Origin of the sequence: Grimontia sedimenti (genome assembly GCF_011045095.1) — a bacterium.
Taxonomy (GTDB): domain Bacteria; phylum Pseudomonadota; class Gammaproteobacteria; order Enterobacterales; family Vibrionaceae; genus Enterovibrio; species Enterovibrio sedimenti.
The window spans coordinates 115,344-173,014 of the sequence record NZ_JAALDL010000006.1; the positions used below are offsets into that span (position 1 = coordinate 115,344).

The 57,671-nt window shown below is 49.1% G+C and carries 51 protein-coding genes, 3 pseudogenes and 1 riboswitch (2 of these 55 cut by a window edge); of the genes and pseudogenes, 21 read left to right on the forward strand and 33 right to left on the reverse strand.

The window, feature by feature from the left end; genetic code table 11:
* A protein-coding gene (locus G5S52_RS10245) for a sensor histidine kinase (RefSeq protein WP_165013289.1) crosses the window boundary here: on the reverse strand, window positions 1-1,924 show its 5' portion. 113 nt of this gene lie to the left of the window's left edge; the window shows 1,924 of its 2,037 coding nt (coding positions 1-1,924); it begins with the start codon at window positions 1,922-1,924; its stop codon lies beyond the left edge, outside the window.
* 18 nt (window positions 1,925-1,942) lie between these two features.
* On the reverse strand, window positions 1,943-3,322 hold the full coding sequence (locus G5S52_RS10250; protein ID WP_165013291.1) for a sigma-54-dependent transcriptional regulator: 1,380 nt from the start codon (window positions 3,320-3,322) through the stop codon (window positions 1,943-1,945).
* A gap of 330 nt (window positions 3,323-3,652) precedes the next feature.
* Between G5S52_RS10250 and G5S52_RS10255 the strand changes: the two genes are divergently transcribed.
* The 5 genes and pseudogenes from G5S52_RS10255 (at window position 3,653) to G5S52_RS10275 (ending at window position 8,203) form a co-directional block, all read left to right on the forward strand.
* Window positions 3,653-4,462 carry an ABC transporter substrate-binding protein gene (locus G5S52_RS10255; protein ID WP_165013293.1) on the forward strand — a complete coding sequence of 270 codons (810 nt, stop codon included), beginning with the start codon at window positions 3,653-3,655 and terminating at the stop codon, window positions 4,460-4,462.
* A complete protein-coding gene (locus G5S52_RS10260) occupies window positions 4,462-5,163 on the forward strand; it encodes an ABC transporter permease (protein WP_002542119.1) in 702 nt (233 codons plus the stop codon). Before G5S52_RS10255 ends, G5S52_RS10260 begins: the two co-directional genes overlap by 1 nt.
* An 8-nt stretch (window positions 5,164-5,171) precedes the next feature.
* Window positions 5,172-5,873: an ATP-binding cassette domain-containing protein gene (locus G5S52_RS10265; RefSeq protein WP_165013295.1), complete on the forward strand. Its 702-nt coding sequence runs from the start codon at window positions 5,172-5,174 to the stop codon at window positions 5,871-5,873.
* A pseudogene (mobA, locus tag G5S52_RS10270) lies at window positions 5,857-6,440 on the forward strand (molybdenum cofactor guanylyltransferase MobA). The gene G5S52_RS10265 and the pseudogene mobA overlap by 17 nt, the downstream one beginning before the upstream one ends.
* Window positions 6,437-8,203 carry a bifunctional molybdopterin-guanine dinucleotide biosynthesis adaptor protein MobB/molybdopterin molybdotransferase MoeA gene (locus G5S52_RS10275; protein WP_165013297.1) on the forward strand — a complete coding sequence of 589 codons (1,767 nt, stop codon included), beginning with the start codon at window positions 6,437-6,439 and terminating at the stop codon, window positions 8,201-8,203. Before mobA ends, G5S52_RS10275 begins: the two are co-directional and overlap by 4 nt.
* 64 nt (window positions 8,204-8,267) lie before the next feature.
* Here G5S52_RS10275 and G5S52_RS10280 read toward each other — a convergent pair whose 3' ends face one another.
* Both G5S52_RS10280 and G5S52_RS10285 read right to left on the reverse strand, forming a co-directional pair.
* Window positions 8,268-8,846, reverse strand: a complete 579-nt coding sequence (locus G5S52_RS10280; RefSeq protein ID WP_046305754.1) for a thymidine kinase — start codon at window positions 8,844-8,846, stop codon at window positions 8,268-8,270.
* A gap of 115 nt (window positions 8,847-8,961) precedes the next feature.
* Window positions 8,962-10,542: a Na+/H+ antiporter NhaC family protein gene (locus tag G5S52_RS10285; protein WP_165013299.1), complete on the reverse strand. Its 1,581-nt coding sequence runs from the start codon at window positions 10,540-10,542 to the stop codon at window positions 8,962-8,964.
* A gap of 89 nt (window positions 10,543-10,631) precedes the next feature.
* Window positions 10,632-10,813, reverse strand: a riboswitch (Lysine riboswitch).
* A gap of 414 nt (window positions 10,814-11,227) precedes the next feature.
* Here G5S52_RS10285 and G5S52_RS10290 point away from each other — a divergent pair.
* Window positions 11,228-11,626 (forward strand): H-NS family histone-like protein, encoded by a 399-nt coding sequence (locus tag G5S52_RS10290; RefSeq protein WP_165013301.1) that lies wholly within the window; start codon window positions 11,228-11,230, stop codon window positions 11,624-11,626.
* 161 nt (window positions 11,627-11,787) lie between these two features.
* Here G5S52_RS10290 and G5S52_RS10295 read toward each other — a convergent pair.
* Window positions 11,788-12,764, reverse strand: a pseudogene (locus G5S52_RS10295) (lytic murein transglycosylase).
* Between the two features lie 9 nt (window positions 12,765-12,773).
* On the reverse strand, window positions 12,774-13,049 hold the full coding sequence (locus G5S52_RS10300) for a YcgL domain-containing protein (protein WP_165013451.1): 276 nt from the start codon (window positions 13,047-13,049) through the stop codon (window positions 12,774-12,776).
* 309 nt (window positions 13,050-13,358) lie between these two features.
* Here G5S52_RS10300 and minC point away from each other — a divergent pair, with 309 nt between their 5' ends.
* From minC to minE, 3 genes are read left to right on the forward strand one after another with little or no spacing between them, the layout of a single operon-like run.
* On the forward strand, window positions 13,359-14,024 hold the full coding sequence (gene minC / locus G5S52_RS10305) for a septum site-determining protein MinC (protein WP_165013303.1): 666 nt from the start codon (window positions 13,359-13,361) through the stop codon (window positions 14,022-14,024).
* Between the two features lie 19 nt (window positions 14,025-14,043).
* Entirely contained in the window at window positions 14,044-14,856 is an 813-nt protein-coding gene (gene minD / locus G5S52_RS10310) for a septum site-determining protein MinD (protein WP_002539537.1), read from the forward strand.
* A gap of 3 nt (window positions 14,857-14,859) precedes the next feature.
* Window positions 14,860-15,120 carry a cell division topological specificity factor MinE gene (gene minE, locus G5S52_RS10315; RefSeq protein ID WP_002539539.1) on the forward strand — a complete coding sequence of 87 codons (261 nt, stop codon included), beginning with the start codon at window positions 14,860-14,862 and terminating at the stop codon, window positions 15,118-15,120.
* Window positions 15,121-15,193: 73 nt separating this feature from the next.
* Here minE and rnd read toward each other — a convergent pair whose 3' ends face one another.
* The 6 genes and pseudogenes from rnd to yoaA form a co-directional block, all read right to left on the reverse strand.
* The gene (rnd, locus tag G5S52_RS10320; RefSeq protein ID WP_165013305.1) at window positions 15,194-16,315 is read right to left on the reverse strand and encodes a ribonuclease D; all 1,122 of its coding nucleotides are present in this window, start codon (window positions 16,313-16,315) and stop codon (window positions 15,194-15,196) included.
* A 398-nt stretch (window positions 16,316-16,713) separates the two neighbouring features.
* A pseudogene (gene fadD, locus G5S52_RS10325) lies at window positions 16,714-18,398 on the reverse strand (long-chain-fatty-acid--CoA ligase FadD).
* A 99-nt stretch (window positions 18,399-18,497) separates the two neighbouring features.
* A complete protein-coding gene (locus tag G5S52_RS10330) occupies window positions 18,498-19,376 on the reverse strand; it encodes an alpha/beta fold hydrolase (RefSeq protein ID WP_165013307.1) in 879 nt (292 codons plus the stop codon).
* A 67-nt stretch (window positions 19,377-19,443) separates the two neighbouring features.
* Window positions 19,444-19,734: a chromosome segregation ATPase gene (locus G5S52_RS10335; protein ID WP_165013309.1), complete on the reverse strand. Its 291-nt coding sequence runs from the start codon at window positions 19,732-19,734 to the stop codon at window positions 19,444-19,446.
* A gap of 31 nt (window positions 19,735-19,765) precedes the next feature.
* The gene (gene tsaB, locus G5S52_RS10340) at window positions 19,766-20,461 is read right to left on the reverse strand and encodes a tRNA (adenosine(37)-N6)-threonylcarbamoyltransferase complex dimerization subunit type 1 TsaB (protein WP_165013311.1); all 696 of its coding nucleotides are present in this window, start codon (window positions 20,459-20,461) and stop codon (window positions 19,766-19,768) included.
* Window positions 20,462-22,417: a DNA repair helicase YoaA gene (yoaA, locus tag G5S52_RS10345; RefSeq protein ID WP_165013313.1), complete on the reverse strand. Its 1,956-nt coding sequence runs from the start codon at window positions 22,415-22,417 to the stop codon at window positions 20,462-20,464.
* A gap of 160 nt (window positions 22,418-22,577) precedes the next feature.
* On the opposite strand from yoaA, the gene purU reads away from it, so the two are divergent.
* The gene (gene purU, locus G5S52_RS10350) at window positions 22,578-23,414 is read left to right on the forward strand and encodes a formyltetrahydrofolate deformylase (protein WP_046305742.1); all 837 of its coding nucleotides are present in this window, start codon (window positions 22,578-22,580) and stop codon (window positions 23,412-23,414) included.
* Between the two features lie 29 nt (window positions 23,415-23,443).
* Here purU and G5S52_RS10355 read toward each other — a convergent pair whose 3' ends face one another.
* Window positions 23,444-24,022 carry a VOC family protein gene (locus tag G5S52_RS10355; protein WP_165013315.1) on the reverse strand — a complete coding sequence of 193 codons (579 nt, stop codon included), beginning with the start codon at window positions 24,020-24,022 and terminating at the stop codon, window positions 23,444-23,446.
* Between the two features lie 295 nt (window positions 24,023-24,317).
* On the opposite strand from G5S52_RS10355, the gene argS reads away from it, so the two are divergent.
* Window positions 24,318-26,048: an arginine--tRNA ligase gene (gene argS, locus G5S52_RS10360; protein ID WP_165013317.1), complete on the forward strand. Its 1,731-nt coding sequence runs from the start codon at window positions 24,318-24,320 to the stop codon at window positions 26,046-26,048.
* Between the two features lie 133 nt (window positions 26,049-26,181).
* Window positions 26,182-27,204 carry a GGDEF domain-containing protein gene (locus G5S52_RS10365; protein ID WP_165013319.1) on the forward strand — a complete coding sequence of 341 codons (1,023 nt, stop codon included), beginning with the start codon at window positions 26,182-26,184 and terminating at the stop codon, window positions 27,202-27,204.
* Window positions 27,205-27,213: 9 nt separating this feature from the next.
* Here the strand turns inward: G5S52_RS10365 and G5S52_RS10370 are convergent, their stop codons facing one another.
* On the reverse strand, window positions 27,214-27,813 hold the full coding sequence (locus G5S52_RS10370; protein WP_165013321.1) for a DUF924 family protein: 600 nt from the start codon (window positions 27,811-27,813) through the stop codon (window positions 27,214-27,216).
* 278 nt (window positions 27,814-28,091) lie between these two features.
* Between G5S52_RS10370 and G5S52_RS10375 the strand changes: the two genes are divergently transcribed.
* The gene (locus G5S52_RS10375) at window positions 28,092-28,523 is read left to right on the forward strand and encodes an HIT domain-containing protein (RefSeq protein ID WP_165013323.1); all 432 of its coding nucleotides are present in this window, start codon (window positions 28,092-28,094) and stop codon (window positions 28,521-28,523) included.
* A 36-nt stretch (window positions 28,524-28,559) separates the two neighbouring features.
* Here G5S52_RS10375 and G5S52_RS10380 read toward each other — a convergent pair whose 3' ends face one another.
* From G5S52_RS10380 to znuA, 5 genes are all read right to left on the reverse strand, one after another.
* Entirely contained in the window at window positions 28,560-28,784 is a 225-nt protein-coding gene (locus G5S52_RS10380; protein WP_165013325.1) for a FeoC-like transcriptional regulator, read from the reverse strand.
* The gene (feoB, locus tag G5S52_RS10385; protein WP_235956181.1) at window positions 28,781-31,063 is read right to left on the reverse strand and encodes a Fe(2+) transporter permease subunit FeoB; all 2,283 of its coding nucleotides are present in this window, start codon (window positions 31,061-31,063) and stop codon (window positions 28,781-28,783) included. The genes G5S52_RS10380 and feoB overlap by 4 nt, the downstream gene beginning before the upstream one ends.
* Window positions 31,056-31,289 (reverse strand): FeoA family protein, encoded by a 234-nt coding sequence (locus tag G5S52_RS10390; protein ID WP_165013329.1) that lies wholly within the window; start codon window positions 31,287-31,289, stop codon window positions 31,056-31,058. The genes feoB and G5S52_RS10390 overlap by 8 nt, the downstream gene beginning before the upstream one ends.
* Before the next feature lie 570 nt (window positions 31,290-31,859).
* Window positions 31,860-34,532 (reverse strand): helix-turn-helix domain-containing protein, encoded by a 2,673-nt coding sequence (locus G5S52_RS10395; protein WP_235956169.1) that lies wholly within the window; start codon window positions 34,530-34,532, stop codon window positions 31,860-31,862.
* Window positions 34,533-34,681: 149 nt separating this feature from the next.
* On the reverse strand, window positions 34,682-35,602 hold the full coding sequence (gene znuA / locus G5S52_RS10400; protein ID WP_438590719.1) for a zinc ABC transporter substrate-binding protein ZnuA: 921 nt from the start codon (window positions 35,600-35,602) through the stop codon (window positions 34,682-34,684).
* A gap of 66 nt (window positions 35,603-35,668) precedes the next feature.
* Here znuA and znuC point away from each other — a divergent pair, with 66 nt between their 5' ends.
* Together znuC and znuB are read left to right on the forward strand one after the other, a co-directional pair.
* The gene (znuC, locus tag G5S52_RS10405) at window positions 35,669-36,436 is read left to right on the forward strand and encodes a zinc ABC transporter ATP-binding protein ZnuC (RefSeq protein WP_165013336.1); all 768 of its coding nucleotides are present in this window, start codon (window positions 35,669-35,671) and stop codon (window positions 36,434-36,436) included.
* Entirely contained in the window at window positions 36,429-37,214 is a 786-nt protein-coding gene (gene znuB, locus G5S52_RS10410) for a zinc ABC transporter permease subunit ZnuB (protein WP_165013338.1), read from the forward strand. The genes znuC and znuB overlap by 8 nt, the downstream gene beginning before the upstream one ends.
* 57 nt (window positions 37,215-37,271) lie before the next feature.
* On the opposite strand, the gene sucD is transcribed toward znuB, so the two are convergent.
* The 8 genes from sucD to sdhC all read right to left on the reverse strand — a co-directional run bounded on the left by sucD (window position 37,272) and on the right by sdhC (window position 46,809).
* Window positions 37,272-38,144: a succinate--CoA ligase subunit alpha gene (gene sucD, locus G5S52_RS10415; protein WP_002539560.1), complete on the reverse strand. Its 873-nt coding sequence runs from the start codon at window positions 38,142-38,144 to the stop codon at window positions 37,272-37,274.
* Complete coding sequence (sucC, locus tag G5S52_RS10420) at window positions 38,144-39,310, reverse strand: ADP-forming succinate--CoA ligase subunit beta (RefSeq protein WP_002539561.1); 1,167 nt, start codon at window positions 39,308-39,310, stop codon at window positions 38,144-38,146. Before sucC ends, sucD begins: the two co-directional genes overlap by 1 nt.
* Before the next feature lie 95 nt (window positions 39,311-39,405).
* Complete coding sequence (gene odhB, locus G5S52_RS10425) at window positions 39,406-40,623, reverse strand: 2-oxoglutarate dehydrogenase complex dihydrolipoyllysine-residue succinyltransferase (RefSeq protein ID WP_165013340.1); 1,218 nt, start codon at window positions 40,621-40,623, stop codon at window positions 39,406-39,408.
* A 28-nt stretch (window positions 40,624-40,651) separates the two neighbouring features.
* Window positions 40,652-43,462 (reverse strand): 2-oxoglutarate dehydrogenase E1 component, encoded by a 2,811-nt coding sequence (gene sucA, locus G5S52_RS10430; protein WP_165013342.1) that lies wholly within the window; start codon window positions 43,460-43,462, stop codon window positions 40,652-40,654.
* Window positions 43,463-43,582: 120 nt separating this feature from the next.
* A complete protein-coding gene (locus tag G5S52_RS10435) occupies window positions 43,583-44,293 on the reverse strand; it encodes a succinate dehydrogenase iron-sulfur subunit (RefSeq protein WP_002539565.1) in 711 nt (236 codons plus the stop codon).
* A gap of 15 nt (window positions 44,294-44,308) precedes the next feature.
* Window positions 44,309-46,075 carry a succinate dehydrogenase flavoprotein subunit gene (gene sdhA / locus G5S52_RS10440; protein WP_165013344.1) on the reverse strand — a complete coding sequence of 589 codons (1,767 nt, stop codon included), beginning with the start codon at window positions 46,073-46,075 and terminating at the stop codon, window positions 44,309-44,311.
* On the reverse strand, window positions 46,076-46,423 hold the full coding sequence (gene sdhD, locus G5S52_RS10445; RefSeq protein ID WP_002539568.1) for a succinate dehydrogenase, hydrophobic membrane anchor protein: 348 nt from the start codon (window positions 46,421-46,423) through the stop codon (window positions 46,076-46,078). It lies immediately after the preceding gene.
* Complete coding sequence (gene sdhC / locus G5S52_RS10450; protein WP_165013346.1) at window positions 46,417-46,809, reverse strand: succinate dehydrogenase cytochrome b556 subunit; 393 nt, start codon at window positions 46,807-46,809, stop codon at window positions 46,417-46,419. Before sdhC ends, sdhD begins: the two co-directional genes overlap by 7 nt.
* Before the next feature lie 405 nt (window positions 46,810-47,214).
* Here sdhC and G5S52_RS10455 point away from each other — a divergent pair, with 405 nt between their 5' ends.
* Window positions 47,215-48,504, forward strand: coding sequence for a citrate synthase (locus G5S52_RS10455; RefSeq protein ID WP_002539570.1), 1,290 nt, complete (start codon window positions 47,215-47,217; stop codon window positions 48,502-48,504).
* A 61-nt stretch (window positions 48,505-48,565) separates the two neighbouring features.
* Here the strand turns inward: G5S52_RS10455 and G5S52_RS10460 are convergent, their stop codons facing one another.
* Window positions 48,566-49,324, reverse strand: a complete 759-nt coding sequence (locus tag G5S52_RS10460) for a Nif3-like dinuclear metal center hexameric protein (protein ID WP_165013356.1) — start codon at window positions 49,322-49,324, stop codon at window positions 48,566-48,568.
* A gap of 108 nt (window positions 49,325-49,432) precedes the next feature.
* On the opposite strand from G5S52_RS10460, the gene G5S52_RS10465 reads away from it, so the two are divergent.
* Window positions 49,433-50,197: a DUF1853 family protein gene (locus G5S52_RS10465; protein ID WP_165013358.1), complete on the forward strand. Its 765-nt coding sequence runs from the start codon at window positions 49,433-49,435 to the stop codon at window positions 50,195-50,197.
* Between the two features lie 67 nt (window positions 50,198-50,264).
* Here G5S52_RS10465 and pgm read toward each other — a convergent pair whose 3' ends face one another.
* Both pgm and seqA read right to left on the reverse strand, forming a co-directional pair.
* The gene (pgm, locus tag G5S52_RS10470; RefSeq protein WP_165013360.1) at window positions 50,265-51,911 is read right to left on the reverse strand and encodes a phosphoglucomutase (alpha-D-glucose-1,6-bisphosphate-dependent); all 1,647 of its coding nucleotides are present in this window, start codon (window positions 51,909-51,911) and stop codon (window positions 50,265-50,267) included.
* Between the two features lie 151 nt (window positions 51,912-52,062).
* Window positions 52,063-52,608, reverse strand: a complete 546-nt coding sequence (gene seqA, locus G5S52_RS10475; RefSeq protein ID WP_165013362.1) for a replication initiation negative regulator SeqA — start codon at window positions 52,606-52,608, stop codon at window positions 52,063-52,065.
* A 182-nt stretch (window positions 52,609-52,790) separates the two neighbouring features.
* Here seqA and G5S52_RS10480 point away from each other — a divergent pair, with 182 nt between their 5' ends.
* The 3 genes from G5S52_RS10480 (at window position 52,791) to fldA (ending at window position 54,492) form a co-directional block, all read left to right on the forward strand.
* Window positions 52,791-53,564, forward strand: a complete 774-nt coding sequence (locus G5S52_RS10480) for an alpha/beta fold hydrolase (protein ID WP_165013364.1) — start codon at window positions 52,791-52,793, stop codon at window positions 53,562-53,564.
* A 60-nt stretch (window positions 53,565-53,624) separates the two neighbouring features.
* Window positions 53,625-53,843: a DUF2788 domain-containing protein gene (locus G5S52_RS10485; RefSeq protein WP_002539576.1), complete on the forward strand. Its 219-nt coding sequence runs from the start codon at window positions 53,625-53,627 to the stop codon at window positions 53,841-53,843.
* 121 nt (window positions 53,844-53,964) lie between these two features.
* Window positions 53,965-54,492, forward strand: a complete 528-nt coding sequence (gene fldA, locus G5S52_RS10490; RefSeq protein WP_046305712.1) for a flavodoxin FldA — start codon at window positions 53,965-53,967, stop codon at window positions 54,490-54,492.
* Between the two features lie 56 nt (window positions 54,493-54,548).
* Here the strand turns inward: fldA and G5S52_RS10495 are convergent, their stop codons facing one another.
* Window positions 54,549-55,028 (reverse strand): DUF4442 domain-containing protein, encoded by a 480-nt coding sequence (locus G5S52_RS10495; RefSeq protein ID WP_165013366.1) that lies wholly within the window; start codon window positions 55,026-55,028, stop codon window positions 54,549-54,551.
* Window positions 55,029-55,220: 192 nt separating this feature from the next.
* Between G5S52_RS10495 and fur the strand changes: the two genes are divergently transcribed.
* Window positions 55,221-55,664 carry a ferric iron uptake transcriptional regulator gene (fur, locus tag G5S52_RS10500; RefSeq protein WP_002539579.1) on the forward strand — a complete coding sequence of 148 codons (444 nt, stop codon included), beginning with the start codon at window positions 55,221-55,223 and terminating at the stop codon, window positions 55,662-55,664.
* 62 nt (window positions 55,665-55,726) lie between these two features.
* Here the strand turns inward: fur and glnS are convergent, their stop codons facing one another.
* Together glnS and G5S52_RS10510 are read right to left on the reverse strand one after the other, a co-directional pair.
* Window positions 55,727-57,394, reverse strand: coding sequence for a glutamine--tRNA ligase (glnS, locus tag G5S52_RS10505; protein WP_165013368.1), 1,668 nt, complete (start codon window positions 57,392-57,394; stop codon window positions 55,727-55,729).
* A gap of 204 nt (window positions 57,395-57,598) precedes the next feature.
* Window positions 57,599-57,671, reverse strand: the 3' end of a protein-coding gene (locus G5S52_RS10510) for a beta-N-acetylhexosaminidase (protein ID WP_165013370.1). It continues 2,606 nt past the right edge of the window; 73 of the gene's 2,679 nt are visible here — the last part of the coding sequence; its start codon lies off the right edge, out of view; the stop codon is at window positions 57,599-57,601.

Genomic DNA, 57,671 nt, shown 5'->3' on the forward strand with positions numbered 1-57,671 from the left:
CCAAACCGCTGACGATGCCATGGGTTACCGCAAGCCCAAGCCCAGTTCCTGAGCGGCGCGTGGTGAAGAAAGGGTCAAAGATTTTGGTGAGGTTTTCATTGGCAATGCCACAACCAAAGTCCTGCACAGAAATGGTCGCCCCGATGGGATTGCCGTTCTCATCTAACCAATCAGAAGAACGCACCACCAGCTTACCTCTGTCATTCATGGCATGAACGCCATTCATCTGCAGATTCACCAGTACCTGCAAAAGCTGATGGCGGTTAATCTCCACACAACATTTGGCGTTTAGCTCTGTCACCACTTCCACATCAGATTTCTTGGTTCCCGAACGAACCAAAGTGACACTCTCTTCAATCACTGGATTGACGTGCTGCCAGGTGATTTCATCCTGCACCCCACCCTGGCGGCTGTATTGGAGTAAGCTCCGGGTGATATTGCGAATACGGTCAATCTGCTCCAAGACCGCACTCATTTCTTCGGACACCAACGTCGCGTTTTTGCCCAACTCGTATTCCATTAACTCAATGTTGCCAAGGATCACCGCAGTCGGGTTATTGATTTCGTGTGCAATCCCCGCTGTCAGCTCACCCAGAGCAGCAAGCTTCTCGTTTAGTAGCAGCTTACTTCGGGTTTGTTCTAACAAGGTGATGTTCTGGCGGAGTTCTTCGGTGGTTTCATGAAGACTGGCTGTCCGCTCTTTGACCTTGTCTTCCAGCTCCAAAGCATTCTGTCGAATGGCTTCATTTTGCTGCTTGAGCTGATCGAGCATGGTGTCGAACTGACGGGCAAGAATCGCGAGTTCATGCTGCGGGTCCAGCCCCAGCTTGCCAATGCGTGCATCCTGATCAAAGCGCACCAGACGCACGACACGGTGAATACGCTCAATGGGCCGGAACAGGTCCTTCGCACCGCGATACACCAAAAACCCCGTCACGAACAAAGTCGCTAAAATGCCAAAGCCTAATTCCACCAAGTTAGTGAGGTAACGGGAGATCAATGGCCATTCGAGATAGCCCGTGTACAGCATGCCAATCACCCGGTTATTGAAGTCTCGGATTGGCTTGTACGCCGAGATGTACCAAGCATCATAAACGTAGGCACGGTTGACCCACACATCGCCATTTTCGAGTACGGATTTTCGCACTTCATCCGAAACACGGGTACCAATAGCACGACCAAACTTGTTATCGGAATCGAGAGGCACATTAGTACTGACGCGGATATCGTCCATAAACAGGGTGACGGTTCCTACGCTGGCATCCGGCAGCGTGCCTTCTGGAAAAACAAGGTCACGAATTCTGTCCACCAGCTCAGTACTGTTATTCAGCAATATGCCGCCATCAATGATCCACTCTAGTTCGCCCGCCTCGTTGAAAAGAGGGAGTAAGCTTCGGCTGATCAATCCTCGGGATTCAATCACCTGCTCATTGAGAAGCGGAATCTCCGCACGTGAAGATAAGTCCGGCGTAATTGCTTCCAGTTCAATGTCCGACATCACCTGAAAGAAAGTGCGCTCGCGACCCTCGATTAAGGGCTGGCGTAATGTTAGCGGGAGTCTGTCTATCTGAGATGCCGGATACACGGCAAGAAAATCGACACCGTATTTATCCGCCCGGGATTGGGCCCATGAGAAAATACGTTTCGGGTCGCGCTCGATTTGTATTTGGAAATCGTAGGAGTCTGCGATGGCATTCAATTGCAGTCGCTGTTCGCGCTGTAACACTTCCATACTGTTACTGGCGACCGCAAGGTCAGCGTTCACACCCGCCAATGCGCTTTTCCAGGAATACGCCAAGGTCCAGTACATGGTAAGAGCAATCAGCGCAAGCAGAGTAATAATGATAGGAACAGATGTCAGCACCAAGAGGCGATAACGCACCATAGTGCGAAAACGCTGTCGCCATTTAGTGAACCATTTCATCCGTTACGCTCCATCATTTCACTCGTCGTTCCACTCTTTAAATTTTCGCTCCAATGTCTTTCTTGCAACGCCAAGTTGTCGCGCAGCGGCAGATTTATTGCCTTCGTGTGCATCGACGACTTTTTCGATGTGCGCGCGTTCTACGTCTTTTAATTGCCATTCTTGCGGATAGCCATCTTCGCAGATTGTCACGACTTGTGTTTCTCCGCTGGCGGAGGCTTTTGGCAATTCTCCGTCGCTCCAGTGTTGCAGATCTGGTTTGCCCAACAGTACCGCCCTTTCAACGGTGTTTTTGAGCTCACGAATGTTGCCCGGCCAGTCGTAGCCTTGCATTGCAGTCAATTCTTCCGCTGACCACACCACAGGTTTCAAACCCATTTCCCGCGACAGTGTTTCGGAGAAATGATTGAGCAATAATCCGATATCTTCAGTACGTTCTCGAAGCGGAGGTAATTCGACGGAAAGTACATTCAGACGATAGTAGAGATCTTTTCGAAATCGCCCTTCTTCCACTTCTTCCTGCAAGTTTCGGTTGGTCGCCGCGACAATACGCACATCCACTTGTACTTCCCGCTCGGCGCCGACGGGACGAATGGTTTTTTGTTCAAGAGTTCGGAGTAGAGAAGCCTGCATCGGCAGTGGCATTTCACCGATTTCATCGAGGAAAAGCGTCCCTTTATCCGCAACCCTAAAGAGTCCATCCTTGCTCTTGCGCGCACCTGTAAATGCACCAGATACATGACCAAACAGTTCACTTTCCAAAAGCTCAGGTGCAATAGCACCACAGTTAAGCGGAACAAAAGGACCACTCCTCCCGCTTAATGAATGCAGTGCGCGTGCCACTAGCTCTTTACCAGTCCCTGACTCCCCTTCAATCAACACTGCTGCGGGTGAAGGAGCAAGGCGAGAGACCATCTCTCGCATCGCGAGGGTTTTTGGCGCATCTCCAATGATATCGACTGGAAACGAGCGGGCGACGTCGCGTTGCAGGGCGACATTGCGTCGCTCCATCATGCGTTTGTCGAGACAACGTTGAACCGACTGCAGCATTTGTTCAAGGTTGAAGGGTTTGAGAATAAAGTCGGAGGCGCCAGCGCGAAGGGCTTTGATGGCAGTTTCGAGTTCCGCATAACCTGTCATGAAAATGATGTCGCTGCGACGCTCATCATCCGTGAAGGCTTCATGCCAATCGATACCAGATCGCCCGGGCAGGTTGATATCGACAATCAATAAGTCGAAATGATTGCGCTGTCTTAACCCTTCAGCTTCTTCCAATGAAGAGGCCGTTTCGACCTGAGTAAGCTTCTTGGAGAGTGCTTTATTTAAGATTGCGCGCATGCCGGGTTCGTCGTCGACGACAAGCGCGGAGAAACCGAATTGCTGTAATGCGTCCTTCATTCAGTCAAAAGCCTTCGTATTCGTATCAGGTGTACCCAAACAGCTTGAGGAATCAGCACGTTGGGTATGTATCGATAGCATACCGATTCAAACATCATACATGCGACATTTTGACTCAGTCCAACAAAGCCTTAAATGAATCATGTATATAAAGCTGGTCATCAGATCGCAGAACTGTGACGAACCTATTTAATTTTCAATTATTTATGCGCTTAAATGCACGCGCTCAATTTTTGGCATTTTTGTTGCAGTGTCCACAATTCGCCCCATCCCTAGTGGGCGAGGTAACACCTTAAAACAAGAAAAGCAATCAAACGTCAGGAAGACATAATGAAATCCATAAAAATCTCGAATCTATTTGCGCTCATCACTTTCTTAACACTTTCCTTAACGGCAAATGCCGCGGAGCTCATCAGACTGGCCACTACCACCAGTACTTATCACTCAGGATTACTGGAGTATCTGTTACCAGAGTTTAAAAAAGACACTGGTTACGAAGTCCAGATCCTTGCTGCTGGCACAGGTAAAGCACTAAAAATGGGAGAAAATGGCGATGTCGATTTGGTCATGACGCATGCGCCAAATGCTGAAGCTAAATTTGTCGACAAAGGTTTTGGCGTTCTGCCTCGCGGCCTGATGTATAACGATTTCGTTTTGGTTGGCCCATTGTCCGACCCTGCAGGTGTAAAAGGCGGGAAAGACGTCGCCGCCGCATTTAATGAGATTGCGGCGAAAAATGCTGATTTTATCTCCCGCGGTGATGACTCAGGTACCAATAAGAAAGAGCTGCTTCTATGGGAAGAGGCTGGTCAACGTCCTGAATTTGGCGCTTATAAAGCAGTCGGCCAAGGCATGGGGCCAACGTTGACCATGGCGAATGAAATGCAGGGCTACACACTGACTGACCGTGGTACCTGGTTAGCGTATGAAAGCAAGCTGGATATGGAAGTGTTGGTGGAAGGCGACAAGCGTCTTTTTAACCCTTACCAAGTGATTTTGATTAACCCAAGCCGTTACCCAGACATGAACTACGAAGGGGCGAAGGTCTTCAGTGATTGGCTGGTGAATCCAAAGGCTCAAGCCATGATTAATGGCTTTAAAGTGAACGGCCAACAACTATTCGTGGCGGATGCTGGCTAATGGATATGCTGGAAACAACCCGACAGGCAGTTACCTTGCTGTTTAGTGGCGATACAACACTATGGGGTATTGTCGGGGTATCGTTTTCCGTATCGCTATTTGCTATCGGGCTGGTGATTTTACCCGCCCTTCTCATCAGCTTTGCACTTGCGTACTGGGATATTCCCGGTAAATGGGTGGTGCTGTCATTGGTTAACACCCTTCAATCTGTTCCTACCGTGGTCATCGGCCTACTGCTGTATATGATGCTTTCACGAGCTGGCCCAATGGGCGACTGGAAAATGCTCTTTACCCAAAAAGCCATGATCCTCGGACAGATTTTAATTGCGATGCCGATCTTGATCGCCATGATGCACGCCGCCTTTCAAAACAGCGATCGCCGCGCTTGGGAAACCGCCTACACGCTGGGCGCTTCTATCCCCCGCGCCATGCTGACACTGATGTGGGAAATTCGCTTCCCATTGCTGGCAGCTGTCATCACAGCATTTAGCCGAATTATCACGGAAGTGGGTTGTTCCATGATGGTCGGCGGCAATATTTTGAATTACACAAGAAACATCCCCACGGCCATTGCGCTTGAAACGTCAAAAGGGGCTTTTGCTCAAGGCGTTGCGCTGGGCATGGTTTTGTTGATCCTCGCGCTGACGATGAATTTTTTCATTAGTTACGCGCGTGGTAACGGTCACCTGAGAACAAGTTAGGGGCAAGGATGAGTCAGATTACACTGGAAGCCAGCGACCTGTCGGTGAAATACAAGCACAGACTTCTGTTCCATATTCCTTCGCTGAAAATCGCCCCTAGCGATGCCATCTATCTCACCGGGCAAAATGGCATCGGCAAAACCTCCTTGCTTAAAGTGCTGGCTGGTATCCAAAAACCAACCAGCGGCATTTTGAACCTCCGCAAACCGACACTGATGCAACGTCTGGCAGGATTCGCCGGGCAAAGCGGTGTTATCTACATGCACCAAGCCGCTTATCTTTTCGACGGTACTGTTGCTGAAAACGTGGCTTATGGTCTGAAAGGCAGGCATTTCTGTCAAAGGACCTGCCGCCAGCTTACAATGCAGGCCTTGCGAATGATTGGGCTGGAAAGCCTGAGCCGGGAGCATATCTCCGTGCTTTCCGGCGGTGAAAAACAAAAAGTGGCGATGGCTCGCGCCTGGGCGCTAAACCCTTCTATCCTTTTGATGGATGAGTCCTGCGCCAACCTTGACCCTGATGCCATCGAAGCACAGAAGGTCATGGTCGAAGATCTGTTAGATCGTGGCTCAAGTCTGGTGATCACCAGCCATCACCCTAACTCGCTAACTGCTTGTTGCAATCAGCGCTGGTCAATCGAAAACCAGCGCTTGATCCATAAGCCAAAACTTAACTTAATCAACAAGGATAACCATGCAGTCGCTTCCTGAAACCACGTGGGTCATTCTTGCCGGCGGCCAAGCTCGCCGCATGGGCGGAAAAGACAAGGGCCTTGTGACCCTGAATAACAAACCTCTCATCGATTATGTTCACGACCGCCTGACCGAACAAGGCGCGCATGTCGCGGTCAATGCCAACCGCAATCAGGAAACCTACGCACAATACGGACAGGTTTTCAGTGATGTTTTCGAGGGCTTTCCCGGACCTTTAGGTGGCATCCATGCTGCCATGGCTCAATTAGACAGTGAGTGGTACGGTTTCGTACCTTGTGACTGCCCTAACCTGCCTCATAACCTGCTGGAAAGATGTATCAAACTATCTCTGATGATACCGAAATTGTGGTCGCCCATGATGGCGAATCCGTCCAGCCAGTGGTGACTATGTACAAACGCAGTGTGTTTGAGCGATTGGAAAACTTCCTCAATAACGGTGACCGTAAAATCGTTCTGCTCTACGACATTTGTAAGACAGAATTCGTCGATTTCAGTGATGAGCATGATGCCTTCATTAATCTGAATACACCTGACGAGCTGGAAAAATTCGGGGCGCTTTCATGAGTCTTTCCAACTGTTCCTTACCTGTACTTGGGTTCGCCGCCTTCAGTGGTACAGGTAAAACCACCCTGCTTGAAAAGCTCCTTCCGCAGTTAGTGGAGTCGGGCGTGCGCATTGCCATGGTAAAGCATGCGCACCATGAGTTTGATGTCGATAAACCGGGTAAAGACAGTTATCGCCTAAGAAAAGCTGGCGCCTCCCAAATGCTGATCAGCTCGCGCAATCGCAATGCCTTGATGACAGAAACACCGGAAGAAGAATATACCCTCAACCAACTGCTCAGCCGCCTTGACCAAAACCGCGCCGACCTTGTTCTTGTAGAGGGCTTTAAGCACGAGAGCTTCCCAAAAATCGAACTTCGCCGTGATGAGCTCGCGAAGCAGTGGCTTCACAAAGAAGATAAAAACATCATTGCGATTGCCTGCGACAGCAACCCAGATTCGGATTTGCCAACGCTAGACATTAATGATGTACCGGCAATTTGCGGTTTTATCCTGCGCTGGATGGAAGGCCACAAAGCACAGACAGCCACCTGTGATTCCTTATCCCCCACTATGCTCTCTGTAGATGCCGGAAGAGAAAAGATTTTAGCAGCCATTGATGAGCCAACGTCCAGCGAAGTTCACCCATTGGAGTCTTTATCTGGACGGGTTTTGTCAGAAGATGTTATCGCGCCGGTCAATGTCCCTTCCAGCACCAACTCAGCCATGGACGGTTTCGCGATTCGCAGTGACGATTTAGAGCGCGACAGCTATCAGATTGTCGGGGAAATTTATGCAGGTCATGGTCTTGGCATACCACTGCAAAAAGGCGAGTGTGTCCGCATCATGACAGGCGCGCCTGTTCCCGAAGGCGCTGACACTGTCGTGATGCGAGAGCAAGCTGCGATGGACGGCGATTTGGTGATGTTCGATACCCGAAAAGGTGCCATCCGTCCCGGACAAAATGTGCGTCAGGCTGGCGAAGACCTCAAAAAAGGTACTGCAGTATTTTACGCGGGCACCCGCCTCAATGCCGCCTCTGTGGGTATGATGGCATCACTGGGTTTCAATGAAGCCAAGTGTTACAAGCCTCTCACCGTTGCTCTGTTTTCAACCGGTGATGAAGTGCAGGCCCCCGGAACAACCGCCAGAGAAAGCTGCATCTATGATGCCAATCGTTTTACTGTTCGCAGCATGTTGGAAAACCTCGGTTGCCGAATTCTTGATTTGGGCATTATTGAAGACAGTGAGCAAGCACTGACAAACACATTGACCACGGCGATGGAAAAAGCCGATGTGGTGATTTCCTCCGGTGGTGTCTCAGTCGGTGATGCGGATTACATCAAGAACGTGCTGGATGCCTTGGGGGATATTAACTTCTGGCGCGTAAATATGCGTCCAGGTCGTCCTCTCGCCTTCGGCAAGTTAGGCGATACACCTTTCTTTGGCTTACCGGGTAATCCAGTAGCGGTTATGGTGACCTTCCTGCAGTTTGTAGAACCTGCCATTCGTAAAATGCAGGGTGATGTGAACTGGCAACCTCAGCGTTTCTCGGCTGTGACCCAAGAGAAAATCCGCTCCCGTCTCGGCCGTACAGAGTACACCCGCGGTATTTATTCCATCAGCGCTAACGGTCAAATTGAAGTGCGTTCAACGGGCTCGCAGGGCTCGGGCATTTTGCGCTCGATGCATGAAGCAAACTGCCTGATTGAGGTGTCACCGGAAGTGGAGAGCGCAGAAGTGGGTGATCGGGTTAATATCATTCCTCTCGTCTCAAGGCTCTAAACTTACAAAACCCAAAAAAATGCCGCTGAATTCAGCGGCATTTTTTATCAATTTTCGGCTAATTTTATTTACCCAGCGCTTCTTTGTAGTGCACGCGACACACTGACACGTATCTGTCGTTACCACCAATCACGACTTGATCGCCATCAGCAATAGCATTGCCTTCTGCGTCGGTGCGGATCACCATGTTCGCTTTGCGGCCACAGTGACAAATGGTCTTTAGCTCTACCAGTTTATCTGCCCATGCCAGCAGGTATTTCGCCCCTTCAAACAGCTCACCACGGAAGTCGGTACGTAGACCATAACAAAGCACAGGAATACGCAGTTTATCGACTACTTCAGTGATTTGATAAACCTGCTTTTCGGTCAGGAACTGGCATTCATCAATCAGAAGGCAATCCACTTTATTGTTGGCGTTGATATCGCAAACAGCTGCGTAGATATCGTCTTTCGGAGAGTAGAGTTGGGCCTCGGCCTGAAGACCAATTCGAGAACTGACTTTACCCACACCATAACGGTCATCGATTGCAGCGGTAAAAATCAGCGGGTTCATGCCGCGTTCCTGATAGTTAAACGAAGACTGCAAAAGCGTGGTGGATTTACCTGCGTTCATCGCAGAGTAATAGAAGTACAGCTGGGCCATGGAATTCTCCCGAAATTAAGACTGACGAATGCTACCGAAAAATGGAGAACGGTAAAAGCGGCGCAAAGCGCGTTACAAGAAAAAAGCCCCCGAAATCGGAGGCTCAGAGAATCGTCTACGCCAGCTTACCCGGTCGACGTGACATCCAGCCAAATAGCGCACACACCACGACGAACACACACATACCTGCCAGCAGGGAAATGCTCAGTGAATCCGTGAAACCCAGTACCAAATAAGACACAGCTGCAATCAGTGCTCCAGCCAGAGCATAAGGTAACTGAGTCGCAACGTGGTCGATGTGGCCACAGCGAGCACCTGTTGAAGACAGAATGGTGGTATCTGAAATCGGAGAACAGTGGTCACCAAATACCGCACCCGCCAGAACCGCTGACAGCATCGGCAGCATCAGCGCGATATCTGTTGCGCCTGCAAGGTCACCCGCGATTGGCAGCATGATACCGAAGGTACCCCAAGATGTGCCGGTGGAGAAAGCCATCGCCGCTGACAACAGGAACAACAGCACTGGGAGCAATTGAACTGGCAGGTTGCCCTGAATGAGGGTCGACAGGAATTTGCCGGTCGCCATGTCACCAATTACGCTACCGATTGACCATGCAAAGAACAGGATCAGGATGGCACCAAACATAGATTTCGCACCAATCCATGTGGTGCGGGTGATATCAGAAACCGCCAAACCTTGTTTTGCCACAGTGATCAGCGCTGATAGCAAGCCCATCGCACCACCATAAAGCAGTGACATGCCTACATCTGTGTTCTCAAATGCACCCAGCACAGAGAATGCTTTACCGTCGGCTTCCAGCGCCTGTGCACCTGAGTAAACCATCCAAGACATGGTCGCCACAATAAGGACGATAATAGGCACAACCAAATCAGATACTCGGCCTTTTTCACTTTCTTCAATGCCAAGTTCGTCATCAATTGGCTCATGGCCACTTTCTTCGTCACCGAGACGGCTGCCTGTAGAAGCTTGGTACTCAAAACGACGCATCGGGCCCACATCCATCTGGAACCAAGCCACAGCGAATACCATCAGCAATGCGAAAATCGCGTAGAAGTTCATCGGAATCATATGAGCAAATGCGCTCAGTGGGCTGTATTCCGTCACACCATGGCTAACGAGGATGCCACCAATCACAGTAATGATGTACGCCCCCCAGCTTGAAGCGGGCATAATGACGCACATTGGAGCCGCGGTTGAATCCAGGATATAAGCCAGTTTCGCACGGGAAACGTGGAAACGGTCAGTTACCGGACGACTGATGGCACCGACAGCCAGGCTGTTAAAATAATCATCCACAAAGATGAACACACCAAGGAAAGCCGCCAACAGTTTCGCGCCGCGTTTGCTTTTCACGCGGCTCTGTGCCCATTCCGCAAATGCACGTGTACCGCCAGAAAGCGTCAGCAATGCCGTAATTGCACCCAGCAAAAGAAGAAAGGCAACAATGCTCATGTTCCATGAGTTAATGCTGCCATCTGAAATAAACAGTCCCTTAATCAGGTTGCCAAGATAAGAGGCAGTGCCGGAAATGGAAAAATCGTTGAGCAAAAATGCACCGGACAGAATACCCAGCCCCAATGAAAGCAAAACGCGGCGTGTGACAATAGCCAGTCCCAACGCCAAAATGGCGGGGAGCAAAGAAAGAGAAGAAGAAGAAAAATCGACTAAATTCATGATCTCTATATCAACCTATTCGGTTGGAGATCTACTGCAGAAATGGAAAACCAGACTGAACGAAGACAACGGTTATACACATCGTTAAATCCTACAGTAGCGCTCCATAGTTAAATCCCAATACTATGGCAGTGTTGTGCCTGTTCGGTCACAACCCCAGCAGAGTCCCCAGATAAGCGACATTCTGCTTCGGCGCTATCTCCTTTCATTTGTCCTCACTGGCATCACCCTAAGACAAACTACTGATAAACCGCGCACCTCTACGTGTATCAACTCAAACCTTTTTATACGATTGACGGTTTTTGCACCGTAAACATATACAAAGTAAGCCCGTTTGAGCATAAAGCTAGCGTATTTTATGTGACATTGGTCTATTTGCAATACAAAGATAAAAAGTTTTACACACCAAGCTCAACATGGTTACAAACTGGATACATTTTACGATTTGGTTATTCTTTCCGCACATAAACTCACACAAGTATGACGGGTTTATTGTACAGCCTACCGATTAAAGAGGGGTTTTCTATGAAATCAAAGGGCAGATTAATATTAAATTTGCACTTTAATTAAAATAGATATCTAATAAGCGGGAAACTTATTTATTAAATATTGCAAAGAATTATTTATTCTTGCTACTCTTAGTGAAGCAATAAATATTACATAACGAGAGAATAGGATTGGCATAATGTCTGATGCACTGAAAGTATTGTTAAACCTGCGCAGCCTGCGTGCCGTTGCGCGTGAACTTACTCTGGAACAACTACAAGAAGCGCTGGAAAAACTACAAGCAGTAGTTAGCGAGCGTGAAGAAGCCGAAGCAGAAGCACGTGAAGCGGAAAAAGAGCGCATTGAGAAGCTTGAGAAATATCGTGAAATGCTGATCAAAGACGGTATTGATCCAGAAGAACTTCTGGCAACGCTTGGCGGTACTAAGCCAAAATCTAAGCGTGCAGCACGCCCAGCGAAATACAAATACACTGACGTAGACGGTTCAGAAAAAACTTGGACTGGTCAGGGTCGTACACCAAAAGTTATCAAAGATGCTATTGAAGCTGGCGGTAAAGTAGAAGACTTCCTGATCTAATTGGGTTACGTCTAATACTACGATAGAAAAGCAGCATTACGAAAAGGAGCAGTTTGCTCCTTTTTTTGTCTGAGGTAAAACGATGCCTCTCAAAACTCCACATGCAAAGACCAGATACAAAAAAGCGCGCATAGCGCGCGCTTTCCTATTCGCTACTTATCTCAGCCAAATTTAATACGATCGGCTAAGTGGCTCACGGCGAGCGCAAAGTAGTGAGAGCGGTTCCACTTCATCAGGCTTTGATAATTGCCATAAACCAAATAGCTTCTGCCATATTCATCATCAGGTTGAATTAGCCACGCTTTAATGTCGACATTAGGCAGCGAAGCATTATTCATACGTCGTACGCCAAGTGCTTGCCATTCAGCCAAAGTTTTTGCTTTATCCTGACTCAAACCTGACAAATCGTTGTCGAGGTTTTTGGAATGATAACTTGGCGCCCCCAGGTATATTCATCATTCCATCCCGCATTCTTTAAATAGTTAGCAGAAGAAGCGAACACGTCAGGCTTAGAATTCCAGATATCTTTTTTGCCGTCATTATTGCCATCAGCTGCAAAGGCATTAAAAGAACTTGGCATAAACTGACACTGTCCCATAGCACCAGCCCAAGAGCCTTTAAATTCATCGATGCCTATATGACCTTGCTGCAAAATAGAGAGGGCTTCAAAAACCTCATTGCGGAAAAAGGCTTCACGGCGACCGTCATAGGCCATGGTTGATAGCGCTTCAATCACGTTGAAGTTACCAGTGAACTTACCGAAGTTACTTTCTACACCCCACAAGGCGACAAGAAACCTCGGTTGAACACCGTATATTTCACCGATACGCTTTAAATCATCGTAGTGCTTGTTATATAGATCTCGCGCTTGCGCTACTTTCCAATCTGGCACTGCGCGCGGAATATACTCGTCCAGAGTTAAACGTTTTTCTGGCTGATTACGATCTGCTTTTACCGCTCGCTCACGGTAATTCAGGTTACTGAATGCCTGTTCAATCAGTGTGGCGTCATAACCTCTTTCCACACTTTCTTTCTTCAGACCCTCAACGTAGCTGTCAAAGCTCTGCTTCTCAGCCATAGCTGGTGCAGACAAAGATAACGCAGCCCCAATGAGGATCGAGATTAATCCCTTACGCATAGCGCTCCTTTATAATTTGGTGTTTTTTTGTCGAATATGCTGCAGCGCCGCATCTGGTGCAGGTGGAAGCTGCAGATAGAATCCATCGTTTTTAAGGTTTTCACGTACTTTATTGATATCGGCAATTGCCAGCTTTTCGCGCTTGTCTAAGTTGACCATCATAACGAACTGCGGGTTCCCGAAATTTTGTAACAATTGTTCAGGCACGTCTGAAAAATCATCCTTACGGCTTACGTAAAGATAGGTCGATTCCTTTTTCGTGCTCTTATAAATTGCGCAATACACCTTGTACCTCTCACTATTCATGTCAGTTTGCAGCAAACGTTTTTTGCGCTGTTCCCAATTTAGAGAAATGGCTTAGAAAATCGCAATGAAATCGGCGATTAAAGCAGCACAGTCAGCGTTGGTGCTTGCCGCAAAGATGCCATGAATATACCATGCAGAACACTGTCTGATAATGCACGAAACCCGCTTTCTTCCTCCTGAAAATGGCACACAAATTAAATTTGTCCGCCACCGGAAAAACTGGGTGACGAAAATCCACGTTAGTGTTGTCAAATCCAACAATACCGTGCCAGCTGGATAACTACCCGAATGACAAAAAATGCTGAACTCAAAGGCAGTTCGTTTACTCTTTCTGTGCTCCATTTAATGGACGATGATTTGGATAGCGCAATGCAAGTGCTGTCTGACAAAGTGAGCCAGGCACCCGCTTTTTTCGACGGTGCTCCTGTTGTTGTCGACATCTCCCGACTTCACTCCCAGCCTGACTTCTTCCAGCTAAAAGCCACCATCGAAAAGACTGGCATGCTGGTTGTTGGAGTCACAGGTTGCAAGCAAAATCAGGTACGTGAAGCCGCAAAACTCGCTGGATTGGCGGTGATGAACCCCGCCAAACAAGCCGTACGCGTTAACGACCCTATTCAAACCCCAACAAAAGTCATCACAACGCCGATTCGCTCCGGTCAGCAGGTTTATGCCAAGAATGCTGATTTGGTCGTGCTGAACCATGTCAGCGCCGGTGCGGAAATTATTGCTGATGGCAGCATTCATATTTACGGCGTGCTCCGCGGACGTGCCATTGCTGGCGCAAGCGGACAAAAAGAAGCCCATATTTTTTGCCAGAACCTGCAATCAGAGTTGCTTTCCATTGCAGGCACATACTGGCTCAGTGAAACCATCCCAGAGCAGTACGCTGCCCGCCCGGTGAAAGTTTCACTGAAAGACGACTCATTAAACATTGAACACCTCACACTCTAACTTTCCAAAGGACTGAGGAATGACTCGAATTATCGTAATCACTTCAGGCAAAGGCGGCGTGGGTAAAACCACCTCAAGCGCTGCCATTGCTACCGGCCTTGCGCTGTCGGGGAAGAAAACCGCTGTTATCGACTTTGATATTGGCCTGCGTAACCTTGATCTCATCATGGGCTGTGAACGTCGCGTGGTTTATGACTTTGTTAACGTCATCAACGGCGAGGCCAACCTCCATCAGGCACTGATCAAAGACAAACGCGTTGAAAACCTGTTTGTCCTGCCTGCTTCCCAAACCCGCGACAAAGACGCCCTCACCAAAGAAGGCGTGGCCCGAGTATTGGAAGATATGAAGGCAATGGACTTCGACTTCATTATCTGTGACTCTCCAGCAGGTATCGAAGCTGGCGCACTGATGGCGCTTTACTTTGCCGATGAAGCCATCGTCACGACTAACCCTGAAGTGTCGTCTGTTCGTGACTCAGACCGTATTCTGGGCATCCTGGATTCTAAATCTCGCCGCGCTGAGAACGGCGAAGAGCCAGTGAAAACTCACCTGCTGCTGACCCGCTACAACCCAGCGCGCGTTGCACGTGGTGAGATGCTGAGCGTCGCAGATGTCGAAGAAATCCTGCGCATACCGCTACTGAGTGTTATCCCAGAGAGCCCTTCTGTGTTGCACGCATCTAATAAAGGTGAGCCGGTGATTCTGGATCAGGAGTCTGATGCAGGTCTGGCATACAGCGATGCCATCACCCGTCTGCTGGGTAACGAGTGTCCTTTCCGCTTCCTGGAGGAAGAGAAGAAAGGCTTTTTGAAGCGACTGTTCGGAGGGTAATTCATGGCACTGCTGGAGTTTTTCCGTCCAAAGAAGAAGACGTCCGCATCGCTTGCTAAAGAGCGTCTGCAGATCATCGTTGCAGAACGCCGCAGCGCAGGGAGTGCTGAGCCAACGTACTTACCCCAGCTGAAGCAAGACATCCTTGAGGTTATCCGCAAATACGTGGATATCTCCCCTGAGCAGGTATCTGTAGCTCTTGAACAACGCGATGACGATTTGTCTGTTCTCGAGCTCAACGTCACCCTGCCAGAAGACAAGTAACCCATATAGTTACTGATCGTTATAAGTGAAAAAACCGGCGATTTCGCCGGTTTTTCTTTTTTCAGTGTTCGGATTATTTATCCAGAACTGCCAACACTTTTTCTTCCAGATATGGCTTACGCCACCCCGAGAGAATGTCCGGTGCTTTTTCGGGGTTTCGGTCATTCATCCACGCCCATTTAAGCACCTGGTGAATTTGCTTTTTCGATCCGATGAATTCAGGCACCATACCCAGCTGCTCGGCGACTGCGTTGGTTTGTTCTTTGATGTTTTTCACTGCCTGTTTGTAGCCAGGCATGTCGACAAGGCGCTGAATCTCTTCAGGGTAATGAGTAGCAGGCGTTTTGTCCGCATCCTGTGCAATGCGAATCAGGCGGCTGCCGTGGCGTTCAATCTCAAATCGGTCAAAGCCTTCATCCGCCATTTTGTCCAATGAACGAATGTTAAAACGCGCTATTTTCCAAAGGTGCAGCTCTTTCACCACAAAGTTCAACGCCAAGTCCCGGCGCTGCGCTTCTCTTAATCGCCAGCTCGCGAGCTTTTGCAGCACAGCCAGTTGTTTCGGACGCAGTTGCCAGGCATTTTTAATATCAAGGTAGGCTTTTTCTGGATCCGGGGTTTTGCCGCGTTTGCTTACCATCAGCGCACATTCTTGCTTCACCGCTTCATCCCAGCCTTTTTCGGTGACGCGTTTCGCCAGCAGATTATAGAGTGGTAACAGGTAGAAGACATCGGCAGCGGCGTACTCGAGCTGTTTTTCACTTAGCGGGCGAGCACACCAATCCGTTCTGGCTTCACCTTTGTCCAATGTCACCTCGAGATACTCTTCAACCAGTGTTGCAAAGCCCGTCGACAAACCATGACCCAAGAATGCCGCCATGATTTGGGTATCGACCATTGGCGTAGGCATCACACCCGCATGATGATGAAAGACCTCCAGGTCTTCACTGCATGCGTGTAACACTTTCACCACCGACTCGTCCGCCAGTAGCGCCCAAAGTGGCGACATGTCTTCCAGCTCAATCGGGTCAATCAAGGACAGCGTTTCGCCATCATAAAGCTGAATAAGACCTAGGCGCGGATAGAGTGTGCGGGTACGAACGAATTCGGTATCCAGCATCACTGCTGGTACTTGGCGTGCTTTTTCGCACACACGTTCGAGTTGGGATAGCTCAGTTACAATGTCAAAATTCACGCTGTCATCCACATTTAGGTTCCGGGCTCGCTCTTTGAGCCCGGAAAACAAACATGCCGGCCTCAGCCAGCATGTTTTCAAAGGCATAGGTAGTATTATACCCAAGCTACCTGAAGATACAGGATTCAGCGAGATTGACTGGCGTTGTGATCGCGGCGTCCCTTTGCCGGTGTAGACACCTCCATCAAAAAGGGACAACAAAGAGCACGACGTCAGTCAACTCGCCCGGAGGGAGGACCTCAATGCGCCCACTTCTTCGTTAAATCCCACGAAAATAGAATGACTATTACACGCGAGATTTGCCTCGAATTGAGCGCATTGATGACCTCTGAATTCATGCATCTTCAGGTTGCTTGGGTATTCATTGTACGCGCTTAAGCGAGTCGACGCATGTCCGATTACGCTTCTGCGTTTTTGGCGTCCTGCTCTTCACGAAGAGCGCGGCGCAAAATCTTACCCACGTTAGTTTTCGGCAGATCTTCGCGGAATTCGATCACCTTAGGCACTTTGTAACCGGTCAGGTGTTCACGACAATGCGCAAGAAGCTCATCTTTCGTCAGGCTTGGATCGCGTTTCACCACACAGATCTTCACGATCTCACCAGAGGTTTCGTGTGGCTGGCCAATTGCCGCAACTTCCAACACTTTACCGTGCAGTGCGACAACATCTTCGATTTCGTTTGGATAAACGTTGAAGCCAGACACCAGAATCATGTCTTTCTTACGATCAACAATGTGCAGGAAACCATCGTCGTCGAACTTGACGATGTCGCCTGTTGAAAGCCAACCGTCTTCGGTAATCACTTCTTTGGTTGCTTCTGGACGCTGCCAGTAACCCTGCATCACCTGAGGACCTTTCACCTGCAGCTCACCAATCTGATCGTTTGGCAGCACATTACCTTCCTCATCAACGATGCGGACATCGGTGGATGGCACTGGCAGGCCGATAGAGCCGTTGTACTCTTTCAGATCGTAAGGGTACGCCGCCACCAGCGGAGAACACTCGGTCAGGCCGTAACCTTCCAGCAGGTGTTTACCCGTCAGCTTCATCCAGCTTTCAGCCACAGCGCGTTGGACCGCCATGCCGCCCCCAACCGTCAGGCTAAGATTACTGAAATCCAACTCATGGAAGTCTTCATTGTTCAGCAGGGCATTGAACAGAGTGTTTACGCCAGTGATTGCCGTAAACGGATGCTGTTTCAGCTCTTTCACAAACGCAGGGATATCGCGCGGGTTGGTGATCAGCAGGTTTTGTCCGCCCATTTCGATAAACAGCAAACCATTCACCGTCAAGGCAAACACGTGGTAAAGCGGCAAAGCAGTGACCACTAACTCACGGCCTTCTTTCAACACAGGCGCATACATAGCTTTCGCCTGGTTCAGGTTCGCCAGCATGTTGTTGTGGGTCAAAACCGCCCCTTTCGCAACGCCTGTGGTGCCGCCGGTGTACTGCAGGAAGGCAATATCATCGCCCGTCATAAACGGCTTCACATACTGCATACGACGGCCGCGCTTCAATGCAAGGCGCATAGAAGTCGCATGTGGCAGGTTGTATTTCGGCACCATCTTCTTGATGTACTTAACCACGAAGTTAACGATAGTTCCTTTGGCGCGTGGCAGTTGGTCGCCAAGGCTGGTCAGAATAACGTGACGCACACTGGTGTTATCGACGATTTTTCCAGCGTATGCGCAAAGTTCGACACGATAACAATCGCGGTCGCACCTGAGTCATTCAGCTGATGCTCGAGTTCACGGGGGGTGTACAGCGGGTTAACGTTTACCACGACACAGCCAGCACGCAGAATGCCGAACAGCGCAATTGGGTATTGCAGCAGGTTTGGCATCATGACAGCCACGCGATCGCCTTTTTTAAGGCCAAGATCGTTTTGCAGGTAAGCTGCAAAAGCACGGCTGCGTTCTTCCAGCTTACGGAAGGTCATCACCTGCCCCATATTGATGAAGGCAGTCTGATCAGCATATTTCTGCACAGACTTTTCGAACATCTCTACCAGTGATGGGTACATGTTCGGTGAGATTTCCGCTGGTACATCTGATGGGTAGCGGTTAAGCCAAACCTTATCCACTTGATCTCTCCTATTTTTAACCGCAGGCAGAAAAGGCCCGCGACAGACGCAATAAATTCAAACGAGTGTTTTAACTCGCAATTAGACCAGAAGTAACATTCAATTAACATCGCTAAGCGCTGTGAGATGTAGCTTGGTCACAAAATCAATGATCAGAGACGCCGTTTTCGCCTGACTCTGAAGGTGGCAGTGATGTGTGCCTTCCACCATTTCTACGGTCAGGTTCTTGAACCACGCCTTACGTTTTTCAGCCATGGGGCTACGAAGTTCCGGATAACCGTCTTCGCCAATAATCGCCATCACCGGACATTCAATACCACGGACCAAATGTTCAGCATGATGTGTCGACATCCGGTAAATCGATTCCGTCTTCAACTTGGCATCATGACGCCAGCGCCAGATATCGCCCACTTGCTCAATGCCACGGGTCACCAAGGGTGTCAGATCTTCAATGCTGACTTTGTTGATACCCCGGCGAAGTTTCAGCGCCGCATCCAACGAAGGTAAATCACGTGGCTGCTTCATATTCGCGCGGCTTTCAACACCGTGTTTCAGCCTTTCGACGACTTTATCTTCGCGCTCAGACATTGGGCCAAGCGCTTCTATCATCACCAACCCTTTCGCCCTTTCAGCGAAAGCAGCACTCCAGCAAGACGCTACCAATGCGCCCAACGAATGCCCGACCAGATAGATCGGCCTGTCGCCCAACTGAAGGATCAGTTGGTGGAGGTCGTCCACATAATCAAAGAAGGGATAGAAGCTGTCGGCACCTTTATGGTCGGAATAACCGTGCCCGGGCCAATCTGGCATGACCAAATCAAAGTGCTCGCTGAGCTGCGGGGCGAGTGGCGCAAAGCTTCCGCTATTATCTTGCCACCCATGCAACATCAGAAGAGTCGGCGTGTTTCGCTCGGTCAGATAAACCTGCGCGGCGAGATCGCCAAATCTCACTGCATATTTTTTTTCTTGTAATGTCATATTGGACCGTTTGAGAGCGCGCGAAGCCTACCACAGAGAGTGCAGGACAAGTGGTACGAGGAGTTACTTAAACGAAGACATCTACGCCGAACATGGCGATAAGTTCTTCACGACGGGCCTGATTCTTAACATCCATATAAGACGCCAGCGCATGACGGCTTCGCCCATCGGGTAAATCGTAATGAATGTTTTGAAAGGCATCTTCCGCCATTTCAGGGTTTCGAATACCACGGGATACCGCTTTTGCCACCACGGAAGGCTCGGAGACATCACGGGCCTCTTCCTTCTTAGGCGTGGGTTTGCGTCCGGTTTTTCCCGGACGCTGTATCTGCTGTGGTAATCCCTGAATTGAAACCATGAAAGACCTTATCGGTTAGCTTTAGATAAAACTATTCGCGACCTGGTAATTTCTTCCATGCCACAGTATCACGAAGGTATACCGGGCTGGCATGTTCTGCATCAACTGCCTCTCCACGCGCAAACGCATGATGAGCAAGGATTAACATATCCTGCGATTCAGGATACAACACACCGCTGTCGCTTACTGACAAGTGTAGCTGGCCTTGCAGATCAGGGTAAGCTTGCCAGCCCGTTCCTGCTACAAACCACTCACCTTCTGCCAATTCTGGCTTGAACATTTCAGGAGGCAGTACTGCTTCTTCGACGACCGTTTCCCAATCGCCGTTTTCAAGGCGTACATAGCCACCTGCATAGATTTCGTTCATGCGTGCATCGATGGTGGACAGCACATGGGTTGCCTGCTGTTTACGATGAGCTTGCTCCGCCATTGCAGCCAGCGTGGACACACCGACCATTGGCAGATCTGCACCAAATGCCAAACCCTGAGCGATACCAATACCAATACGCACACCGGTAAAACTGCCAGGACCACGACCAAACGCCAGCGCATCCAGCTGGTTCAGCTTTAAGCCCGCTTCAGCCAGTACACTATCGACCATAGGCAAGATTTTCGTAGTGTGTTCACGCGGTGCCATTTCACAACGCGCGATAATGTCGTTCCCCACCTTCAGGGCGACGGAGCAGTTTTCAGTGGCCGTATCGACGGCAAGGATCTTAGAAGCCATTTATACCTCTGACGCTGCAGACGATTCTGCAGACTGGTTGTTCGTGTCTATTTCAGCGAGAAATTCACTGACTTTTGCCAGATCACGCGTTCGCGGGATTGGCGGTAAGCTGCGCAGGAAGGTTTCACCATAATTTCTGCTCACCAAGCGGTTATCACAGATAATAAGCGCACCATGATCGTTTCTATCACGGATAAGTCGCCCAACCCCCTGCTTCAGGGTAATCACCGCATCGGGGATTTGAACTTGGGAAAACGGGTCGCCGCCCTGAAGGCGACAATCTTCAATCCGTGCTTTTAGTAGCGGATCATCCGGCGCAGTAAAAGGCAATTTGTCGATAATAACACAGCTCAGCGCTTGCCCTCTAACGTCTATCCCTTCCCAGAAGGCACCTGTGGCAACCAAAAGCGCATTACCGAGCTCTAAAAATTCAGCGAGTAGTTTCTGTTTCGACATTTCCCCTTGCACCAACACCGGCAAGTCTGACAATTCGCGGAAACGCTCAGACAAATCACGCACCATTTGATGTGAGGTGCAAAGGAAGAAACAGCGTCCGTTGTTCTGCTCGATCACTGGCTTGAGCATGTCCACCAGCTTTTCAGCCAAGCCATAGCTGTTTGGCTCAGGCAAAAAGCGCGGTACACAGAGAATCGCCTGAGATTTGTAATCGAATGGGCTGGGCAGGGTAAACTGCTCTGTGGGCTCTAAACCTAAGCGGTTGCTGAAATGGCTGAAATCATCATTCACCGCCAGCGTTGCGGAAGTAAATATCCACGCCCCTTCCTGCTGCTGAATTTGCTCGCGGAATTTTTCAGCCACGGACAAAGGTGTGATGTTCAGGCTGAAATGATGACGGCTGCATTCGTACCAGTAGGAATAGCCAGGGATGGAGGTATCTTTTACCCGCTCAAGCCTGGCTTTAAATAAAGTGGCGCGATCGAAGGCAGCATCCAACAATTGGCTTCGACCCAACGACAGTTTCATCACGTCATGGGCAAGTTCAAGTGCATCAGTCAAACGCACCAGCTCCCTTGCCACGGTTGGCGAAGTGCTTATTTCACGCCAGTTACCACGAAAGCCCGGCTCACCCAGTACAATGCGCAAATCTGATGCCGATTGGGAGAGACGATCAGCCACTTTCTCAAGCTGTTTGGTATCGCGAAGTTCAGTGCGATACGCAATATTGATGTCTTTGGCGAGTTCCTGAAGCTGACGACTGGAAAGACTCTGGCCGAAATACTGGCTGGCGATATCCGGGATCTGGTGCGCTTCATCGAAGATAAACACTTCCGCTTCCGGGATCAGTTCGCCAAAACCCGTCTCTTTAATCGCCAGATCGGCCAGGAAAAGGTGGTGATTCACGACCACCAAGTCTGCATCCATGGCGCGCTTGCGGGCCTTCACGACAAAACAATCTTCATAGCTTGGGCATTCTTTACCCAGACAGTTGTCGTTGGTCGAAGTAATTGTTGGGATGATTGGGCTGTCTTCTGCCAAATCATCGCACTCGCCCAGATCGCCGGTTTTGGTTTCAGAAGACCAGCTGCGTACTTTCACTAACTGGCTGAGCAGCGTCGGGTCGGCGTGACCGTCGTGACTTTCGATCATCTGGCGGCTTAAACGTTCTGGACAAAGGTAGTTTGCACGCCCTTTCAACAAGGCAACACGACCTGAGAAGCCGAGGGTGTCGACCATCAATGGTAGGTCGCGGTGGAACAGCTGTTCCTGAAGGTTTTTCGAACCTGTACTGACAATGGTTTTCTTTCCACTGAGCAGTGCCGGCACCAGATACGCATATGTTTTACCGGTACCCGTCCCTGCCTCGACCACGAGTTGAGTTTGGTTTTTGATTGAACGCTCAACTGACAACGCCATGTCGGTCTGCGGCTGGCGTGGCTGGAAGCCTTTTATCGCTCTAGCCAACGCACCTGTGGTGGAGAAAACCTTCGAAATCATTGGTCATTTATACAGTATTTGAAAGGATTGCATTATGCCAACAATCCCCCCTTATCGCCAGACATGCAGAACGCCACCGTCAAGTCTTTGACCTTGAGGCCAATTCAGAGTAAAACGTGATGAATAGCAAATTAAAATTCATCACGAGTAATACGTTTCTATGGAAAGAAAAATCCTGCTGACGGACTGCCCTGACGCTCAAGGCCTCATCGCCAAGATCACCAACATCTGTTACAAACACCAACTCAACATCATCCATAACAATGAGTACGTTGACCACAGTACCGGTCAGTTCTTCATGCGTACTGAGCTGGAAGGGATTTTCAATGATGAAACCTTCCTGATGGATATCGATCAGGCGCTCCCGGCAGGCAGCCACCGCAATCTCGTTGACACCAGTCGCCGTAAACGTGTGGTGATCATGGTGACCAAAGAGTCACATTGTCTGGGTGACATCCTGATGAAAGCCTATGACGGTTCTTTGGATGTGGACATTGCCGCCGTAATTGGTAACCACGATAAGCTGGCAGCATTAACGGAAAAATTCGATATTCCGTTCCACTTTGTGAGCCATGAAGGCTTGGAACGTGAAGCGCATGAAAACCAAATTATCGACATCATCGAAGGGTATGAACCGGACCATATTGTTCTGGCGAAATTTATGCGTGTGCTGACACCAAACTTCGTTGCACGTTTCCCTCGTAAAATCATCAACATTCACCACAGCTTCTTGCCTGCATTCATCGGCGCACGCCCTTATCATCAGGCTTGGGAACGTGGCGTAAAAATCATTGGTGCAACGGCACATTTCGTGACCAACGATTTAGATGAAGGTCCAATCATCGACCAGAACGTGAAACATGTTGACCACACCTTCAGTGCAGAAGACATGGTGAAAGCGGGTCGTGACGTAGAAAAAACCGTGCTGAGTAATGCACTGAGCCAAGTACTCGAAGACAAAGTCTTCGTTTATGGCAACAAGACCGTCATTCTGTAAGCCGGAAGTCAACCAAAGAAAAAGGAGCCTCAGGCTCCTTTTTCACTTTCTATCACTTGCTCCAGAGTCACCGGGTGGAGCTTGACGCAAACGCCCTTGAACTTGAATGCCACAGTCGGGTTGGCAATACGCTCGCCCTCGCCTGCGGGAGAACTCAACTTCACCTTCACACCCAGTGATGCCAGTTTTTCCCACTTTGCTGCAAGCGCCGGGAACAAACTAAACACATCCTCAAGCAGTGCTTCCGGTGTTGTCGCCGTTGACGGTACTACCCATTCAGCGTGTTCCCATCCTTCTTTTGGATAAAGCTTGTCACCCGGATAAGGTAGCTCGACACATTGCGTTTGCCATTGACCGAAAGACAGCGACTCGTTGGCTTTGATCACCACAATCGGACGGCCATTGATGTTATTCACAGAAAGTTCTTCACCCGAAGAGAGCCAGGATTGGTGAAGTTCCTCAGCCGCTTTTCTGTCGTTGATGCGCAAAGCGATGTGGTCAGCCTGATAGGCGCTAAGATCCAACTCCAACACTTCTAACAGCGCATCCAAGCGAGCAGAAAAATCGGGGAGTGTGGCGTAGAGGGATTCGACGGTTAATGCTGACATGGTCATCTCGTTACCTTCAAAGATGACAGGAATTTACCACAGCGTTGATATCACTGGAACGCACACGCTTTTACTTGTTATGAAATCCACCTATTTCGCAGGATTCAGCTTTTAAACTGCGCCTGTTTGTGGGTATTATTACGCCTACATACGCGCATCACACTTTGATGCCCAAGTTTCAGTGCTAAAGCCGTCAACCATGCCCTGTTTGCCTCAAATTGCAGTGGGTATTGTTGACGGATTTTTTGCTTTAACCCGGCTGCATTTTGCCGGGTGTCAGAATTAAGGTAAGCAAGTGAATATTCAAGCCCTTCTTAACGACAAAGTCGCTGCAGCCATGGTTGCTGCAGGTGCACCTGAAGGCAGCCCAGCGGCTGTCCGTCAATCAGCGAAACCACAGTTTGGTGACTACCAGGCAAACGGCATCATGGGTGTTGCCAAAAAGCTGGGTTGTAACCCACGCGAATTCGCGCAGAAAGTGCTGGATGTTCTGGATCTGGATGGCATGGCGGAAAAAACCGAAATCGCAGGCCCTGGGTTTATCAATATTTTCTTGAGCACTGAATGGCTCGCAGCCAAAGCAGACGAAGCGCTGACGAGTGACCGCCTGGGTGTGGCAGAAGCAGAAAAACAAAACATTGTTGTTGACTACTCTGCACCAAACGTAGCGAAAGAAATGCACGTTGGTCACTTGCGTTCAACCATCATAGGTGACGCGGTTGTGCGCACTCTGGAGTTCTTGGGTCACAACGTTATCCGCGCTAACCACCTTGGCGACTGGGGTACTCAGTTCGGCATGCTGATCGCAAACCTTGAGCGTCATGAAGCGCAAGGCGGCGACATTTCAATGGATCTTAGCGACATCGAAGGCTTCTACCGTGAATCGAAGAAGCTTTACGACGAAGACGAAGAGTTCGCAAAGACTGCACGTAACTACGTGGTTCGCCTGCAAAGCGGAGACGAGTACTGCAAAGAAAAATGGCAGCAACTGGTAAAAATCACTCTGGAACAAAACCAGCGTAACTACGACCGTTTGAACGTTTCCCTGACAGATAAAGACGTGATGGGTGAAAGCATGTACAACGGCATGCTGGCTGGCATTGTTGAAGACCTGAAAGCAAAAGGTCTGGCAGTCGAAGATGACGGCGCCATGGTTGTGTTCCTGGAGGAATACAAGAACAAAGACGGCGAGCCTATGGGTGTGATCATCCAGAAGCGTGACGGCGGTTTCCTGTACACCACTACGGATATCGCATGTGCGAAATACCGCTACGAAACCTTCAACGCAGATCGCGTGCTGTACTTCATCGACTCACGTCAGCACCAACACCTGATGCAGGCGTGGACTATCGTTCGTAAAGCGGGTTATGTACCTGAAAGCATGAGCCTTGAGCACCATGCATTCGGCATGATGCTGGGTAAAGATGGTAAGCCATTCAAGACCCGTGCAGGCGGTACCGTTCGTCTGGCTGACCTGCTGGATGAAGCAGAAGTGCGCGCGAATAAGCTGATTGAAGAGAAAAACCCTGAATTGTCAGCGGAAGAAAAAGACAACATTGCTAACACAGTAGCAATGGCAGCTGTAAAATATGCTGACTTGTCCAAGCACCGCACCACTGACTATGTGTTTGACTGGGACAACATGCTGGCGTTTGAAGGCAACACTGCGCCTTACATGCAATACGCTTACACCCGCGTGGCCTCGATCTTCAACAAAGCTGGCATTGATGCGAACAGCATCGAAGGCCAAATCATTGTGTCTGAAGAGAAAGAGAAAGCACTGGTTTCTAAGCTTCTGCAATTTGAAGAAGCTGTTGATGGTGTCGCCCGCGAAGGTCAGCCACACATCATGTGTGGCTACCTGTTTGATCTGGCTGGCACCTTCTCAAGTTTCTACGAAGCATGCCCAATTCTGAATGCAGAAGGCGAAACCAAACAAAGCCGCCTGAAACTGGCTGCATTAACGGCTAAGACCATCAAACAAGGTTTGGATCTACTTGGCATTAAGACGCTAGAGCGTATGTAACCTCCGTTCCCGAACCAAGGTCACACTTTTTCAAACCCCACGCTTTCTTCGTGGGGTTTTTTTCATCCAGTGTAAAAATATCGTACATAATTCTGTTTCAGTAACCGACATATGTGTCAATTAGGAATGCAGAATGAGCGACTACGCCTTTTTTGAAGCCACTCGTATTTTCAAACGTGCCGTCCCTCTGATGGTAAAGTACAAAGTACCGACCACCCCTCATTACTTCTCCCTTTGGTACACGTACTGCGCAGGCACCCATCCACAGCTCAATCAAGCCGTTGATGATACTGTCAGCCGCTTCGGTAGCTGCGCTCAACACCATTGCGACAGCCTGATAGAAACTTACCTGCTCGATGACGCCAAACGAGAAGTGAACAACTTTCGTCAGAAGCTACAGACTTTGGCTGCCGATCTGGGCGACTCCATGGGCTCAACTGTCTCTGATACCGAGGAGTTCCGGGATATTCTGAGCAACTCAGTCGATAAGCTCAAAAACGTGAATAGTCACATTGCCTCACATGGTGAGAGTAAACAGGTTCTGCAGGAATTGCTGAAAGGCTCCCAGCATTTACTCAGTGCCACGTCGCAATACCAGATTCAGGTATCCTCCCAGAAAACAGAAATTGATGCCTTGAAAAAGCAGCTTCAGGAATACCAGAAACAAGCATCCCATGATGCGCTCACTGGCTGCCTCAACCGCCGCGAGTTTGAAAAGCAGTTAGAGGAAAGCGTTCATCAAAAGAACGTGTTCAGCGTCATGATGGTCGATATCGATCACTTCAAATCTTTCAACGATGAGTTTGGCCACCAAATGGGCGACAAGGTGCTTCAGATTGTTGCAGCCAAACTGCAGCAGGTGGTTGATGAATCAGGGGCAGTATTTAGATACGGCGGAGAAGAGTTCGTGGCCATTTTGCCAAGTCTACCTCTAAAGTCGACGTTTATGATCGCCGAGAAAATGCGTTCGACACTCGAAAGACTGTCAGTCACAGACAAACGGTCTGGACAGAAAATTAACTCGATTACGGCATCATTTGGTATCGCGGAGAGAGAGGGTGATGAGTGTGGGCTGGCGTTAGTAGCCAGAGCAGACGAAGCCTTGTACAACGCAAAACACAAAGGCCGTAACTGCGTCATGCCGCAGGTTCGCTAAGCGAACCTGCTATTGAGTAAGTTTCGCTCCGCCCCCCGCAAGCCATTGCAACTCAGCTTCTGTAGAAAGTCGACCCAACGAAGCATTTCGGCTCGGAAAGCGTCCAAAGCGCTTAATAACGTCAAAGTTGTTTCTCGCGTGGCGAAAAATATTTTCAAACAACCCTGCTTCATCCAGTCCAGCAGAACTACACAGCTGACTGAAACGAAAAAGGGCTTCTTCTTGGTCTTCCATGTATTCCGAGTGTTGCAAAGGCATATAGAAAAACGCTCGCTGAATGGTCGGCAAGGTTAAATCCTGTGCTTCTGCAAGGCCACGCTTGCAGACCGCCAACGCAAACTCGTCATACCGGAATGCCGCGCTCAATCCGCGATAAACCCTGCGGCTAAACTGATCAAGAAGAACGATAGTCGCTAATGTTCCTTGTGGTGAAGAAAGCCACTGATTCAATTTCCCCTCGCCCGCCATGCTGACATAGGGAAGAAACTGCTCTCGGATTTGCTTGTCCAAAGCTTCATCGCTTTCAAACCACATGGCGTTAAGCATATCGTCTGTTTTGGGAGAATCAGGATCACCAAACCAAAACTCTAGTACTTCTATGTAGTCCATTCGCGCCTCCCTCTGACGCAATATAAGTACCTTTAAAGCCTAACTGCATATTTGATTTAACGCGGTTCAATGACACGATTGGCGTTGGTTTTGTGATTTTACTATGACATTTACGCAAGACCTGCACGACAGGACAAGTAAGAGTTTAATCTTGGTCAAGCCGCTCACAGGGTTGAGCTATCGTTTCAATCATGAGAATGCGCACTCCAACGATCATTTACATTGGCGCCGAATCCCAGTAGTTTTGACCTGATTTCCTGACATCAAGAGAAGATGAAATGCCATTCGAACTCCACCCACGTTTGGACGCAGACACCACATGGCTCGGCGACTTGCCACTTTGCCGTGTTCTATTGAGCAAAGAAGACTTTGGCCCTTGGTTGATTTTGGTTCCCAAAGTCGAAGGAATTCGCGAAATTCACCATCTGTCCGAAGCTGACCAACTCCAGTTTATCCGTGAATCTTCTTGGGTCGCGACAAAACTGGAAGCGCACACGAATGCAGACAAGCTCAACATCGCCGCGCTGGGGAACATGGTGCCTCAGCTTCATGTTCATCACATTGCCCGCTTCCAAACCGATGCTGCGTGGCCTGGCCCTGTATGGGGCAACACCAACGGTTTGCTGCGCCATGACTTAGCCCAAGTCGAAATTACGGAAAAATGGCGCGCCCTCCTCGGCGAGATCGCCGACTTCACGCCTGCTGGATAAAAGAAAAGCGCGGATTGTATCCGCGCTTTTTGTTTTTTACTGGTAGACAGTCAGCCCCAGCTCAGAGTCTTCCAACCAGGTATATTGCCGGACTTCGCAAGATGAACGCTTAGATACTGTCACCTTGAGTTTTCCCCGTTTCACCCACTCTTTCAGCATGGCTTCAACACCATCTTCAGACAGTGCGAACGCTTTTGCCAACTCCCTTAAAGAGCACTTTGGGTGGGATTGGATATAATCCCGCAAGGCAAACAAAATCATACCGTAACGACTCTGAGTGTGTTTGCAAATGAACCTTGGCGTTTGAGTAACGCTATCGTCGCCACCATCAACGCAATGCTACCGGCAATCCATAGACCACTCGCCAGAGGTGTCACCATTAGCATCATCGACTGATAGGTAATGGTTGCCACCACCACACCTAGCAGCATGGTCCATCCAGCAATGAAGACAGCAAATGGTCGGCCAAACTCACGGACATACGCGCCCATCGCCGCGACACAAGGTGTGTATAGTAGGATGAATACCAGATAAGCAAAGGCGCTCGCCATGGTGAAATTAGCACTCAGATTAGCAAAAATGCTCAGATCAACTTCTTGCTCTTCAGCCACCGCTTCATTGTCTGCTAAATCACCAACCTGAATACCAAGAGGGTCTGCATAGTTCAGCCCCATCAGGTTTTCAGGAATAGTCTGAACCGCTTCAGTCAGGCTACTTAGCAAGTCGTACTCTGACACATCTTCATCGCTGGGAGAGGCATAAAGGTTGTTCAACGTGCCCACAACGGCTTCTTTAGCAAAAATACCCGTAATGATACCGACAGTAGCTTGCCAGTTGTCTTCCTGAATACCGATTGGTGAAAACACTGGCGTGACAAATTGAGCCGCCTTTGCCAACACGGAGTTATCTGAATCTTCGTTACCGAACGAACCATCCGTACCAATTGAATTCACAAAACTCAGGATAGTCACCACCACCACAATGGTCTTACCGGCACCCAGTACAAAACGCTTGAGTTTCTGCCAGGTTTTCACGTAGATATCTTTCACCCGTGGCCATTCATAGCGAGGCATTTCCATTAACAAGGCTTCGCTATCACCGGGATATAAGGTTCGGCGCAGAACAATACCCGTAAAGATAGCGACCGCGATACCCAAAAGGTAGAGGAGGAAAACAACATTCTGACCGTTTTCCGGGAAAAATGCCGCAGCAAAGAGTGCGTAAACCGGTAGCCTTGCACCACAAGACATAAACGGTGCCATCGCCGCCGCCAACCGGCGTTCACGTTCCTGATCCAATGTACGGGTTGCCATAATCGCAGGTACATTACACCCAAAGCCCAGCACCAATGGAACGAAAGCCTTGCCCGGCAGCCCTATCTTCTGCATTGCCTTATCCAGTACAAAAGCGGCACGTGCCATATAGCCAGACGTTTCAAGAAGGGACATGAACAGATACAGACAGGCAATCACAGGAATAAATGTCGCGACAGTCTGGATGCCGCCACCGACACCGTCAGCAATAATAGTGACCAGCCAAACTGGGAGGTGGTCATCCAGCAGATAGTGACCACCATCGACCAACAATGCCCCAGTGCCGATATCGAAAAAGTCGATGAATGCACCTCCAATATTGATGGAGAACATAAACATCATGTACATCACGGCAAAGAAGATTGGCATCCCAAAGTAGCGGCTCAATACCAGATTATCAATGGCATCTGTGACTCTCGCTTTGAGAGGGACGACTTGTGTTTTGGCTGCATGACAGATTTTCGCAACCCGTGAATAGCGGACATCTGCAACCATGAGGTCGATATCTGTTGCTCCCAGAGAGTTTGTGACCGTATGGAGGGTATACTCAATGCCATCAGACATCTGACGCTTAAGAGCGCTATCTCCGCATAGAAGACGGATAGCCGCAGCCCGACTGTACGCATGGCTTTCTTTTACGAGTTCTTGCGACAGCGTCGAGATACCTTGCTCAAGGTTTTCACCGTAGTGAAGTTCAAAGCCACTTTTTGATGAAGACGGTGCAACAGATAACGCCTCAGAGAGTGAAACATTCAGCGCCTCAACCGACTTCATGTCGGTTGCTGTCACTGAATAGACAGGACACTGGAGTAAATTCGACAAAACGTTTTCATCGATTTCAAAACCTTGAGCCTTAACCACATCCATCTTGTTCAGTAACACAACCATAGGACGGCCAAGCTCACGCAGTTGCAGCGTAAGATACAAACTGCGCTCAAGACTGCTCGCATCTAGAACGTTAACAATCAAATCGCAAGGGAGATTGAACAAAGCTGAAATCGCGATTGATTCATCAAGACTATTCTCACCATCTGCATTGTCGAGCGTGTAGATGCCCGGCAAATCAGTGAGGGAAGCCTCTTCACCTTGCAGTGACAGCCGCCCCATTTTCTTGTCCACAGTCACACCCGCCCAGTTACCGATTTCCTGACGCGAGCCTGTCAGACGGTTAAACAAGGTCGTTTTACCTGAATTGGGGTTTCCCACCGTCAGTAATTGCTTACCCATCATGAGAGGCTACCTCGATGTTTTGCGCTAAAGATAGGCGAAGTGCGATGTCGCATCCTCTCACTCTGATTTGGACCGGATCGCCCATTGGTGCATAACGGATAACACTGAACTCAGTCTCAGGCAGTAAGCCCATTGCCATCAGTTTTTTTCGAGGGATAGTGGGCACAGCCGAGAGAGATAGCACCCGCCCAGCCTTACCGGGTTTAAGTTCCGTAAGCTTCATAAACACAACCAAAATGAGAATCATATACATTTGCAGTCAAAAGTATTGCAAATTGTTTCCGTAGGAAAGTTGTTTTTGATCAACAGACCCTAGGAAAGTTCGATACCTCACTCGTTCAGCACGTCGAGCTGTTCGTCAATTTCGTCAATATTCTCGTTAACTTCGTCAGTTTCATCATAAAAACAGCCAGTTGACGCACACCTTGGTTGAGCTTCAATAGAAAAATCAAACGCTATGTTCTTCGTTAAAAACGTCAAAAGAAAAAATTTCAAACCCTTCGACCCCTCGAAATTTTAGAGGCAGTGCAAAGAAATCAGGGCTTTTTAATGGAAATGAAATAATGGCGGGAAATTACTATCAGCGATCGCGGTTAAATCGTTTTAATGAACCCAAGTTATTTAAAACCTAATTCCAGATGGTGTGTGGTCTCCCACACACCTCCGGCAGCAAGCGAAGGTGTCTTTGACGCCCGTGGTATGGTCAGCAGGCTATACCACGCTCTTTTTTTTCTCTCCCCCTTGTTTATAGCACTCCCCCCAGCCATTGATTTACACCGACAGAGATTTAGCCTTATGGATACTGTTCGCTGCCACAGGTTTCACGGAATTGTGAGGGAGTAACACCATATTTTTGCTTAAACGACTTGGCGAAATAGGAAGGTTCGTTGAATCCGCAGGCAACGGCGACGTCAGTGATCTTGTCACCCTGACAGAGCATACGTTTCGCATTCTCCAGTCGCGTGGTAATCAGCATCTCTTTGAACGTATTGCCCAGTTCTTGCTTAAAGCGGCGTTGCAAGCTTCGCTCCGAGATAAACAACGCCCTTGCTAACAGCGCAGTAGAGTATTCAGGGTCATGGAAATGACTGTTAATTTCGGCAATCACCCGCTCACGCCACGCTTCGGACTCTTTAGACTCAGAGGATAAGTCTTCACTTCGCACCGTTGTGAGCGCTTCTGGTGAGTCATCATCTTCAGGCGGCAAAGCACCGCAAAAGCGTTTGACGGAAACTTCTCGCTTATCAATTTCAATGACTTTGCGGTGAACGGTTTCCCTAAGCTGCTTGTTCTGAACCCTTACAGCATCGTGCTTTCTTCGATAATAGGCGGCCACAAAGATGATGCCGATGATCAAGACCAGCAGGAAATGACCCAATCGCTGGTACCAAGGAGACGCAACCACAAACCTAATCAATCGTACCTGCTGACTGGTACCGTCACCTTTTTCCAGCTTGATCATCAAGGTGTAATCACCAGGTTTTAACGCACTGAAAACAAGTTTTTGATCACTTGTTGAATACCAGTTCCCATCACCATGGCCTTCAAGGCGATACTTGAGTGTTTCGCTGGTTCCAAACGGCATCCGCCCCACTTCGACGGCAACAGTACCATTGGGGTTTATACCAAGTGGTTTGTCCGATGAAAGTCCCAACCGCCAGGGGATCCCGTTGATATAAACAGCGCTTGGCGATACCGGAGTAGATGGGGTATTGAAAAGGGATGTGAGTGTCGCCTCAGGAATCGAGAACACACCAAAGTCCCCTGCAATCAACATCCTCTCTGCGTTCTTTTGACAGAAATGGCGCAAAGAAGCGACTGGATTTGGGGAGCCTTGCACAAATTGCAGAGCGTTAGGGGAGAATTGGTGTCTGTACACCCCTTTTTTAGTCACATAAAGCGCTGAGGTGCCATTCACAACCAAACACTTGGCCACATCGTCGCTGGCATTAATAAACTGCTCTTTGGGCAGAGATTGCTGGATAGCGTCATAAGTATAAATCCCACGCTGTGTCAGCATCCATAACTCGCTATTCGGCCCGACTTTCAGGGACTTTATCGCTCCCACTTGTTCCCGGCTGAGTTTCGGAATAAACCTGCCATCAAAATAGAAATAGAGACCATTCGTTGTTCCGAGCCAGGTGCCACTTTCTTCAAGATCGATCACCGAGGTAAGTCGGTTATTGAATGCACCTGACCAATCGCTGCCGAAGTCCACCACTGTCTGACTTTGAGGCCAAAAACGCATGATCTTGGAGCCAGTTGCCAGCCAAAGTGAGTGGCTGTCGCTAATAATGCGATCAACGGGTACGCCCTCGAGCACTGGTGGAACCAGCCCCTCCAACCTTGAAAAAGTGTCCGGATTATAGGCCTTAAGGCCTAACGCAGTCGCCACCCATAAGGCACCATCAAACTTGACCATGCTGTCGATTGCGGTGTCCAGCTTAGTGGATTTAACCGGCATCATTTCAGCATTAAGCATGACGAGTTTATATCGGGTACTCAAAAGGTAACCGTCATCGTGCTCTACCAGTGAGGATAATTGTTCCTCCCCTGGTTCAGGGGACAGAACATACATGGGGAATCGGTTGATGTGGCTGATAATTTTACTGCGATAATTGAGCCCGACATCACTCGCGACCCATAAATCTTCCGCTTCACCCACTTCAATATCCATGATGGCGTGTCCGGAAAAACTGAAGGTGTCATCACTCTGCCCGGAGAGCGCTTCAAAGTCGCGTTCATTCTCTTGCTTGAAAAACAGTCCTGATGGTGACCCCGCCCAAACCCCTTCATGGGTCACTGCTACGTGATCAATGCGCAGCTCAGGTAGGTAACGATTCAGCACAGTGCCAGACTCAATGACTAACACGCCCCTGTCAGTCCCCATCCAATATTGGTCGCCCCGCTTCGAGACGCTATTAATCTTCTCATCAAATTCAAAAAGGAGTTGCTTCGAAGGCAATGCGTAAGCTTTGTTTTCGTGCAGAGCTACAGCCTTATCGTCCATTGCTATCAAGGCATCATATGGCCTATCAGATACGGTGGCTGGTTGATGGCTATCAGTGTCTATTGTGAATGTCTTGCGCGACGTGGTGACCCAGAGCTGTTTTTTCGTTCCAACCAGCGCAGTCACCTCTCCTTCTAAATCAACAGGGATTAGCTGGTTTTCGTCGATATCATATTGTATTAGCTGGCCTTTTAATACCAGCCACAAATCTCCGTCGAACAGCTCAATTTTTGAAACACCCTTACCAATGGGCGTAAAGGCATCCAATTTGTGGTAGTGCGATCCGTCATAGAAACTGACACGACCGCCAGTATCGAGTAGCCAGACACCTTTTCCTTCGGCAGGCTCTATCTCTTTGATTTTGGCGGTATCACTCGCGGAGGCAAATGGGAAGGAATAGAAAATAGGCGATGCCTGTACCGTTACCGTCAGTCCGGTAAAGATCAACATCGCCATAAGAAATGGTTTGTGCAGAGCAAGCAAAATGCGAAACAGTGACAACATTGTTTTATATGATTTTTTACTGTCACTGCAGTTTCGCAGCTTTTCGGATTTGGTCTTCTTCGAAGTTGGAAATTATGCGAACAAGTTCACATTACACCAACTCAAATCTCTCCAAAGCAAGATAGATACTGACTTCCCAGTTGATTCAAGAAATCAACATATTGATTGCTTCCTACTTTTAAGTCCGTTGCCATTGGATCAAGCACCAACACTTTCGTGTCAGTTCCTTTCACCAAGGTTGATACCATAGCTGGGTTAAACTGTGGCTCACTGAATACACACTGCGCTTTACCCTCTTTGATGGCACCACGGATAGTAACAAGCGTTTTAGCACCTGGCTTACGATCTGGGTTGATGGTCAAATGACCAAGTGGACTGAGTTTAAATGCATCTTCAAAATAGCCGTAAGCGTCATGAAACAGGAAATAGCCTTTGTTGTTAAAAGCAGCAAGACGAGTTTGAAGTGCAAGCTTTGCCTGTTCCAACTCAGCTTTAAACGCCGTGTAGTTATCCTCATAAGCCTTCGCATTCTCTGGGTCTATTTTTGATAACTTATCTTTGACTGCCTGTGCAATAACGATGCTTTGGTCTGGGCCTAACCAGATGTGACCATCAATACCATCATGAGAGTGATCGTGGTGGTCGTGATCATCGTGGCCATGCGAACCTTCTTCGAAGTAGCGAACTGGCATGCCTGGGTAGCTTGTTAAACGAACGGCATTGTCCGCATCGCTCAGTAGCTTCTCCAAAAACAACTCTAGTTCCGGCCCTACCCAGAATACTGCATCTGCCGAAGAGATTTTTTTGAGGTCTGACGGTTTCAGCGCATAGTCATGCGGAGATGCACTATCCGGCAGTAACACTTCCACGTTTGCATGATTACCCGCGATGTCATTGGCTATCAGACCGAGTGGTTTGATAGTCGTCACCAAATTTGGTTGGGCACTCGCAACTGCTGGAAGGAATAACATTAAGGCTATGAAAAACTTCTTTGTACTACTGATCATCGTGTCATCCATCATGCGAATTTAAAAACAGCGAGAAATGTTATATTATAACATTTCATTTTTAAACCACTTGTTCAAGATATGTCCTCAGCTCTCGTTAAACTCGACAAGATTTCTGTCATCTTTGATGGAAAAAGCGTTCTCGATCGTGTCTCTCTGTCCCTTTACAGAAATAAAATCACAACGCTTATCGGCCCAAATGGTGCAGGAAAATCAACACTGGTCAAAACCGTGATTGGCTTGATAGAACCTAGCGTAGGGAAAGTAGAAAAGAGCAAAGGATTGAAAATTGGCTACGTACCACAGAAGCTCAAACTCAATGAAAGCCTTCCTCTCAACGTGGAGCGCTTTTTAAAGTTATCTCCCGGTGCCAACCGTAAAAGTATTGGTGAAGCGCTGGCATTAGTCGGAGCAACTAAGTTGCTTCACGCCAATATGCATACATTGTCCGGTGGTGAATGCCAACGCGTTATGCTGGCCAGTGCTGTTTTGAAAAAGCCTGATTTGCTGGTTTTGGATGAGCCGGTTCAAGGCGTGGATGTGTCAGGCCAGCTAGAGCTTTATAGCCTGATAGGCGAGCTAAAAGATAAGTTGCAGTGTGCTGTACTCATGGTTTCCCACGATCTCCATATCGTCATGGCAAAAACTGATGAGGTTATCTGTCTTCAACACCATGTATGTTGTTCTGGCGAACCTGAAGCGATTTCATCTCACCCTGAATATATTGCGTTGTTCGGTCGTCGAGAATGCGAACAGCTAGCGCTTTACCAACATCACCATAACCACGAACACGATCTGTCAGGAAGCCCTATTGGTCCCTGCCAACATGGAGACCATCACAATGCTTGAGTTTCTTGCGATCCCGTTTTTTGCAGGTGTCCTCATTGCTGCCACTGTAGGCCCTCTCGGATCATTTGTTGTTTGGCGTAAGATGGCGTACTTCGGCGACACGCTTGCTCACGGTTCACTGCTGGGATTAGCGCTGGGTTTTATGCTTCAGGTGAACCTGAACATTGCGCTCGTCTTCAGCTGTATAGTGATTGGTATTTTACTGGTGGGGCTTCAACGTAAAAGCAGTGTATCGACGGACACCCTGCTTGGCATCATCGCCCATACGTCTTTGTCCCTTGGCCTTGTGACAATCAGTTTTGTTGACGACTTACGCGTAGACCTAATGGCGTATTTGTTTGGTGACCTTCTGTCTGTGACAACGGCAGACATTAGTTGGATTGCTGCTGGCTGCGCATTGGTATTGGCATTTCTCTATAAACTCTGGACGCCGTTTCTCGCAATTACGGTTAACGAAGAGATGGCAAGGGTCGATGGTTACAACGTCGATCGACTCAAACTGATCCTGATGTTGTTGGTTGGGCTGGTGATAGCGGTAGCCATGAAGTTTGTCGGTGCATTAATCATCACCTCTTTGATGATCATCCCTGCGGCGACAGCCCGACGATTCTCAAAGAGCCCTGAACAAATGGCGCTTCTTGCCAGCGCGATTGGCGTCATTGCTGTGTTTGGTGGAATTGCTTTGTCATGGTTTAAAGACACCCCGGCAGGCCCTTCTGTCGTAGTAGCAGCAGCCAGCCTGTTCTTTCTAAGTCAATTCTACCGACAAGCCGAATAGTATTTTAAAGGCATAAAAAAACCGCTCCAAGGAGCGGTTTTTTCTATTCTAATTTGCTTACCAACCAGTACGTGAACGCAGTGCTTTACCGATATCAGCAAGGCTTTTCACTGTGGTTACGCCAGCTGCTTCCAGTGCTGCGAATTTGTCTTCCGCAGTACCTTTACCACCAGAGATGATCGCACCTGCGTGACCCATACGTTTGCCCGGAGGCGCAGTCACACCCGCGATGTAAGAAACAACTGGCTTAGTCACATTCTCTTTGATGAATGCCGCTGCTTCTTCTTCTGCGGTACCACCGATTTCACCGATCATTACAATCGCTTCAGTCTGTGGATCTTCTTCGAACATTTTCAGAACGTCGATGAAGTTAGAGCCTGGGATTGGGTCACCACCGATACCTACACAAGTAGATTGGCCGAAACCTTCGTCAGTAGTCTGCTTAACCGCTTCATAAGTCAGCGTACCTGAACGAGATACGATACCCACTTTACCTGGCTTGTGAATGTGGCCAGGCATGATGCCAATCTTACACTCACCCGGAGTAATAACACCTGGGCAGTTTGGACCGATCATGCGAACGCCAGCTTCATCCAGCTTCACCTTCACTTCAAGCATATCCAGCGTAGGGATACCTTCTGTAATGGTCACAATCAGTTCGATACCTGCATCAATTGCTTCCAGGATCGCATCTTTACAAAACGGCGCCGGTACGTAGATTACAGTCGCTGTCGCGCCAGTTGCTTCCACGGCTTCTGCCACAGTGTTAAACACAGGAAGACCCAGATGAGTCGTGCCGCCTTTGCCTGGTGATACACCACCAACCATTTGCGTTCCGTATTCGATCGCTTGCTCTGAGTGGAAAGTACCCTGACCACCGGTGAAACCCTGACAGATTACTTTGGTATCTTTGTTAATCAAAACAGACATTATTTGCCCTCCGCTGCAGCAACAACTTTCTCTGCTGCTTCAGTCAGTGAGGTCGCAGCAATAATGTTCAGGCCTGACTCAGCCAGTTTCTTCGCGCCAAGCTCAGCGTTGTTACCTTCAAGGCGAACAACAACCGGTACTTTAACGCCAACTTCTTCTACCGCACCGATGATGCCGTCTGCGATCAGGTCACAGCGCACGATACCGCCGAAGATGTTCACCAGAACAGCTTTTACGTTGTCGTCAGAGAGGATGATTTTGAATGCTTCAGTAACGCGCTCTTTGGTTGCGCCGCCACCAACATCCAGGAAGTTTGCAGGGCTACCGCCGTGCAGGTTTACGATGTCCATGGTACCCATTGCCAGGCCCGCACCGTTAACCATACAACCAATGCTGCCGTCCAGAGCAACATAGTTCAGTTCCCACTGTGCAGCGTGTGCTTCACGTGGATCGTCCTGAGATGGATCGTGCATTTCACGGATTTTTGGCTGACGGTATACAGCATTGCTATCAACAGCCAGTTTTGCATCCAGACAGTGCAGGTTGCCTTGATCAGTAATCACCAGCGGGTTCACTTCCACCAGCGCAACATCGCGCTCGATGAACAGCTTTGCGATGCCCATGAAGATCTTGGTGAATTGCTTGATTTGCTCGCCTTGCAGACCCAGCTTGAATGCCAGTTGACGTCCTTGGTATGGCTGAGGACCAACCAGTGGGTCGATCGCAGCTTTGTGGATCAGCTCTGGCGTCTCTTCAGCGACTTTTTCGATTTCCACACCACCTTCAGTCGATGCCATGAAAACAACGCGACGTGTACCACGGTCGACTACTGCACCCAGGTAGAGCTCTTGAGCAATGTCAGTACACTCTTCAACCAGGATTTTGCTAACAGGCTGGCCATTTGCATCCGTCTGGTAAGTCACCAGATTTTTGCCCAACCAGTTTTGTGCGAATTCTTTGATTTCTTCTTTGTTGCTAACCAGTTTCACACCGCCCGCTTTACCGCGACCGCCAGCGTGTACCTGACATTTAACAACCCACTTGTTTCCACCAAGCTTGTCAGCAGCTTCAGCAGCTTCTTGAGGAGTGTCACAGGCATACCCTTCGGATACTGGCAGCCCATATTCAGCAAACAGCTGTTTTGACTGATATTCGTGCAGATTCATGATGTTCTATCCGTGTCTATTTCCGTTTTATAGGTTTAATTTGCTTTCCACACAGGGGGCTCCAGCCCCCTGTTATCCGGTAAAAACCGGGCTGCTTATACGTCAAGCAGCAGACGCGTTGGGTCTTCTAAAAGCTCTTTTACAGTCACCAAGAAACCAACAGACTCGCGTCCGTCGATCAAACGGTGATCGTAGGAAAGAGCAAGGTACATCATTGGCAGAATCTCAACCTTGCCATCGACTGCCATTGGACGCTCTTGGATCTTGTGCATACCAAGAATAGCAGCTTGTGGTGGGTTGATAATCGGCGTCGACATCAGAGAACCAAATACACCACCGTTTGTGATGGTGAAATTACCGCCGGTCAGTTCATCAACCGTCAGCTTACCGTCACGGCCCTTGATAGCCAGCTCTTTGATCCCTTTTTCGATCTCAGCCAGGCCCAGGCGGTCACAGTCACGCAATACTGGCGTTACCAGACCACGAGGAGTCGAAACGGCCATGCTTACGTCAAAGAAGTTGTGATAAACAATGTCATCACCATCGATTGATGCATTCACTTCTGGGTAGCGCTTCAGCGCTTCAACAACCGCTTTCACGTAGAAAGACATGAAGCCCAAACGAATACCGTGGCGCTCTTCGAAAACATCTTTGTATTGCTTACGAATGTCCATGATTGGCTTCATGTTCACTTCGTTAAACGTGGTCAGCATCGCAGTGCTGTTTTTCGCTTCCAGCAGACGCTCAGCAACACGCTTACGAAGACGTGTCATAGGAACACGCTTCTCGCTACGGTGGCCAAGTGCAGGCGCTTCATCTTTCGCTGCGGCTGGTGCAGCGGCAGCCGCTTTCGCACCGCCACTTTTCAGGAACGCATCTACATCTTCGCGAGTGATTCGACCGCCAACACCAGTACCTTTAATCTGCTCAGGCGTCAGATCATTTTCAGCAAGAAGACGACGAACAGCTGGGCTCAGGGCGTCGTTAGACTCTTCTGATAGAGAAGCGGTGTGACGTTTGTCTGGCGAAGCTTCCGAAGATACTGGCGCATCTTGCGTAGGTTCACCGGCAACAGCACCAGGCTTCAGCTTGGCAAGCAGTTGCTTAGAAAGAACAGTCGCACCTTCTTCTTCAATAATGGCTTCTAGCACGCCATCGTCTGGTGCTGGAACTTCCAGAACTACTTTATCTGTTTCAATATCAACCAGTACTTCGTCGCGGCTTACCGCATCGCCTGGCTGCTTGTGCCATGTCGCCACTGTTGCATCAGCAACAGATTCAGGTAGGTCGGGAACCAGAATTTCGATTGTCATTTCGTTTAATTCCTTAGCTTTCTAGTTCTTAATTCAGGGTAAGAGCGTCTTCAATCAACGCTTTTTGTTGTTTTAAATGCACCGACATATAGCCTACAGCCGGAGATGCGGAAGCCGCACGGCCTGCATAGCTCAGGGTGGCGTCAGCCGGAATCGCCAAGCGGAAATTGTGCTGGCTGCTATACCAAGCGCCTTGGTTCTGTGGCTCTTCCTGGCACCAGACAAAGTCTTTGGCATTAACATATTCGCTGATCGCAGCCTGTACGTCCTCTTTCGGGAACGGGTAGATCTGCTCAATACGAATGATGGCGACATCTTTGATTTCATCTTTGCGACGCGCTTCCAGCAAGTCAAAGTAGACCTTACCTGAACACATCACGACGCGTTTGACCGCTTTTGGATCCAGCTCGTCAATCTCGCCGATTGCTGGTTGGAAGTTGCCATCTGCCAACTCATCCAGTGTTGATGTACACAATGGATGACGGAGCAGTGATTTAGGCGACATCACAACCAGAGGGCGACGCATTGGGCGGAACACCTGGCGACGCAGCATGTGGTAAACCTGTGCTGGCGTTGAAGGAACGATAACTTGCATGTTTTGCTCAGCGCAAAGTTGCAAGTAACGCTCAAGGCGTGCGGACGAGTGCTCTGGGCCCTGACCTTCGTAGCCGTGTGGCAGCAGCATGGTCAAGCCACACATACGACCCCACTTCTGCTCACCGGAGCTAATGAACTGGTCGATAACAACCTGTGCGCCGTTTGCAAAGTCACCGAACTGTGCTTCCCAAACTGTCAGACCACCTGGTTCTGCAGTCGCGTAGCCGTATTCAAACGCCAGTACCGCTTCTTCTGACAACACAGAATCAAACACCTGGAATGGGCCTTGTTTGTCATGAATGTTAGTCAGCGGAATATAGGTGCTTGCATCGTTTTGGTTGTGCAACACAGCGTGACGGTGGAAGAAGGTACCACGACCAGAGTCCTGACCCGTGATACGGATGCGACGACTCTCATCGACAATCGTTGCATAAGCCAGTGTTTCAGCCATGCCCCAATCCAGCGCTTTCTCACCTTTGGCCATCGCAAGGCGATCGTTGTAGAGCTTGTTAACGCGGCTGTGAAGCTTGTGGCTCTCTGGATAAGTACAAATACGTTTAGCCAGCTCAACCAAGCGCTGCTTATCGAATGTGTTTGGCCATTCAACTGTCCAGTCGTGACCCAAGTATGGAGACCAATCAACGGAGTGAAGCGCCATTGGGCGATACTCTTTCACCACGATTTCGCCGTGATCCAGCGCATCACGATAGCCATTCACCAACTCAGTGGCTTTTTCAACGTCGGCAACGCCTTTGTCTGACAGGACATCGGCATAGAGCTTACGTGGCGTTGGGTGTTTTTTGATCTTTTGGTACATCAGAGGCTGAGTCGCATTCGGCTCATCCGCTTCGTTGTGACCATGACGGCGGTAACACACCAGATCAATCACCACATCACGCTTGAATTCGTTTCGGTAATCAATTGCCAGACGCGCTACAAATGCCACCGCTTCCGGGTCATCTGCATTCACGTGGAAGATTGGCGCCTGAACCATCTTCGCGATGTCAGTACAGTATTGTGTTGAGCGTGTGTCGTTCGGGTTCGAAGTGGTAAAGCCCACTTGGTTGTTAACTACGATACGGATAGTACCGCCAACCTTGTAGCCACGCGCCTGAGACATGTTAAACGTCTCCTGCACGACACCTTGACCCGCAATCGCTGAGTCACCATGGATGGTTATCGGCAGAACCATTGAGCCGTCTTTGTCACCAAGACGATCTTGGCGCGCACGTACTGAGCCCATGACCACTGGATTAACGATTTCCAGGTGAGACGGGTTGAATGCCAGTACCAAGTGAACGTCACCGCCTGGCGTTGCAAAGTCACTGGAGAAACCTTGGTGATATTTCACATCACCCGTTCCCCACGAGTCACTATGTTTACCCGCAAACTCGTCAAACAGTTCTGAGGGTTTTTTACCGAGAACGTTAACCAGCATGTTCAAACGACCACGGTGCGCCATGCCAACCACCACTTCACGCACACCTTGTGTACCTGAGTGGCGAATGACTTCTTTCACCATTGGGATCAGCGCATCACCGCCTTCCAATGAGAAACGCTTCGCGCCTGGGAATTTTGCGCCCAAGTAACGCTCGAGACCTTCCGCTGCCGTCAGCTCTTCCAGCAAAGTAATTTTCTCGTCGCTGGAAAATTCTGGCTGGCCAATCACAGACTCAAGACGCTGCTGAATCCAGCGTTTCTCTTCTGTATTGGTGATGTGCATGTATTCGGCACCGATAGAACCACAGTAGGTCTTGGTCAGTGCGTCGTAGAGATCGGCTAGTTTCATGCTCTCTTGCCCAATGGCAAAAGAACCAACGTTAAACGTCTCTTGGAAATCGTCTTCGTTCAGACTATGAAAAGATGGGTCTAAGTCAGGCACGCGATCGCGCTGCCAAAGACCGAGAGGGTCCAGATTTGCTTGTTGGTGTCCACGGAAACGGTAGGCGTTGATAAGTTGGAGAACTTTTACCTGTTTCGCGTCGACGTCCGGATCACTGACTGATGCACTGAAATGCGCTGTCTCGGTAGCAAGTCTGCGGAAATATTCACGAACTCTTGAGTGGGGTTGCTCGGTTGCGTTGCCATTCACGACAGGCAGTTCGTCAAAAACTGCTCGCCATTCGCTATCTACAGACTCGGGGTCACTGAGGTACAGTTCGTAGAGATCTTCTACGTAAGTTGCATTGGCGCCAGCCAAATGAGAAGACTCAAACCAAGCCTTCATCACGCCATTTTGCATTGTTATCCCTTAACCACTTAGTTTTTATGTTGCTACGACCGGGGGTTAGCCGGCGTTCCTTTTAAGCTCCCCCGAAAGGGAGCCTAAATCTTGATATATGTAGGTGTACAGAAGCCGATATTACACTGCGCGTTTAAGCAGCATTGAACGAATATGGCCGATTGCCTTCGTAGGATTTAGCCCTTTAGGACAAACATTTACACAGTTCATGATGCTATGGCAACGGAAAACGCTAAAAGCGTCGTCCAGATCTGATAAACGCTCATCTGTGGCAGTGTCGCGGCTGTCAATCAGCCAACGATATGCAGCCAGAAGTCCCGCAGGACCTACGAACTTATCTGGGTTCCACCAGAATGATGGGCACGAGGTGGTACAACATGCACACATGATGCACTCATACAGACCATCAAGGTGAGCACGGTCGTCAGGCGATTGAAGATTCTCACGCGATGGCGGTGTGCTGTCATTAATCAGGTAAGGCTTAACACGCTCATAGTTCTGGTAGAACTGAGTCATATCGACAATCAGGTCACGAACCACAGGCAAGCCAGGCAGTGGACGAATCACAATGCTCGACTTGTCAGTCAGCGCTGACAACGGTGTGATACATGCCAAACCGTTCTTACCGTTCATGTTAATACCATCAGAGCCACATACACCTTCACGGCATGAACGACGGAATGACAGCGTTGGATCTTGCTCTTTCAGCAGGATCAGTGCGTCGAGTACCATCATGTCAGAACCGTCAGGCACTTCCAGGGTGTACCCTTTCATGTGCGGCGCGTCATCAACGTCCGGGTTGTAACGGTATACAGAAAAATTCAGTTTCATAATCTTCTACCTCCCTTAGTAAGTACGCGCTTTCGGTGGGAAAGCTTCACGGTGTAATGGCGTCATGTTCACATCACGCTTAGACATCGCTTCTGTTTCCGGGTTGTAGATGGTGTGGCACAGCCAGTTCTCATCATCACGCTCTTGGAAGTCAAAGCGTGCATGTGCACCACGGCTCTCAGTACGGTAATTTGCCGCAACTGCTGTAGAGAATGCTGTCTCCATCAGGTTGTCCAGCTCCAGACACTCAACACGCTGAGTGTTAAATTCTGAGGACGTATCATCCAGACGTGCTTCTTTCAGACGCTCGCGGATAACTTTGAGCTCTTCCAGACCTTTTGCCATCGCATCACCTTCGCGGAATACCGAGAAGTTGTTCTGCATGCAAGATTGCAGGTCCTTACGGATTTGAACTGGGTCTTCACCTTTCTGGGTTGTATTCCAGCGGTTAACACGTGCCAGAGACGCTTCGATGTCTGACTCTGACGCATCACGTGCTTCGACTTGTGCAGCCAGAGTTTCACCCAAGTGAAGACCCGTTGCGCGGCCAAATACCACCAGATCAAGCAGAGAGTTACCGCCCAGACGGTTTGCACCGTGGACAGATACGCTAGCGATTTCACCACATGCAAACAGGCCTTGTACTTCAACATCGTTGCCGTTTGCGTCTTGCTTGATCGCTTGGCCAGAAACCTGCGTTGGTACACCGCCCATCATGTAGTGACAGGTAGGGATAACTGGGATTGGCTCTTTGATTGGATCAACGTGAGCAAATGTGCGGGACAGCTCAAGAATACCTGGCAGACGCGCTTCGAGGACGTCTTTGCCCAAGTGATCCAGTTTCAATTTAATGTGTGGACCCCATGGACCTTCACAACCGCGGCCTTCACGAATTTCAACCATCATTGAGCGTGCAACAACGTCTCGACCCGCAAGGTCTTTCGCGTTTGGTGCATAACGCTCCATGAAGCGCTCGCCATCTTTATTTAGAAGGTAACCACCTTCACCGCGACAACCTTCCGTCACGAGTACACCTGCACCTGCGATACCGGTTGGGTGGAACTGCCACATTTCCATGTCTTGCATTGGTACGCCTGCACGCAGTGCCATACCTACGCCATCACCTGTATTGATGTGTGCATTCGTCGTTGACTGGTAAATGCGGCCCGCACCGCCTGTCGCCAAGACCGTTGCCTTCGCTTTGAAGTAACAAATTTCGCCGCTTTCCATGTCCATCGCAGTTGCACCAACAACTGCGCCGTCCTGGTTTTTCACCAGATCCAACGCGTACCACTCAGAGAAGATGGTGGTCTTGTTCTTGATGTTTTGCTGGTACAAGGTGTGAAGCAGTGCGTGGCCAGTACGGTCAGCTGCTGCTGCAGTACGCGCAGCTTGCTCGCCGCCAAACGCTTTAGACTGTCCACCGAATGGGCGCTGATAAATGCGGCCGTTATCGAAACGGGAAAATGGAAGACCCATCTTTTCCAGTTCGATGATTGATTGAGGGCCGGTTTTACACATGTACTCGATAGCGTCTTGGTCACCGATGTAGTCGGAGCCTTTGACCGTGTCGTACATGTGCCATTCCCAATTATCTTCATGGGAATTACCCAGCGCTACCGTAATACCGCCTTGAGCAGAAACGGTATGAGAACGGGTTGGGAATACTTTTGACAGCAGTGCACAAGAAAGGCCCTGCTCAGAAATTTGCAGTGCCGCGCGCATACCTGCGCCACCCGCACCGATAACAATTGCGTCGAATTCTCTTACTGGAATACTCACTTACACACCCCACAATACAAAAAAGCCAGTCAACAGGTAGACAAACAGCAGCGCGACAACACCAAACTGCATAAACATACGCAGCACAGTCGGCTTGATGTAGTCAGTCAATACCTGCCACATACCAATCCAAGCGTGGATAAGTACGCAAACCAGCGCCAACATGGTGAATACTTTATTGCTTGTTTGTCCCCAGAACTCGATCCAGCTCTGATATGTCAATTCGGGACCAAACGCAAAGAATCCCACCATGTAGAGGGTGTAAAGCGTCATGATGATGGCAGTAGCACGGAGCAAGATCCAATCATGAACCCCGTTTCTGCCGAAAGAAGATACGTGTCCTACCATACTAAAATCCCCGCTAAAACAGACAGCACTGCAGTGATGATGAAACCGATTTTCGCGCTCTGCGAACCGCCTTCCATCTCTTCAAAATGGCCCATGTCCATCAACAAGTGACGGATGCCGCCAACGATGTGATAAGCAAGTGCAGTCAGAATGCCCCATAAGACAAACTTGGCGAAGAAACTGTTTACGATGTCCGAGGCGGCTTCAAAACCACTTGGGGATGATAGAGAAAGGCTTAATAGCCAGAGGAGGATGGCAACCGAGATGAAGGTGATGACACCCGACACACGGTGCGTGATAGACGCTATCGCTGTGATGGGGAAGCGAATGGTCTGAAGGTCGAGGTTTACCGGTCTTGGCTTTTTTACTTTCACGATATGGCCCACTCAGCTCCATTGAGCAAATTATAGTTATTACACTCTCTGGAATCACATCTCGCTACAGCGCCAGACCTACAACATCATTTATTACGTTTTCACGTGCCACTGCTATTAACTGCAGTTCAAGCACTGAAATCCGCATTGAAAATATCGATTTGAGCCCCGAAACGCCCCGGCTTTATGTAATATCCAGAGACCTGCCGCAGAGTATATGCCCCGTAACATTTAAACACAAACCAATAAAATTGACGGAAATCCCGAAACAGAGCATTAACTTAAAGCGCACAGAATTTTGATACTTGCGCACACCCGACAAAGTTCACTTCTGCAAATTGACATCCAATGAGACGATCGGTACAACAACGGGGTCCGTATCCGGGATAGGATTATAAAAAAACAAAGGAGAATGTTATGGCAGATAAGAAAGCTACCCTACAAATTGAAGGGAAAGCACCTATCGAACTGCCGATCAAAGGGGGCACCGTCGGTCCAGAAGTGATCGATGTACGTGCATTGGGTGCGAACGGCTTTTTTACGTTTGACCCAGGTTTCGTTGCAACAGCGTCGTGTGAGTCACAAATTACATATATTGATGGCGCAGCAGGCGTTCTATTGCACCGTGGCTACCCAATTGATCAATTAGCCAATAACGCTGACTATTTGGAAGTTTGTTACATCCTACTATATGGTGAAGCCCCAAGCCCTAAACAATACGAAGAGTTCCGTCGTATCGTAACTCGCCACACCATGGTTCACGAGCAAATTGCGAGTTTCTTCCATGGTTTCCGTCGTGACGCCCACCCAATGGCCGTTATGGTGGGTGTGGTTGGCGCACTGGCTGCGTTCTACCACGACTCTTTGGACATCAACAACGACACGCACCGCGAAATCACTGCGTTCCGTCTTCTTTCGAAGATGCCTACGCTGGCGGCGATGTGTTACAAGTACTCGATCGGACAACCGTTCATCTATCCACGTAACGATTTGGATTACGCTGAAAACTTCCTGCACATGATGTTTGCAACACCTGCAGAAGAGTACGAAGTGAATCCAGTTGTTGCGCGTGCAATGGACAAGATCTTTACCCTTCACGCAGATCACGAGCAAAATGCTTCTACGTCTACCGTTCGTCTGGCTGGTTCTTCTGGTGCAAACCCATTTGCATGTATTGCAGCAGGTATTGCTTCACTGTGGGGTCCTGCTCACGGCGGTGCTAACGAAGCGTGTCTGCGTATGCTGGAAGAAATCGGTTCTGTAGAGAACATTCCAGAGTACATTGAACGTGCTAAGGACAAAGATGACCCATTCCGTCTGATGGGCTTCGGTCACCGCGTTTACAAGAACTACGACCCGCGTGCTACCGTCATGAACGAAGCATGTCACGAAGTTCTTGATGAGCTGAAAATCAATGACCCTCTGCTGGATGTAGCAATGGAGTTGGAAAGAATTGCACTTTCTGACCCTTACTTCATCGAGAAGAAACTCTACCCGAACGTAGATTTCTACTCAGGCATCATCCTGAAAGCAATCGGTATCCCAGTGTCGATGTTCACCGTGATTTTCGCGATGTCCCGTACCATCGGCTGGATCGCTCACTGGAATGAAATGCACAGTGACCCGCAAAACCGAATCGGTCGTCCACGTCAGCTTTACACCGGTTACGACAAGCGCGATTTCAAACCTCTGAAAGACCGCGAGTAATAGGCAAAAGCCAAAGAAAAAAACGCCGCTTCTCGCGGCGTTTTTTGTTTTGTAAGCGACCTTATACTGGATTGTCGATATCGATAAAGGTCACGTCGAAACCATGCTCGTTCGCCAACCACTCGCCGAGAGCCTTCACACCATAACGCTCTGTCGCGTGGTGTCCCGCACTGAAATAATGGATACCCAATTCTCTGGCTGAGTACGTCGTACGCTCAGAAATTTCACCCGAAACGAAAGCATCCATACCTTTACTTGCTGCCAGGTCGATAAAGTCCTGACCACCACCTGTGCACCAACCTACTGTCTTGATCGACTTGGCAACACCGCTTTCAATATGGAGTGGTTCGCGATTTAATTTCATTGCCAGCAATTCGCTAAACTCCTTCGCAGACATTGCATTCGGCAACTCCCCCCAAACAGCAACCGAATTTGGATTGCCATCTTCTAAACCGCCGCGTTGCTCGATACCCAGCAGTTTTGCAAGTTGAGCGTTGTTGCCCACCTCAGGATGCACATCCAGTGGTAAATGGTAGGCATAGAGGTTAATTCCATTCTCAATCAACGCTTTGATACGCTTAAACTTCATGCCTTTGAGTGGCTCAGACTCTCCCCGCCAAAAGTAACCATGGTGAACCAGCAGCGCGTCTGCACCCTGGTCAATCGCGGCATCTATTAGCGCCTGTGAAGCAGTGACGCCGGTGACGATTTTCTTCACCTCAGCCTTCCCTTCTACCTGCATACCATTTGGGCAGTAATCTTTAATCGCGAAAGGCTTTAGAAAGTCGTTGAGGAGCGATTCGAGTTGGTAATTGTTCATGTTCTTCCTGAATCTCAGTGTCTGTTACACATATTCTAACCACCATGACGATGCAGGTGAACCTCGTTTGCTATATGCTCTCGGTACAGTTATCAAGGAAGGTCATTCATGTTCGCAGACAGTGTTCAAGTTCAACGGGATATTGCCTGGATTCAGCAGTCAACAGACATTATCGTTCAAGACGCCGCAAGCGTCGTCCCTCCCGCATTCTGGTCTTCTATTTCATTCCAGCAATTCCCAGCCTATGAGGGAGGTCAACGGATTGGTTTCTACTACCAATGGCTGATCAAACAATGTTTGCACCACAATGATACTTACCGACTGGTTGCCGAAGAATTACAGGTAGAGAGAGAAAAACGCACACTTGGTGCTGTGGATTTTGTCGTTGCAAGCCCTAACGGAGAGTTGGAACACTGGGAAGTTGCCATTAAGTTTTATCTGGCGTTTGACGGAGAATGGCGAGGCCCGAACGCTAAAGATACGTTGGCGAAGAAACACAAAAAGATGGCCGACCAACAACTGATGCTTACCGATACCGAAGAATACAAAACGCAGTTTTCCCAATACCCGATAGCCAAACGCAGACTGCTCGTTCAGGGTAGACTTTACACCAACCCTTTCTTACCTCTCAGTGATTTGCCTTCGCCTCCAGATGTGCAAGAGCAGAGCGTCAATGGATTTTGGTGTTGGCCCTCCCAATTGCCTGGGGATGTAACGTTTTTCGAGTTGACCAGAGCGCAGTGGATGGAAGCCCCCGCTTTGGAGGATCTGCCCGTATATTCGCTGCCAGAGACTGTCACCAGGGCAACGCACCTTATTGACGAAAACCGTCACCGCTGGTTTGTTGTTCCAGATAATTGGCCTTCTCTTTGAATCCCCCCCTTATTTAGATACAAAAAAACCACCGCGATGCGGTGGTTTTTCAATTCGCTGAGGAGTATTAAAGCCCTGCCGCCTTAAACACATCGCTCACGATGCTTTGTGCTTCTTTCTGGATCAGCGCAAGGTGCTCTGCGCCTTTAAAGCTTTCACAGTAAATTTTGTAAATATCTTCTGTGCCGGATGGACGCGCTGCAAACCAACCAAACTCAGTTGTCACCTTAAGACCACCAATCACCTGACCATTGCCCGGCGCATGAGTCAGTTTCGCTGTGATCGTGTCACCAGCCAAGGTTTCAGCGGTAACCATTTCCGCAGAAAGTTTGCTCAACACCGCTTTTTGCTCGCCATTTGCAGGGGCTTGCAAGCGCGCATAGCTGGAAGCACCAAACTTCGCTGCGAGCTCGTCATAGTACTGCTGTGGGTTCTTGCCTGTCACCGCGGTGATCTCTGCAGCCAGAAGGCAAAGCAGAATACCGTCTTTATCCGTAGCCCAAGCTGTGCCGTCCATACGCAGGAAAGATGCGCCTGCACTTTCTTCGCCACCAAAGCCGATGTCACCTGAATACAAGCCATCAACAAACCACTTGAAGCCCACGGGAACTTCGCACAATTTGCGACCAAGGTTAGCCACCACTTTATCGATGATTGCACTGGATACAAGTGTCTTACCTACACCGACTTCTGCGCCCCACTGCGGACGATGCTGATAAAGGTAATCGATACACACAGCAAGATAGTGGTTCGGATTCATCAGACCTGCTGGCGTGACAATGCCATGGCGGTCAAAATCAGGGTCGTTACCAAACGCCAGGTCATACTGGTCTTTGTAGGCGAGAAGACCCGCCATTGCTGAAGGTGATGAACAATCCATACGGATCACACCATCCTTATCAAGCGACATAAAGCGGAACGATGGATCCACGTCGTCATTAACCAGAGTAATGTCCAAATCAAAGTGCTCGGCGATCGCTTTCCAGTAATCAATACCCGAACCACCTAATGGATCAACACCGATACGAAGACCCGCTTTTTTGATGGCATCCATATCAACCACAGAAGCTAAATCCTGCACATATGGCAGGACCAGATCCGCTTCAACAAACAGATCACTCGCCACCGCTTCAGCAAAGGTCATACGGCGAACACCCGCCAAGCCTTCAGCAATCAGCGCATTGGCTCGCTGCTCAATAGCCTTAGTGAGATCACCTTCCGCGGGGCCACCGTGTGTTGGATTGTATTTGATGCCACCATCTTGAGGTGGGTTGTGCGAAGGCGTAATCACAATGCCATCCGCTTTATCATCGTTTTGCTGATTGTACGTCAGGATCGCGTGAGAGATGCCTGGTGTCGGTGTGTAGCCACCCTCTTTCTGAGCAATCACAGTCACGCCATTTGCCACCAGCACTTCTACAACGGAACAGAACGCTGGCTCTGACAGCGCATGGGTGTCTTTACCCACAAATAGTGGACCAGTTACACCTTTCTCTGCCCGTACTTCTGCCACTGCCTGAGCAATAGCTAAAATGTGGTGCTGGTTAAAAGTCACCTTGTCCGCACAACCGCGGTGACCGGAGGTACCGAACTCTACTTTGTGGGCGGGATTCGCTGCATCTGGTGTCAATTGGAAATAGTTCGACACCAGCATCGGAATATTATGGAGGTCTTGTTGCTGGGCTCGCTGTCCAGCGCGTTCATGGCTAGCCATTACTCGCATCCTTACAATTATTCTGACGTTACCTGTTGAGAGGCAGCATAACCACCGCACTAAACGCCCAACAGGTCTAGATATAGTGAGAGGCCCGTCAGTGACAAGGCCTCTTCATCGTTATGTTCTTTTTACACCAAACGTTGCGCGATTAGATCTCGCCGACCACTTTTTCAGTGATGTCATTGGAGAAATTCATTTTGGTCATCAACTGCTCAACCATCTGGCGCTTGCGGCCTGTATTGGTATTGGTGATCACCCAAAATGGCGTTTCCGGAATGTGTTTCGGCTTGGTCGTTTTACCGCTCTCAAGCAAAGTCTGCTCGTTATCCGCGAAGTAAACACGCGTGCGTCCTTTCAGCGCCGTTGCTTCAGCAAACGCTTGGTTATCAATACGGTACAAAGTGGAAAGCACCAGCATAAAACGACCGATGGCTTTCTCTTGCGCCGCGAATTCATCTGAGATCAACAGGGAGCGCATTTCTTTTACACGATCAACGGTGTCACTTTTGCCCGCATCTTTACTGACCACAATACCCTTTTTCTCTGGGGTCGGTGTCAACGTTGCAACGGGTTGTTGCTCCACCTGCGGTGCCATCAGCAGTCTGCGCAGAATGTCCGATGCACTTTCACCAATGTGCTGGGTCTGACTGGCAATGTACCGGTATAGCTCTTCATCAACCTCAATTGTCTTCATCGTTTGATCATCGTGTCCTGTTTACAATTCAACGCTGCGATTATACAGAGTTAGGGGTACCCGAGCCACCTCAAGATGCTGGTTTCAGTGAGAATAACTCTCTTCGTGATCGAGGTAAGGTTTTGAGTCATCATCAGGATCGTTATACTAGGCTCAACAACGAACTTTACGGGAAACACGCAGTGCAACTGAACTTTAAGATCCAGGGCGAAGGCAAGCCTCTACTGTTGATCCATGGCTTATTTGGCAGTTTGGACAACCTCGGCGGATTAGCAAAAGTATTGGCTGAACATTATCAGGTCTATCAAATTGATTTGCCCAATCATGGCCAGTCTCCGCGCTCTGAAAGCGTTGACTATGTATCCCAAGCCACCGCAGTGAAAGCATTTATTGATCAGCAGAAGCTGGAAAAAGTCACTGTTGTCGGTCACTCCATGGGTGGCAAAGTGGCCATGATGCTGGCGCAACTCTACCCGGATTATCTGGAAGATTTGGTCGTGATGGACATTGCGCCCGTCGAGTACAAAGTCCGTCGACATGATTCGGTGCTGGCTGGCCTGAATGCCAGTATGGCGCAGCCCATTTTGAGCCGAAAAGATGCAGAAGCAAAACTTGCTGAACATATTGTTGAGCCCGGCGTTCGTCAGTTTCTCTTGAAATCTCTTGCTAAAAAGGAAGACGGCACTTTTGATTGGCGTTTTAACGTCCCCACACTTGAAGCTCGTTATGCCGACATTACTGGCTGGCAAGAACACGCGATCTTCGAGGGTGATACCTTGTTTTTGAAAGGTGCGAACTCGGACTATATTTCCGCCGAACATCGCGAAGATATTGAGCGTCAGTTCCCCCGGGCCAAGGCACACGTGATTGCCAACACCGGGCATTGGTTGCACGCAGAAAAACCGGACACAGTAGCGCGTGTGATCACTCGCTTTTTAACAAACTCAGAGCGTTAACAGACCAGTCTTACTTGTGCTATAGTGCGCGGCGAAAATGGGTTCCGAACGGAGGCGGGAATGCTATACGAGCACTTCGAATTGCTCGAGAAGATAGGTCTTGATCTGCTGTTTGCAGGTATCTTCTTTTTCATTGGCATGGCAATCAAGGATGTGCTCAATGAAGGAAAAGTCCCACCTTTTGGCCGCAGAATTGTGTGGCTGGTACTTTTCCTTGGGTGCGCAGGCTTTATCACCAAAGGCGTGATCCAGCTTTTCTGGGAAGGCGTAGGCATCTAAGCCTGCCATTATGGCACCTTACAAAGATTACAACGGCAAGAAGGCATAGCCTTCTTCTACACTTTAGATTCTGGGCTGTGTATATTACGGCTCGATTAACAATAAATAGGTATTCTCTATTATGGCGAGCGTAGGTCTCTTCTTTGGTAGCGATACAGGTAACACTGAAGCTATCGCCAAGATGATTCAAAAACAACTGGGCAAGCACATGGTTCACGTTCAGGACATTGCAAAGAGCAGTAAAGAAGACATCAATAACTTCGATCTGCTTCTGCTTGGCATCCCAACCTGGTACTACGGCGAAGCGCAATGTGACTGGGACGATTTCTTCCCAGAGCTTGAGCAGATCGATTTCTCTACCAAACTAGTTGCTATCTTTGGCTGTGGTGATCAGGAAGACTACGCAGAATACTTCTGTGACGCGATGGGTACCATCCGTGACATCGTAGAAACCAAAGGCGGCACCATAATTGGTCACTGGCCGACAGAAGGTTACGAGTTCGAGGCATCGAAAGCGCTGGTTGATGACAACAACTTTGTCGGCCTATGTGTTGATGAAGACCGCCAACCAGAATTGACTTCTGCCCGCGTAGAAAAATGGGTTAACCAGGTCTACGAGGAAATGTGTCTGGCTGAGCTGGAAGGCTAATCAAGCACCATTAAAAACGCGCCAAGAGCGCGTTTTTTTATATCTGTTGGAACCACTTATGCTGGGTTTTTCTCGCGGTACTTCGGCTTTTTCCGCACATACAGCACGCGGCGTACCCGACTCACTACTTCCCCATTGGCATCCTGCACATTTACGATGAATTCCGGAAATACCTTATCTCCGTTCGCCGTCGCTTGCTGAATAGACGCAATGGTTTCCTCGGAAATGACAAACTCAGCAAACAAATCTGTGGTACCTGGTTTGATAAAATTGATATCGGCCTCTTTGTCCCAGACGAAGTATTTTTCTCCCAAGATCCCCATCAACATGAGGGCGTAAGTAGGGTCAGTCATAGAGAAAATACTGCCACCGTATTGGGTTCGATTGGCGTTTTTGTTCCACCAACGGAGTTTCAAACGAATCTTAACGTGGCGGAAATCTTCGCTAATATTCAGGATCTTAATACCCGCGCCCCAGAATGGAGGCCAACAGTTCAAGGCGAACTTCACAATGCCGGGTTTGTAGTATTTGTACACAGGAATTCCTTTTCTGGTCATACCAGTCAATACTGCCAGTTTTGCAATGCGACAACAAGCCGCAAAACCAACCAATTAGGTCAGATATTTGCCCCTTTGCACTGGCGACGTCTTATCACATTTGTTACGCTAACCATCAATTTTCCCGTTCTCTCACACAGGGAAAAAAGCAATTACGTAGGAAAGAACCGGATGTCAGATAATAACAAGGCACTAAAAGACGCAGGACTGAAAGTAACGCTGCCTCGATTGAAGATCTTAGAAGTACTGCAAGAGCCGGACTGCCAGCACATCAGTGCTGAAGATCTCTACAAAAAGCTTATCGATATCGGCGAAGAAATTGGACTTGCTACCGTATATCGCGTGCTTAACCAGTTTGACGATGCCGGAATTGTTACCCGTCACCACTTTGAAGGTGGCAAATCGGTTTTTGAACTGGCGACACAACACCACCACGACCACTTAGTCTGTCTGGACTGTGGCCGCGTTATCGAATTTACTGATGATGTCATCGAGCAGCGCCAGAAAGATATCGCAAATCAGTTCAACATCAGACTCACAAACCACAGTCTGTATCTTTATGGCCATTGCACGAAAGATGGCTGCAAAGACGACCCGAGCATTCACGACGTTTAACATCGTCGATAAACGGGCAAAAAAACCGGAGCCAAGCTCCGGTTTTTTGTTTTTAAGGCTCGTTAGTCGCCAATTTTCGCCCATGTATCGCGAAGACCGACCGTGCGGTTAAATACCAACGCACCTTCTTTGCTGTCTTTACGATCTGCGCAGAAGTAACCCATACGCTCGAACTGGTAGCCCTGCTCAGCTTCTGCTGCTTTCAGGCTTGGCTCCACATAACCACGAACCACAGTCAGTGACTCAGGGTTAATGGTCGCTGCAAAGTCATCAGCTGCGCCAGGGTTTGGCACAGTGAACAGGCGGTCATACAAGCGGATTTCCGCTTCAACACCTGCATCTGCAGATACCCAGTGGATAACACCTTTTACTTTACGGCCATCTGCCGGGTCTTTACCCAGTGTCTCTGGATCATAGGTGCAGTACACCGTGGTGATCTTGCCATCAGCATCTTTGTCACAGCGTTCAGCTTTCACTACGTATGCGTTACGAAGACGCACTTCTTTACCCAGCACCAGACGCTTGTACTTCTTGTTCGCTTCCTCGCGGAAGTCTTCAGCTTCAATCCAGATTTCGCGGCTGAATGGGATTTCACGCTCACCCATTTCTGGTTTGTTCGGGTGATTAGCTGCATTCAGCGTTTCGATTTCACCCTCTGCGTAGTTCTCGATAACCAGTTTGATTGGGTCAAGCACGGCCATCGCGCGAGGTGCGTTTTCGTTCAGGTCATCACGCACACAAGACTCCAGTGAGCTCATCTCAATGGTGTTGTCTTGTTTAGTAACACCAATACGCTTACAAAACTCACGAATTGATGCAGGCGTGTAGCCGCGACGACGCAGGCCAGAAATGGTCGGCATACGTGGGTCATCCCAACCATTAACCAGGTTTTCACTGACCAGTTGGCTAAGCTTACGCTTTGACATCACGGTGTATTCCAGGTTCAGACGGCTAAACTCGTACTGACGTGGCTGACACTCAATAGTGATGTTCTCCAGAACCCAGTCGTACAGACGGCGGTTGTCCTGGAATTCCAGCGTACACAGCGAGTGAGTAATGCCTTCAATCGCATCTGAAATACAGTGCGTGAAGTCATACATTGGGTAAATGCACCACTTATCACCGGTCTGGTGATGGTGTGCAAAACGTACGCGATAGAGCACTGGATCACGCATGACCATAAATGGTGAAGCCATATCAATTTTTGCACGCAGACAGGCTTTGCCTTCAGCAAATTCGCCGTTCTTCATTTTATCGAACAGCGCCAGATTTTCTTCCACAGTGCGATCGCGGTATGGACTGTGTTTACCTGCTTCCTTCAGGGTGCCACGGTATTCGCGGATCTCATCAGGGCTCAGTTCTTCAACATAAGCCAAACCTTTTTCGATCAGTTCTACCGCATACCCGTGGAGACGGTCGAAGTAGTCAGACGAATAACAAACTTCACCATCCCATTGGAAGCCCAGCCAGTTCACATCGTTCTTGATAGACTCAACGAACTCGATGTCTTCTTTCTCTGGGTTGGTATCGTCAAAACGCAGGTTGCACTGACCCTGGTAATCTTGGGCGATACCAAAGTTCAGACAGATCGACTTTGCGTGACCGATGTGCAGGTAGCCATTTGGCTCTGGCGGGAAACGCGTGTGAACAGTGTTATGAACACCACCTGACAAATCTTTATCAATGATTTGACGGATAAAGTTAGTTGGACGAGCCTCAGACTCACTCATCAAAAAATACCTCGTTGGAAGATCCAGATCTTATACCCAGGCGAACTTGAGATGCTGTCGTTCAGCGCCTTGGTTGAATAGACTTTAAATAACGCCCAATAATCCCCGATCGTGGCTATTTACTCAACCACTACTGAACGCTCTCACGCCATTTGAACAAAAAAAAGCCCGCGAAGCGCGGGCTTTGATGCTTTAAGGGGGAAATTACAGAGAAACTGCACGACCTTCGCGTTGTTTATCTGCACTCAATGCACGCACTTCTACGTTAGCATTGTTG

What these genes read in the sequence shown, in the direction of transcription:
- znuB (WP_165013338.1), top strand. Translation starts at nt 36,429, where the DNA reads ATGCTTGAGTTTCTTGCGATCCCGTTTTTTGCAGGTGTCCTCATTGCT.
- G5S52_RS10375 (WP_165013323.1), top strand. Translation starts at nt 28,092, where the DNA reads ATGCCATTCGAACTCCACCCACGTTTGGACGCAGACACCACATGGCTC.
- G5S52_RS10265 (WP_165013295.1), top strand. Translation starts at nt 5,172, where the DNA reads ATGAGTCAGATTACACTGGAAGCCAGCGACCTGTCGGTGAAATACAAG.
- G5S52_RS10290 (WP_165013301.1), top strand. Translation starts at nt 11,228, where the DNA reads ATGTCTGATGCACTGAAAGTATTGTTAAACCTGCGCAGCCTGCGTGCC.
- G5S52_RS10390 (WP_165013329.1), bottom strand. Translation starts at nt 31,289, where the DNA reads ATGAAGCTTACGGAACTTAAACCCGGTAAGGCTGGGCGGGTGCTATCT.
- G5S52_RS10250 (WP_165013291.1), bottom strand. Translation starts at nt 3,322, where the DNA reads ATGAAGGACGCATTACAGCAATTCGGTTTCTCCGCGCTTGTCGTCGAC.
- sucA (WP_165013342.1), bottom strand. Translation starts at nt 43,462, where the DNA reads ATGCAAAATGGCGTGATGAAGGCTTGGTTTGAGTCTTCTCATTTGGCT.
- G5S52_RS10395 (WP_235956169.1), bottom strand. Translation starts at nt 34,532, where the DNA reads ATGGCGATGTTGATCTTTACCGGACTGACGGTAACGGTACAGGCATCG.
- minC (WP_165013303.1), top strand. Translation starts at nt 13,359, where the DNA reads ATGACAAAAAATGCTGAACTCAAAGGCAGTTCGTTTACTCTTTCTGTG.
- G5S52_RS10485 (WP_002539576.1), top strand. Translation starts at nt 53,625, where the DNA reads ATGCTATACGAGCACTTCGAATTGCTCGAGAAGATAGGTCTTGATCTG.
- G5S52_RS10285 (WP_165013299.1), bottom strand. Translation starts at nt 10,542, where the DNA reads ATGAATTTAGTCGATTTTTCTTCTTCTTCTCTTTCTTTGCTCCCCGCC.
- sucD (WP_002539560.1), bottom strand. Translation starts at nt 38,144, where the DNA reads ATGTCTGTTTTGATTAACAAAGATACCAAAGTAATCTGTCAGGGTTTC.
- glnS (WP_165013368.1), bottom strand. Translation starts at nt 57,394, where the DNA reads ATGAGTGAGTCTGAGGCTCGTCCAACTAACTTTATCCGTCAAATCATT.
- purU (WP_046305742.1), top strand. Translation starts at nt 22,578, where the DNA reads ATGGAAAGAAAAATCCTGCTGACGGACTGCCCTGACGCTCAAGGCCTC.
- tsaB (WP_165013311.1), bottom strand. Translation starts at nt 20,461, where the DNA reads ATGGCTTCTAAGATCCTTGCCGTCGATACGGCCACTGAAAACTGCTCC.
- yoaA (WP_165013313.1), bottom strand. Translation starts at nt 22,417, where the DNA reads ATGATTTCGAAGGTTTTCTCCACCACAGGTGCGTTGGCTAGAGCGATA.
- G5S52_RS10255 (WP_165013293.1), top strand. Translation starts at nt 3,653, where the DNA reads ATGAAATCCATAAAAATCTCGAATCTATTTGCGCTCATCACTTTCTTA.
- sucC (WP_002539561.1), bottom strand. Translation starts at nt 39,310, where the DNA reads ATGAATCTGCACGAATATCAGTCAAAACAGCTGTTTGCTGAATATGGG.
- minD (WP_002539537.1), top strand. Translation starts at nt 14,044, where the DNA reads ATGACTCGAATTATCGTAATCACTTCAGGCAAAGGCGGCGTGGGTAAA.
- minE (WP_002539539.1), top strand. Translation starts at nt 14,860, where the DNA reads ATGGCACTGCTGGAGTTTTTCCGTCCAAAGAAGAAGACGTCCGCATCG.
- G5S52_RS10465 (WP_165013358.1), top strand. Translation starts at nt 49,433, where the DNA reads ATGTTCGCAGACAGTGTTCAAGTTCAACGGGATATTGCCTGGATTCAG.
- G5S52_RS10365 (WP_165013319.1), top strand. Translation starts at nt 26,182, where the DNA reads ATGAGCGACTACGCCTTTTTTGAAGCCACTCGTATTTTCAAACGTGCC.
- G5S52_RS10380 (WP_165013325.1), bottom strand. Translation starts at nt 28,784, where the DNA reads ATGATTTTGTTTGCCTTGCGGGATTATATCCAATCCCACCCAAAGTGC.
- G5S52_RS10330 (WP_165013307.1), bottom strand. Translation starts at nt 19,376, where the DNA reads ATGACATTACAAGAAAAAAAATATGCAGTGAGATTTGGCGATCTCGCC.
- fldA (WP_046305712.1), top strand. Translation starts at nt 53,965, where the DNA reads ATGGCGAGCGTAGGTCTCTTCTTTGGTAGCGATACAGGTAACACTGAA.
- sdhD (WP_002539568.1), bottom strand. Translation starts at nt 46,423, where the DNA reads ATGGTAGGACACGTATCTTCTTTCGGCAGAAACGGGGTTCATGATTGG.
- G5S52_RS10280 (WP_046305754.1), bottom strand. Translation starts at nt 8,846, where the DNA reads ATGGCCCAGCTGTACTTCTATTACTCTGCGATGAACGCAGGTAAATCC.
- G5S52_RS10275 (WP_165013297.1), top strand. Translation starts at nt 6,437, where the DNA reads ATGAGTCTTTCCAACTGTTCCTTACCTGTACTTGGGTTCGCCGCCTTC.
- G5S52_RS10370 (WP_165013321.1), bottom strand. Translation starts at nt 27,813, where the DNA reads ATGGACTACATAGAAGTACTAGAGTTTTGGTTTGGTGATCCTGATTCT.
- G5S52_RS10355 (WP_165013315.1), bottom strand. Translation starts at nt 24,022, where the DNA reads ATGTCAGCATTAACCGTCGAATCCCTCTACGCCACACTCCCCGATTTT.
- seqA (WP_165013362.1), bottom strand. Translation starts at nt 52,608, where the DNA reads ATGAAGACAATTGAGGTTGATGAAGAGCTATACCGGTACATTGCCAGT.
- G5S52_RS10435 (WP_002539565.1), bottom strand. Translation starts at nt 44,293, where the DNA reads ATGAAACTGAATTTTTCTGTATACCGTTACAACCCGGACGTTGATGAC.
- G5S52_RS10260 (WP_002542119.1), top strand. Translation starts at nt 4,462, where the DNA reads ATGGATATGCTGGAAACAACCCGACAGGCAGTTACCTTGCTGTTTAGT.
- znuA (WP_438590719.1), bottom strand. Translation starts at nt 35,602, where the DNA reads ATGATGGATGACACGATGATCAGTAGTACAAAGAAGTTTTTCATAGCC.
- znuC (WP_165013336.1), top strand. Translation starts at nt 35,669, where the DNA reads ATGTCCTCAGCTCTCGTTAAACTCGACAAGATTTCTGTCATCTTTGAT.
- G5S52_RS10455 (WP_002539570.1), top strand. Translation starts at nt 47,215, where the DNA reads ATGGCAGATAAGAAAGCTACCCTACAAATTGAAGGGAAAGCACCTATC.
- feoB (WP_235956181.1), bottom strand. Translation starts at nt 31,063, where the DNA reads ATGGGTAAGCAATTACTGACGGTGGGAAACCCCAATTCAGGTAAAACG.
- G5S52_RS10460 (WP_165013356.1), bottom strand. Translation starts at nt 49,324, where the DNA reads ATGAACAATTACCAACTCGAATCGCTCCTCAACGACTTTCTAAAGCCT.
- odhB (WP_165013340.1), bottom strand. Translation starts at nt 40,623, where the DNA reads ATGACAATCGAAATTCTGGTTCCCGACCTACCTGAATCTGTTGCTGAT.
- G5S52_RS10335 (WP_165013309.1), bottom strand. Translation starts at nt 19,734, where the DNA reads ATGGTTTCAATTCAGGGATTACCACAGCAGATACAGCGTCCGGGAAAA.
- fur (WP_002539579.1), top strand. Translation starts at nt 55,221, where the DNA reads ATGTCAGATAATAACAAGGCACTAAAAGACGCAGGACTGAAAGTAACG.
- pgm (WP_165013360.1), bottom strand. Translation starts at nt 51,911, where the DNA reads ATGGCTAGCCATGAACGCGCTGGACAGCGAGCCCAGCAACAAGACCTC.